Here is a 57,671-nt window from a genome sequence, read left to right on the forward strand (position 1 = left end):
GAACTCGACCTTGCTGATGGCTGCGAAGCATCGCGATGCCCGGAACCGGAGGCGCGGAGGTTCGACGGCCTGTTCTGGCCTGCCGTGCGTGATGCCGGAATCCTCCCGACGGTTCGGGTGTTGACCGCACGGACAGCAACTCGTGCCGACCCCGGTGACGACCTACCGGGCACTGCACAGGGAGAATGAACGGGTGTCCGACATCGAATTCACCAAAGGCCACGGCACGCAGAACGATTTCGTGATCCTGTTCGACCCCGAGGCGGAGTTGGATCTCACGGCGAGCCGGGTCGCGGCGCTGTGCGATCGGCAGCGCGGCTTGGGCGCGGACGGCGTGTTGCGGGTGGCGTGGGGTGAACCGCTGGTCGAGGCCAGTGTGCTGGACGCGCTCCCCGAGGGAGTCGGGCCGGACGACTGGTTCATGGACTATCGCAATGCCGATGGTTCCATCGCAGAGATGTGCGGTAACGGGGTGCGGGTGTTCGCGCATCATCTCGCCGCGATCGGTGCGGAGACCAGCGGATCGTTCGTGGTCGGGACGCGGGCGGGGGCGCGGCCGGTGGTCGTGCACGCCGCGGATCGGGTGCACGGTGAGGTCACCGTGGATATGGGTCGGGTGCGGGAGTTGGGCGAATCCTTCGCGACGCTCGGTGGCCGGGCGCTTCCGGGTATCGGCATCGATGTCGGCAATCCGCACCTGGCCTGCGTGGATCCGGAACTGACCGCCGATTCCCTGGCGAAACTCGATCTGACTGCGGCTCCGGGGTACGAGCCCGATATGTTCCCGCACGGCGTGAACGTCGAAATCCTCACCGCTCTGGGCGATTCCGCCGATGCCGAGCGTGCGGTCGATATGCGGGTGTACGAGCGCGGCGTCGGCGAAACCCGTTCCTGCGGAACAGGAACCGTGGCCGCGGCCGCCGCGGCGCTGGTTCGCGAAGGTTTCGTGATCGAGCGCGATTCCGGCGAAGTGATCGTGCGCGTGCCCGGCGGGGTGGTCACCGTTTCCATCGACCACGGCGACGCCAAGCTGCGCGGCCCGTCCGAACTGGTCGCCTCGGGACGTATTGCCGAACAGTGGTGGAACGGGCTCTGACCCCCGGATCATCGGGCCGGAAATAACTCATGTGCGTCTCCGCGTTCTGTCGTGGGAGCATGGAGGTATATGAGGAAATCTGAAACGTTCGAGTTCACTCCGGTCGACGAGCTGGCACCGGACAACGATGTGCCGACCCCGGAGAAGCCGTCCGACGCGGACCGTGCGGCCGGGTGGGCTCCCGCGCCGACCGTCGGCGAGTTGCAGCTCGAGGAGCGCAGCTCGCTACGTCGCGTCGCGGGTCTGTCCACCGAACTCACCGACGTCACCGAGGTCGAATACCGGCAGCTGCGCCTGGAGCAGGTCGTCCTGGTCGGCGTGTGGACCGAGGGCACCGCGACGCAGGCCGAGGCGAGCATGACCGAACTGGCCGCACTCGCCGAAACCGCCGGTTCGCAGGTGCTCGACGCGCTGATCCAGCGTCGCGACAAGCCCGATCCCGCCACCTACATCGGTTCCGGCAAGGCCGACGAGTTGCGCGCGGTCGTGCTGGACACCGGCGCGGACACGGTCGTCTGCGACGGCGAGCTGACTCCCGCGCAGCTGACCGCGCTGGAGAAGATCGTCAAGGTCAAGGTGATCGACCGGACCGCGCTGATCCTGGACATTTTCGCCCAGCACGCGACCTCCCGCGAGGGTAAGGCGCAGGTCTCCCTCGCGCAGATGGAGTACATGCTGCCGCGGCTGCGCGGCTGGGGTGAGTCGATGTCCCGGCAGGCCGGTGGTCGGGCGGGTGGCGCCGGTGGTGGTGTGGGTACCCGTGGTCCCGGTGAGACCAAGATCGAGACCGATCGCCGCCGGATTCGCGAGCGGATGGCGAAACTGCGCCGCGAGATCCGGGAGATGAAGACCGCCCGCGACACCAAACGTTCGCGCCGCACCGCGAGCGGCATCCCGTCGGTCGCGATCGTCGGCTACACCAACGCGGGCAAGTCGAGCCTGATGAACGCGCTGACCGGCGCGGGCATCCTGGTGCAGGACGCGCTGTTCGCCACCCTGGACCCGACGACGCGTCGCGCCACGTTGGAGGACGGCCGCGAGGTCGTGTTCACCGACACCGTCGGCTTCGTCCGGCATCTGCCCACGCAGCTGGTGGAGGCGTTCCGTTCGACGCTCGAGGAGGTCACCGACGCCGATCTGCTGCTGCACGTCGTGGACGGCTCCGACCCGCTGCCCGGCGAGCAGATCAAGGCGGTACGCGCCGTGGTCACCGACGTGCTGCGCGAGACCGGCACCCCCGCCCCGCGAGAGTTGTTGGTGGTCAACAAGATCGATGCCCTCGACCCCCTGGAACTGACCCAGCTGCGCGGCGTCCTCCCCGACGCGGTCTTCGTCTCCGCTCACAGCGGCCAGGGCATCGAGGACCTCCGCGCCCGCCTGGCCGAGATCCTGGGCGGCCTGGACGTAGAGGTCAGCATCCTGTTGCCGTACAACCGAGGCGACCTACTGTCCCGCATCCACGCCGACGGCAGCATCATCAGCTCCGAACACCAGGAATCCGGCACCCGCGTCCTCGCCCGCGTCCCACACGCCCTGGCCGCCGCACTCGCCGAATTCGCCCACGCGGGTTCCGGCGACCCGGACGACTTGGTCTCGCAGGACTGACCTCGGGAGGCAGAGGCCGACTTGCCTGTGGGCCACGTCTGACTCCCAGACCTGGCCGTCGTCTCTGCCGATAGTGGACAGGTGGTTGAAGGTCTGGGCTGAGATCCTGGTCCGTTTCGGTTGCAAGCAGGGGCTGATCTGGTCGGTGGACAGGTCGACTTGGTTGCGAGGCAGGGGCTGATTCGGTCGTGGGGCAGGTCCGACTCCCGGACCGGGACTCAGCTTCGAACATCGGGAGTCCGATATCCCAGGTAGGCGCGTCCCGCATGCCGGGGCCGAGTTTGCGCATGTCGGTTCCGATGACCTGGACGGCTTGGTTTCGCAGGACTGGTCCCGAGAGGCGGGGAATCCGGTCGCGATACGGGTCTGTTCGGTCGTGGGCAGGTTTGACTCGGTTGCGAGGCGAGGCGAGGCGGGCAGGTCCGGTTCGGTCGGGATGTGGGGTCGACTCGGTCGCAAGGTGAAGTCTCACTCAGTCGGTGATTGCTGGCGGTCTCGGCGCGGGCTTGTCACGCTGGTCGGATAGTGGCTGGTGTGGAGAGTCTCGTGGACATGCCGGGTGGTGAGGTGCCGCGGCTGTCGGATTCCTACCATTCGGGTCCGACCGAGATCCGCGAATTGATGCGCGAGGAACTGCCACAGGCGTATCTCGAACTCGTGCACGCGAATTCGTGATCGACCGACGGAACGGCCGAGGGAAAGCGAGGTCGACGATGACCGACCACCTGCGTACCGATATCGCGACGATGCTGCTGGATCGGGTCGGTGACGACCGTCCCGGTCTGCTGTCCCGCACCGCCACCTGGACGTGGGACGAGGTGGTCCGGGAGTCGGCGGCGCGCGCGGCGCTGGCGCGAAAGATGCGGCGCGAGGGCCCGTTCCACATCGGTGTATTGCTGGAGAACGTCCCGGATTTCGTCTTCTGGCTCGGCGCGGCGGCACTGGCGGGCGCGACCATCGTCGGTATCAATCCCACCCGCGGCACCGAACAGCTCGGTGCCGACATCCGGTACACCGACTGTCAGCTCATCGTCACCGATTCCGCTGGGCTGCAACGTCTTCGAGATCTCGAAACCAACCTCGCGCGGGATCGCTTCCTGCTGATCGACGATCCGGACCATGTGCGCGCGGTCCGGGATCAACGCTGCGAACCCGAGGTGTTCGGCGGACCGGATTCGCTGCTGCTGTTGTTGTTCACCTCGGGCACGACCGGAATGTCCAAGGCAGTCAAGTGTTCTCAGGGCCGCCTGACGCGCGTGGCATATGCCGCGGTCCGGAAATTCGGGCATATTCGCGACGATGTCGAGTACTGCTGTATGCCACTGTTCCACGGCAACGCGATCATGGCGCTGTGGTCCCCGGCGCTGGCGGTCGGCGCGACGATCTGCCTGACGCCGAAATTCTCTGCGTCCCAATTCCTTCCGGATATCCGCTATTACGGCGCGACCTTCTTCACCTATGTGGGTAAGGCGCTGGGCTACCTGATGGCCACGCCCGAAACACCCGAGGATTCGGACAACAGCTTGACGCGCGGTTTCGGCACCGAGGCATCGACGACCGACCAGGCCGAATTCCGCCGCCGCTTCGGCGCGGAACTGTTCGAGGGCTACGGTTCGAGCGAGGGCTCGGGCATGGTCGCCCTGGATCCGCACACACCGCCCGGCGCGCTCGGCCGCCCCGCACATGCCGGGGTCGCGATCGTCCACCCGGACACGCTGGCCGAATGCGCCCGCGCCGACCTGGACGAATACGGCCGCGTCCGCAATCCGGACCACGCCATCGGCGAAATGGTCGACAAGGCGGGCGCGCTGTCCTTCGAGGGGTATTACAAGAACGACATCGCCGATGCCGAACGTATCCGCAACGGTTGGTACTGGACGGGTGATCTCGGTTACATCGATAACAGCGGATTTCTCTACTTCGCGGGCCGAAAAGGCGACTGGATCCGGGTGGAGGGCGAGAACACCTCGGCGCTGATGATCGAACGGGTGCTGCGGCGTCATCCCGCAGTGATCGCGGCCGCGGTCTACGGCGTGCCCGATCCGCGGTCGGGTGATCAGGTGATGGCCGCGGTCGAGGTCGCCGATCCGGCCGGTTTCGATCTGCGGGAATTCGCCGAATTCCTCAGTGCCCAGGACGATCTCGGGACCAAAGGGATACCGCGACTGCTGCGCGTCTCGGCGAACCTTCCGGTGACCGGATCGAACAAGGTGCTCAAACGGCAGTTGCAGGAGCAGGCGTGGCGCACCGGGGAGACGGTGTATCGCTGGTCCGGTCGCGGCGAACCGGTCTACGAGGCGCTGACCGAACAGGGGCGATCCGCATTCGAGGCCGAATTCGCCGCGCACGGCCGGCGTCGTCTGCTCTGAGAATCCTCTCAGCCTGCGTCGTTACCATGGCCGCATTCGACTCGGCCCGCAGGGAGGATTCTTGTCCGATATCGAGCCGGTAGCGACGACTACCGCCGACACCGCGTTGACGGATGGTGCGCCGCTACGAATGTCGTTGAACGAGAACGATATTCGGCGACTCGAGGCGTTCGCCGCGCCTATTCGGGCATGGACCAGTCCGGTATTCCACGGCCTGTCGAACATTCCCGCCGACGGGCCCGTGCTGCTGGTCGGCAACCACAATTTCCTCGGCATCGACACCCCCGTGCTGTGGCCCGAACTCGCGCGCACCCGGGGCCGATTGTTGCGCGGGCTCGCCGAGAATGTGCTGATCACCGTGCCGGGCGTGCGGCATTTCCTGCAGAGCATCGGGTGTGTGCGCGGTAATCGCGAGAACTGTCGCACCCTGCTCGAAGAGGGCGAGATGGTGCTGGTCTTCCCGGGCGGCGGGCGCGAGGCCGTGCGTCGCAAGGGGGAGAAGTACGTCTTGAAATGGGAGGGTCGCACCGGTTTCGCGCGGATGGCGATCGAGACCGGCGCACCGATCGTGCCGCTGGCGATGATCGGCGCGGACGATATCTACGACATCGTCTTCGACGGTGATCACCTGGCCATGCGTCCGGTGCGGATGCTCGTCGAGGCGCTGGGGCTGCACGGCACGTTGACGCCGCCGCTGGTCCGCGGCGTGGGCCCGACCCTGGTGCCCAAACCCGAGCGCTTCTACTACTCGGCGGGTACGCCCATCGACACCACACCGTGGGCCGACGCGCCGGATCTGGACCGAGCCGCGGCGGATCTGCAAGCGGTGGTGCGCAAGGCACTCGAGGAGGAGTTGCGATTCCTGTTCGCCGAACGTGAGCGGGACCGCGGCCGGACGCTGTGGGGCCGGGTGTGCGGGGCGATCGGTCTCTGAACCGTCGGTGCCGGGCAGGTTTACCGTGGTTCGGGAGTCTGTCCTCGTCCGCTGACCACCGTGTTACGCAGTTGGGACCCCTTTTCCGAGGATCGAAGTAAACGACGATTCGACTTCCATGTACCGTATGGGCAGAGGCGAGGTAGCCCATGTGGTCACTAGGAGGTTGGCGTGGAGCGCACCCTTTTCGAACCGGAGCACGACCTGTTCCGGGAGTCGTACGGCAAGTTTCTCGAGCAGTACGTCGCACCGAATCATGCGAAGTGGGAGCAGGAGGGCGTCGTCGACCGGCAGGTCTGGCTCGAGGCCGGTAAGCAGGGGTTCCTGGGCATGGCCGTGCCCGAGGAGTTCGGCGGCGGCGGGGTGAAGGATTTCCGCTACAACTCGATCATCACCGAGGAGACGGCCAAGGGGCAGTACTCGGGCCTGGGTTTCACGCTGCACAACGACGTCATCGCGCCGTACCTGCTGGAGCTGGCCAACGACGAGCAGAAGCAGCGCTGGCTGCCCGGTTTCTGTTCCGGTGAACTCATCACCGCCATCGCCATGACCGAACCCGGCACCGGCTCGGATCTGCAGGGCATCAAGACCCGCGCGGTCAAGGACGGCGACGACTGGATCCTCAACGGCGCCAAGACATTCATCACCAACGGCATCAACTCCGACATCGTGATCGTGGTCGCCCAGACCGATCCCGAGAAGGGCTCGATGGGCTTCTCCCTGCTCGTCGTCGAGCGCGGAATGCCCGGTTTCGAGCGCGGCCGCAACCTGGACAAGATCGGCCTCAAGGCGCAGGACACCGCCGAACTGAGCTTCACCGACGTCCGCGTCCCCGGCAAGAACCTGCTCGGTACCGAGGGCATGGGCTTCATCCACCTCATGCAGAACCTCCCGCAGGAGCGCCTGTCCATCGCCGTGATGGCCGCCGCCGCCATGGAGGGCTGCCTGGACATGACGATCCAGTACGTCCGCGACCGCAAAGCCTTCGGCAAACCCATTGGCGCCCAACAGAACACCCGCTTCGTCCTGGCCGAACTGGCGACCAAGACCACCGCGGTCCGCGTCCTGGTCGACCGCTGCATCGAAGCCCTCAACGCCGGCAACCTCACCGTAGAAGAGGCCGCCATGGCCAAGTGGTGGAGCACCGAGGAAGAACTCGACCTCATCACCAAGTGCCTCCAACTCCACGGCGGCTACGGGTACATGCGCGAGTACCCCATCGCCAAGGCGTATATGGACGCCCGCGTCCAGACGATCTACGGGGGGACGACCGAGATCATGAAGGAGATCATCGGTCGTTCGCTGAAACTTGCCTGATCGGGGGCGGTTTCGAGGGGTCAGGAAGCGGCCTCCGTCCCCTTTTGGTCCCCTTCCAGGTCTGAAAGAGCTCCGTTTCGACGGGGGTACCCTACCGGGGTACCCCCGTTGGGGCGGGTGAAGATTCCTTCGATCGCGTCCCTCGTGTGAGCGTCCTGATCCGGCCACAGATGCGTGTAGACGTTCAACGTCACGTCGGGACTCGAGTGGCCGAGCCGGACCTGAACGGTCTTGACCGAAGCGCCCCGCTGGATCAAGGCTGACGCGTAGAAGTGGCGTAGGTCGTGCCAGCTGAAGCAGTCGGGCACCTCCGCTTTCTCGGCGACAGCGCGGAAGCGATCACCCATACCGTCGGCGGTCCAACACTTTCCGGCCTTGGTGCGGAAGATGAGGTCCTGGCGCTTGCGTTTCACGGTGGTCAAGAAGGCGCTGATCGCCGCATGGACGCCTGCGGGGAGTGGAACCGTCCTCTTGCTCGTTCGGGTCTTCAAACGGGCCGTGGGAGGCTTGCCGCGGAAATGACTGGCCTGCTGGACGACGTGGATCTTCTTGCGGAGAAAGTCGACGTCGCAGACCCGCAGACCGGCAACCTCACTCGGTCGAAGCCCGGTCTGTGCTGAGATCAGCATCATGCACCCGGTCTGTTGATTGGTGCCTTCGACCAGTGCCCAGACCTGGTCGACGGTCAACAGTTGGGTTGCGGCCTTGGTGCCGTCCGGTCGTGGTGGAAGCTTCACCTTTCGGCATGGGTTGCTGGTCAGGATGCCGTCGTCGACGGCGATGTTCAGTACTGTGCGCAGGAATTGGAACTGCAGGGCAACAGAATTCGGGGCAAGTGGCTTGCCGCCCCGCCAAGGGCGTCCGCGACTGAGTTGGTCGACCCAGTCACGGATCTCCGAGGGCCTGATCTCTCCGATCGGTGTCCCGCCGAGTCTGCCGAGGTTCTTGGCGAAGTTCAGCCGCTGGTGACGGGTGGTATCGGTATTGCTGCGCTCGACCCATTTGTCGACCTCGGTCCGCAGCAGCGCCCTGGCCAGATCCGGGTCCACGTATGTGCCTTGGGCGAACCTGGTTTCGATCTGATGCTTGTAATGCTCGGCGGTGCCGGGGATGTCGTATCGGCCGCGCTTGGCGAACGACTCCGAGCGTTGGGTGTCATCGGGGTCGTACCAGCGAACGACGAAACTGGTGGTTTTCCCTCGGACACGTTTCTGAATGTAAGCCATGGCACTCCTTTCGGTCTCGAAGCCACAACTGCCGGGCGGCTTCGTTTCTCTGGACATGCACAAAATTGGTGATCATGGGCGCTCGCCGCAAGATCATCGGAGTTAGCTGACTGGTAGCTACTGCCTGGGTGTTACTCTCCGAACGACGCTGGCGGGTCACTCTGCTTGGCCCTGGTGCGACAGGTCCGATCCACCTCCGCGCGCAAGCTGTGCGCCCTCCCATTCGAGCAAATCGCACAGTCGATATCGCCGGAATCGTCCGATCTTGGCGTATCGCGGGCCACGGTTGGCGGATGCCCACACAGCGAGCGTCTTTTTCGGAATCTTGAGCCGAGCGGCGACGTCTTCGGTGCTCAACCATGTTTGTGCCGCTTCGGGATTCGGGTCGCTGGACTCTGCTCCGCTGGGGCCCACATCGGATCGCTCTGCGCTGTAACTCGGAGCGAGGATGGGGAAAGTGCGGTTCTTCTTTGCTGAGTTCTGCATTGGCCAACCTCCTGACTACGGCCCGCGTCGCAGCATGCGCTCGAAGGCGACTACATCGGTGACGGCCGTAGATTGCCGCTTTCGACAAGCGGTGGCGGGTCCAGGGGGAGACTCGGAGGTTGTGTCCGAACCGGTACTCTTGAAATTCCCTGGCCGCCGACTGGCAATTCGTCCGGCTCCGCGCCGCGGTTACCGAGTAGATTTCATCATACGACCGTTCCGCCTCGATGTATCCCAAGATGTGTCGGTTCGTTGAATATCGCGGAACAACCCACGACTTCCCAGAATCGCACTACAACTCATGGGGTGGACTGCGTGCGACGACTGGTTGTGGGTGAACATGGCATGGCTGCACTGCGGTATTGAGGCACATACTCGGATTTTGCATTGTCTATCGGGAATGCTACATTCAGCCAATGGCGAAAAAGACGCTGGTCGAAACTTACGACGACGTAACAGGCGAACGAATCGACACTCGACTCGTTCCGACTCCCACAATTTCCTTCGCGATCGATGGCATCGAATACGAAATCGATCTCGGAGTCAAGAACCGCGATGAACTGTACGCGGCATTCGAGCCTTACGTCCGCGCCGCACGTAAAGTCGGCGGCCGTCGGCGCTCGTCAGCGGCTGCCCCGTCGGGGCTGAGCAAGGTCGAGATCATGAAGATCAGAGATTGGGCCCAAACGGAGGGACGCGAGGTTTCAGCCCGCGGCCGACTCTCCAAAGAACTGGTCGAGGCATACCGCAAACAGAACGCCTGAACCCACGAGTTCGCGTGGCAAGTCTCGTATATGACAGAGTCGGATCAGAAGGGTGGTAGAGACCCGCAGGGAGCTGCCCTCGTGCGTGGCAACTGATTGAGCGGTCAGCTCCGATGTTTCTGGGTAGGTTCTACCTGACGTAACGGTTACGCCGATGGCAGTGGCGGTGCACTGTATGCTCGGCCGGGGACAGCATTTCTCTCCGGTCGCAAAGTTGCTTATCGGGGCTGTTCGCTGAAAATAACCGAGGGGGGATCTTGGCGATCAACGTGGCGACGGTGCGGGGGTATGTTCTCGAGGAGTTGCTCGCCCGGTTACTGCAGGACAACGGGTATCGGTTGCTTGTGGCCGAGGAGCAGGATCCGGAGGCGCTGAAGGATAGCGGCAGAGTGCTCTTGGTGCGTGGGCGGGGCACGACCCATCAGGTTGATGTGCTCGGGGAGTTGGATCTGCCGCTACCGTTCTCACTTCCGTTGCGACTGTTCGTCGAGGCCAAGTATCGGAAGGAGCGGACGGGGGTCGAGACCGTGCGGAACGCTTACGGGACGATCCGGGATGTCAACGAGCACTACGGTACTCGAACTCCCGGGGCGGGGCGGATCCCGATGCGGCGCTACCAGTACCAATACGCGTTGTTCTCCGCCAGCGGTTTCAGCAAACCGGCTCAGGAATACGCCCTCGCACAGCAGATTTCGCTGATCGATCTTTCGAACCCGGACTTCAGTGCGCTGTTGGCCGTCGCCGACGAGATTGCAAGACGGATTGCCGAACTCGCCGATGAGGCCGGGGTCGTATCGCTGCCATTGAAGCAGGTTCGCAGTGCGCTCCGCCACACCCTGGGGACCTGGCCGAGCAATATCGATGATGCAGATTTCCCTGACCTGGCGGGATATCTCGACGGAATGCATGCTCGCCGTAACGAGCGATCGGTGCCGACCGTAGCGGCGGTTCGCCGTCCTGATCCCGAGGCGGTGGTCTCTGTTGCCGGGCGCCTGATGGACAGCGGAACGGACGCCGGGACAGAGGAATCCGTGCCCGTCCGCGAACTACCGGCCGAGCCGCTCGCCGGGATCGTTTCCGAACTGGGTGAAACCGTGCTCGACAACTTGGTTCTGGGTTTCCCGCCCGCGCCCTTCGTGCTGGTCCTGCTGGTCGACAATCCAGCCGCGTTCCTCACCTACGTCGACAACTCCGGAGACACGGACATTCGGGTCCATCTCGAGTACCCGCGTGATCACGGCACCAACCGGCCGACCAGTCGTGACTGGAATATCGTGCCTGTCGATGACCTCGGATTCCGATTGAGCTTCACACTCCCGGCAGTACTCGATGACTGGATGCTCAATGGCAACGTGCCCACCTGGACCTTGCGGGAAGCGAAGGCCACGCTTCTATCGTCCATAGCGATCGTGCGCGGGAACCGTGCGGTGCGGCTGATGTACCAGCCGCACCGTGGATGACCGTCTGCCACGCCCCTGCCGGTAGACGGTCACCTCGGCCCGTTTCTCGGACGGCTCTGACCGTGCTTCGATTGGACCGGAGGGAGTCCACGCCCATGGTGGCACCGCAGAAGTGCTCAGAGGGGGAGTTGAAGGCACGAGCGGCGCGGCTGTCTCGGGAGGTAGATCCGCAGTCGACGATCGGGAAGTTGGCTGAGCAACTCGGGGTCTGTCACGAGGGCGTGAGGAACTTGATCCGCTACGCCGATGCCGATGTCCGCGAACGTGAGGACAGGCCGACCACCAGCGGCGAAGTCTATTAGCGTGAGAATGTTACGTCGATGAGTGCCTGTGGTCGATCGTCATCGGTGATACGTGTGCAGACCGCTTGTACCAGGATCCATCTGCTGGCTCGATCGAACCGTATTCGTGCGGTGATGGTTGTAGTCGATGTTTTGGACAGCAGGCGCGTGCGGGCAGTAGCTACGACAGGTATGTCGTCGGGGTGGAGTTGGGGAGTGCTGTTGCGCCAGTGGGCGAATGGTTCGTCGGCGATCCACTCGTGGATGAGGCCGTTGTGGAGGTCGATGATGCCGAGCGCATGCCCCGGGGTGATCGGTGCTCGTCGGAGGGCGGCGTAGATCGGATCTGGTGGGGGTGGGGGATCGGTGGGGGAGATATCGCAGACCAGGGCTCGGATCAGTCGGTGGCCGTGGATCCGCTTGGCGACGATGTGGAGGTTATGTCGCTGCTTTCCCGTGAATTGCGTTGTGGCTGTACCGATCCAGGTTCCCGCGGGATTGGTGAGGTCGAACAGGGCGAGGAATCCGGTGCGGTCGTCCCAGCGGTCGAAGTGTGAGATCAGGTTGGGAACTGTTGTGGGGGAATCGAGTTGGGCTTCGGATATGTCGAGGAGTGTGCGGAAGTCTGGGGAGATGGTGGCTCGTGCGGTCAGTACGTCCCATTCGATTGCGCCGATTGTTGGTGGGGGAGTGGGGGTGTCGGTTGGTGGTCCGGCGGACAGGTTGACTCCGAAGACGTTCTGGCTGGGGCCGAATATCGGGTCCGCGGTGAGGCGGAGGACGGATCCGGACGGTAGTGGCAGAAGCTCGTGTTCGGTGCGGCGGTTGTCGGCGCAGCGTCGGACCAGTGGTGTGAGGTGTCGTGCGTGGGCGGCGCTGGTGGCGATGCTGGCACGGCCGAGATTGGCGAAGTGTCGTCGGTAACGGCCGTCGAGGATGACCGAGGGGATGGATTTGTGGTCGAGGGTTTCGGCGACGACCCATCGGTTGCTGGTGCGCCTCTGCGGGCCACCGTGTGTGCAGCGGCCTGTGCGGCGGGGCATCGCTGCGGGCGATGGACGCTCGGGAATCGGCCGATCGGGGGCGGTCATAGGCGATCACTCGATCGAGGCGTGGCCGCGCGGTGTCTATGGACTGGTTCGCTGGTGCGGTACGTCGCGCCAGACGATCGTGGAACTGGATCGAGCTTGGGTAGTGCGCGGCTCGGCTCGTGCCCGACCGCGTCAGGAGTCGCGTCGACGCGCTCAGCATTGAACCAGCGGGCATCCGCACCGCCCACGGCCTGGTGCGTACCTGACCGCCCGGCTTGTTGGCTTGACTGGTCGATGAGCTTCGAAGACTGTGCGGCCGTGCGGCATTCGTGTACGCGGTTACCGTCGGCCCTGAGAATCGCCCAGTGGTATGGGTTTTCATCGCCGCAGGCGATGGAGGGAGTAACGACAGATGCAGGTGACATGACAAAGCGGCCTTTCCTGTGGCAGTCGAGTTCCGATCGCATGAGTACGGGATACGTACCTGGATCTTGTGGAATTAGCGACGCCACTGGGGAAAGGCCGCCCAGCGCTTTTTCAGTTAACCATGGGCGCGGCGGTGAAAGCAATCATCCGCATTCACTCATGAAAAATGCCTGTGTGGCGGCGAGTCGCCATGGGCGGGCCGTTGACCTGGCTGCTTGCTGGAGAGCTGCCGGTTGCAGCAACCCTCGGCTTGTGAGGTCTCGATGCAGTGCAGGCCTGTGAGGGCCTGCGGCATTATCGGTGCAGTTGCTGCTCCAGAAAGCATGGCTCGTGCCTCGATGAAGTTGCAGGCCGGTGAGGGCCTGCGGCGCGGTGACGAACCTGCTGCGTGGGCGGAAGGTGCCGATGCCTCGATGAAGTGCAGGCTGGTGAGGGCCTGCGGCGTGGAGGTGCAGGACGACTACCACGTTCCCGACGAGCCCCGATGAAGTGCAGGCCGGTGAGGGCCTGCGGCCTGCTGAGCGGTCCGAGACTCGTCCATGATCGTCGAGGCCTCGATGAAGTGCAGGCCGATGAGGGCCTGCGGCCTGGTGCGCCCCGACAAATACATCGCTGCCCTGACAGCGCCTCGATGAAGTGCAGGCCGGTGAGGGCCTGCGGCTGGTGAACTTCGGCGCGTGGGCGGGTCCGCGCTGCTGGGCCTCGATGAAGTGCAGGCCGGTGAGGGCCTGCGGCAGGGTCCCGATTTTATCCCCTTTCACCAGGGACAATGTACGCCGCCGCGAGCGCTGTTGTGCGACACGCCGGTGAGGGGGTGTGGTCGGGGGCTCGTTGCCGGCGTGGAGGGCTGTGAATTGCGGAAATAGGCCGCGAGGGCTCGCCGGGGTTTGGTGCATGATGGAGCTCTCGCGGGCGTACGAGGGATGTGGGATCCATGTGAGCGCACGGTGGCGAAGGACACGGCGTTACAGGAGGACCGACGCTGATTGAGTGATGCGGCGAAATCACGTGAGGCAACGACTCGCACTTCTGGGGCATCTTGGCATGAGACACCGGGTCGGCTATGAGAGCCTTAGGCTATGGACGTCCCCGCAGCGTGCCCCCTGACTGAGCTGCCGCATCCGGCCGGACGGCTGCCGATACTCGGTGATCTGACCAGCGCGGACCCACGGCGACCCACCCAACACGAACTCGCCATGGCCCAGGCCGGTCTCGGCCCGATCTTCGAACGGAAGCTCCTGGGCACCCGCATCGTCATCGTCACCGGTGCCCAGCTCGCGGCGCAGTGTTGCGACGAAAACACCTGGGCCAGATGCCTTGCCGGGCCCGGCGAGGTCTTCCGGAAGATCGTTCCCGAGGGCCTGTTCACCATCCGCACGAGCAATCCCCTGTGGGGCCAGGCACGGCGCGTGCTGGGGCCCGGGTTCAGCCAGGGGGCGATGCGTAGCTATCACCAGGCTATGAACAGCGTCGCCGATGATCTGCTCACTGAATGGGGGAGTGTGGATGCTCGCCGGGTCGATGTGCATCAGGCCATGACCAATGCCACGCTCGAGGTTATCGGGCGGGCCGGTTTCTCCCGCCGCCTGGGCCTTCTCGGTGACGCCGACACCGACGGCAGCGACACGACCCGCTTCGTCGACGCTCTCGCCTCCATCCTCACCTGGGCCAGCGCCCAGAGCAACGATGTGCCTGTCCTCGGTACCTTCCGCGCGCTGGTCCGGACCCCGCATGCTCATACCCAGATCGCCATCGCCCGCCGGTTCGTCGACACCATGATCGCTGACCGGCGCAATAGCCAAAGTGCCAGCGGCGCAGATGATCTGCTCGGACTGATGCTCACCGTGCCCGACCCGGAGACCGGAGAATTATTACCCGACACCAACGTTCGTGACCAGGTGCTCACCTTCCTGGTCGCTGGCCACGAAACCACCGCGGCACTGTTGGAAACCACCCTGCACTACCTCGCCGAGCGCCCCGAGCTGCAAGACGAACTGCGCCAAGAGATCCACGGCCGCGGCAGCTTCGATTACGGGGCGGTGACCGGCATGCGGAAAGTTCGCAATGTCCTCAACGAAGTGCTGCGGCTGTGGCCGCCGGTCCCCGGATTCTTCCGCCTGGCCCGCACCGGCCAGACACTCGGCGGCTACCACGTACCCGCAGGGCAACCGGTCTTCGTCCTTGCCCTGGCCGCGCACCGCGACCCCGACGTGTGGGGCTCCCGCGCAAGTGAATTCGATCCGACCAGGTTCGAACCCGCTGCGCTGCGGGAACACCCGGACCGTTGGTTCCATCCGTGGGGCACTGGCCCGCGCAGCTGTATCGGTATGGCTTTTGCTCTGCACGAAGCCACGTTGCTGCTGGCCCGGATTCTCGATGCGACCACTCTGTCCGCGCCGGAACCACTCGATATGCATGAGCGAGGAACCCTGCGCCCCAGTCCTTTTCGGATGACAGTCCGAGAGCGCGAGCGGAACGGGGTGAGATTGCCATGAGCTGGTTCCTCATCGAGTCCCTGGCTCCGTCTTCCGGACCGATGACCATCATCCTGCGTGATGGTGCGCCCCGAGACTGGACGTCACTACGGTCGCTGCACCGGCACGAATTCGTCGATGTCGATGAGCAGCTTCAATCGGTGCGCGAGAACAAGACTCGTATCCAGACCATCGTGCGCGCCCGCGGCGGCCGAACCAGATTGATCGAGATCGACCCGGTGCTGGGTCCGGAAGGTGACACCTACGGAATGCACCTGTGGATCGGACCCGACGCCGACGAGCCCATTGCGCATCGCCCCGCGTCGGCCATATCCTGGCACCTCGGCGACACCACCGTGCGCATGACCGAGGACCTCTGGCGAATGACCCTCACCCCGTGCGACACGAATACCCCCACCCCCAACACCCTCTCCGCAGCCGAATTCTTCCGCAAGCTGGTGCGTTTCGACGCGCTCGCCGGGCTTGCCGAACTGGCAACCTCTCCCGACCCGGCCGCAACCTGGTCCGGGTTCAGCGTGGTCCTGCACGACGACGGCCATTTGATGAACTGGTACAACGTGGGCCGTGGCCGCCTCGACCAGCAGCAGACCGGGGTCCGCGGCCTGGCCGTTGACGTCACCGACACCACGCCTCCGTCCATCAGCGCCATCGATGCTGTGACCTCCAATACCCGGCCCAACGCACGTAACGCGCAACTTGCGGACCCGGAAGCCCCCATTACCGCGCTGCTCGCCTGGACACCCGACCTTCCGATGCCGGTGCTTGCCCACTGGATCAGCCACGCGCCCAGTTGGATCGATTGGGAACGCGAAGGCGACCCGAGCACATTCCACCCCGACGACACCGACACGATCCTCGCGACGTACACCAGGCTCGCTGGTACCGACGACACGATCACCGTTGACGTCAGAATTCGCGGCTTCACCGCCTCTGGATGGCAACCCATCACCATCACATCTCGCCGATACCCCGGCGACGTCGGCGATACCCTCCACATCATCCACATCACCAAGCAGGACCGATAACACGCGAGGTGCTTCAGGAGCGGGCCAATCCGATCGAGCCGATCCAGTCCTCTGCGAGGAGGTCCGAGGCTCGCGGCGGCTTGCCATCTCGCGGGAACGCGACCAGATCGTCATTCGCGTCGGAACATAAGCACTACGCCGGGACCGGTCGGGCTGAACCATATGTGGAGGGCGCCGAAGCTTCCTTCGCTCCCGGGGCCGAAGCTCATCGAGGATGGATCGCCGGTGGGGTGCACCGTGATCATGTCGGCAGCTTCCACGGTTATCGTCACGGCCGGGTAAGAGAAGGCGGCCTCATCGAGTGGGACGGTCACTGTTCCCGACACCGCCAAGAGGCAGTTGCCTTCGAAACAATCGGCAACGTCGGTGCTGGGTATGGCTGGGTGGAATGTCGATGCGGTCGTGGAGGTTGCCGCGGTTGCTGATGTGGAGGCGGCAGCGCTCGAGTGGGTAGCCGGCGAATGCGATCCCCGATTCGAGGTGGTGCAACCGGCCACGGCCAGGGTCAGGAATCCGGTAGCGGCGAGGGCGTGTATTGCCATCGGCCACCCGTGTCGACGAGGCGGTGCCCATGGGAAGTTCGGCACTGTCGATCTCCTTCCATCGGTACCGCACAACAACACCACCGATGTGGCGGGACCGGTCCCGCCGTTCACCCACACAACCCGTCGACGACCAGCCGACCCGGCGAAATGATCACGCTTTGTGCGGGGTTAGGACTATTCATGGATGAGCGTTTCTGGTGAGGTCCGGGCACTGCCGACACTTTGTCATGGGATCTCGTTTCATTTGCTATAGCGCCTTGCGGCACGGTGTGATCTGGGTTACCGTTGGCTAAACGTCCCGAGATCTTGGGATTGCCCGGTAACCGTTGACGGAACCGGATGACGGCCGAGCGGCATCAGGCCCTTTTCACATGTGGCCACATACGGTTCATCTCGTGGTGACTGATGGTATATGCGGCTCGGCGTAACAGTTGCGATTCTTCGTTGGCGCTTGCTGGATGGCGGCTGCCTGATGAATTGCGCTGATGCGAGGAGGCTGCAATGAATGCAATCTCATCGTGCCGGACCGTCGCGTCCCTTGAGGGTGGTCGGTCGCGGGAACGGCAGCAGGCGTATGTACTGCGGGATGAAGCGTTGAGTGAGCAGCTCGAGCGGGTGTACGACGAGGAGCTCGACGGCATGCTGCGGCTGCGGCGGTCGGTTCGGGGGCGTCGGCATTCTGATCGTCATCCCATCCGAGAATGGCGAAATATCGGCTTGCGTATGCATCGCCCTCGCGATGGTGACGTGTAGGGAGGCCCTTCAGTTTCCGGTTGATCGCGTCGTGGGAATCGCGCTCCGGCAGTGTTTCGGCACTGACAAGCGTGTTTCTTGCAAGCGGAGCTGAATCGCTGATCGTTGTATGTGAAATTCGGGCATTAGCCAGGTGGTCAGTTCTATTTCCCGACTATTTCTGTATGGGATACCTCTGGCTTTTTTGGGGATTGGAGGTGGGTGATGATCGAGAGATGCACTCGGTGCGGCACGTGTGACGGCGTGGATCGGGTCCTGAATATTCACCAGGTCAGTGCGCGGACGGGGGATTCGATCGACCGCATTCGTCATTTGCGGGTTGCGGGGCATGAGTTGTATTCGCAGGCGTGGAAGAGCGGGGATTCGCCGAATGCCCCGTTGCGTCTGGAGCAGTCGAAGGTGGAGGCGTGGGTTTCGGCGCGGCGGCAGGCCGGGTCTCGGGGGTTGTCGTGAATATGGTTGCGGTGTCGGCGGATTCGCTGATCAGGGGTGTTCGGAGGCGTGGCTCCGGCGTGAAAAGCGTTGTGGTTCTTCTCGTTACGTTCGCGCTGGTCATGGTCGGGGTGGTTCCGGGAGTTGCGGCGGCGGACACGCGGAGTGGTGCCGAAGCGTCCGGTTGTCCTGCGGTGACCGGGGTGTTCGTGCGTGGGACCTGGGAGGACAGCGGCCAGAAGAACGAGACGGTTCCGGTGGGGCTGTTGGCTCCGGTGGCGACGCAGTTGGCGCAGCGGTTCGGTAGTCGGTTCGCGTTCCGGTTTCCTGCGTATCCGGCGGCGGCGTTCAACGGTACGGCGTATGGGGACAGCAAGGTTGCTGGTGTAGCGGCTACGCGGCGTGTGTTGCAGGACTTCGCTAAGCGTTGTCCGGCAACGAAATTCGTGATCGCTGGCTATAGCCAGGGTGGTGATGTGGCCGGTGATGTGGCCGCGTCGATCGGGTGTTCGGGAGATCCGGTGCCTGCAGATCGGGTGTTGGGGGTAGGGATCATTGCTGATCCGCATCGTGATCCGAAGTCGGGCAAGCTGGTTGGTCCGGCAGTGAACGGGACCGGGATCGGTGGTGCGCGGGCGGGCGGGTTCTGCAAGCTCGCGGCCGCGACGGCGGAAATCTGTGCGGACGGAGATCTGTACTGCTCCACCGATATTGCCCAGCATCCGGTTCTCGGGGCACTCGGTCGGCTGCTGTCGCAGCCCACTCAGCAGTCCGACAAGCCCGACACGAGCGGCGGTACCCCGGAGGATGGCACGTCAGCGGAGGTTCAGTCGCTGGTGGCTCCGGTCGGGGACATGCATCTCGACGCGGTCCCCGGGGCGGTGCAGCAGTTGGTTGCCCAGTTCGGTTCGGGGCACCCGGATTCGGCGCAGGTGACGCACAGCGTCGACAGTCTGACCGGAACGCTGCGATCACTGGCGAATCTGGCCGCGCGGACGGCGGGAAATCCGGATGCCCAGTCGCGGCTGGCGTCGGCTGCGCCGGGGACGTCGGATCGGCTTGCGGGTCAGGTGCTGAATGCGGCCTCGCATTCGGATCTGAAGGGCGCGTTGGATTCCTTGGCCGATATCGGATCCCAGGTCGCGGGAGTGGCCGCGGGCCGCAGTGGTGGGGATCTGGCCGGTGCGGTGAATCGGGTGTCCTCGGCGACCGCGCCGTTGTCGAGCTCGTTGTCGAATTCGCCTGCCGAGGTGTTGAATTCGGTGTCGCAGGTGTTGGGGGTGCTCAAGCCGTCGACGGTGGTCGATCAGGTCACGAATGTGGCGGAGAACGGGTTGCGGTTCGCGGCGAATGTGCCGCACGTGCTGGACGTGTTGAACCGGATGATCGGGCTGATCGGCGATCCGAAGGTAGATGTGCCCGGCAAGGTCCGCGGGTTGCACGATCTGTGCGGACAGCTCAATACCGCGTTCGAGCCGCTGGTGAAGCTGGCCGCGAACGTGGATCTGCACACGATCTCTCACTTGATCGCGATGATCCCCGACACCAGCGGCACCGCGCAGATCGTCTCGATACTGGTGGATCTGTTGGGAAATCTGGACGTTCCCGCGCTGGCCGCTCAGGTGGGCCGGTTGCAGGAGAATCTGTGGAATCTGTTGCAGGCATTGACCACTGGTGCGAATCCGGCGGAGATCCTCACGCGTGCGGCGGATTTCGTTCCGACGCTGTTGGGGTTCGCCACGGTGGCGGTCAATACCTTGACCGGGGCTCCGAAGTCCGGTGATCAGTCGGGTGGTCAGGATGTGTCGGGCGCGGCGAAGGCGGTGACCGACAAGCTGTCCGGGCAGGGCCTGGATTCGGCAAGTGAGCTGGCGTCCGAAGGGTTCAGTGCCGCATCGTTTTTCGCCAGCGGTGTGCACCAGGACTACGGCAAGTACGTGGTGGATGGGCAGGGCCGGACCGCGACGCAGTGGCTCACGGACTGGTTCGGCAACCGGATTCGTTCGCTGGGAGCGGCGTGATGAGCGCCGGATGGGTTGTCGTGCCTGTCGCGGCATCGGTGGTGTTGGTGGTCACGGTGCTGGTGATGATGGGATCGGGCGACCGCACCCCGACGGATCCGGGGTGCCTGCCGGACCTGCCCCGAGTGAACCGGACGGACCCGGTCGCGTCGGGGGCGGTGGTGGTGCCGCTGCCGCAGGGCAGTTACACCGTGTCATCCCCGTTCGGTCCCCGAGCCGGTGGGTTTCATCGCGGCGTGGATCTCGCCGCGCCGCAGGGCACGCCGATCCTGGCGGCGACCGAGGGCGTGGTCGTCGCGGCGGGGCCTGCACAGGGATTCGGCAATTGGATCGTGCTGGATACGCAGCGTCCGGACGGTGTGACCTCGACGGTGTACGGGCACATGTTCGCCGATGGTGTGCTGGTCCACGTCGGTGACCAGGTGCGCGCTCGACAGCAGATCGGGAAGGTCGGAGCGGCGGGCGAGGCGACCGGTGCGCACCTGCACTTCGAGGTCTGGCCCGGCGGACGGCTCCACAGCGGAGGCCACGCCATCGACCCCCTGTCGTGGCTGGCCAACTCCGCTACGGCCGGTGCGCAGTCGACCATCGAACCCGCCGCTGTGGTCAGCTCGCGAACTGCACGACGCCGGAATGCATTGGCCTCCAGCGGTTGTGATCCGACGCCGGTGGCGAATGTGAGCGCAGATGGCAGCCTGCGGGCTGGCTCGGTGCCGCCGGAGTACGACCCGTGGATCCGTAAATCGGCGACGCAATGCCCGGAGTTGTCCGCGCCGATCCTGGCCGCGGAGTTGAAGCAGGAATCCGGATTCAACCGGTGGGCGCGGTCCCCGGCGGGGGCGTTGGGGCCCGCACAGTTTATGCCCGGTACCTGGGCGATGCACGGTATCAGCGCCGAGGGGAACGGGCCGCCGGATCCGTTCTCGATTCCCGACGCGGTGATGTCGCAGGGCAAATACGCGTGCGAGCTGATCAGCATCATGAAACACGCCCTGGCGGATGGTCGGGTGCACGGTGACCTGACGCAGCTGTGGTTGAGCGCGTACAACTGCGGCGCGGCGAACACCCTGGCCCAAGGCGGAGTCTGCCAGAACAGCGAAACCCTCGCATACGTCCGCAATATCCCTGCCATGGCCGCCGCCTTCACGGCTGCGGGCCCGCAGCCCGACATTCGTGCCGAGTCAGGCGGAACCCGATGAGCCACAGCATATTCAGCGCTTACACCGACGCACACGCAACTGCTCCAACGGGCAGCGGATACGGGACCGGTCAGGTCAGCAACGAACGAACCCTCCAGGGCGAGCGCGTACTGGGCATGGCGAATACGGCCGGGATCGACACAGCGGGGATGGGTCAGGCATTCGAAGGAGGTTGGTGATGATCGACGAATCGGAACAGATCGACGAGATCGATGGTGACACTTCGGAATACACCGCTGAGGATCCGGTCGACCTGCGGCGGCAGCGACTGCGACCGCGCACCGAGACCGACCCGGTGCCTGCCTCGGACCCCAGCGAACAGGTCGTCGACTCGACCACTGAGACGCTCGATCCGTACGGCGTGGGTTCGGAGAATCTGGCCGAACCGATGCCGGATTCCCGCGAGATCGCCGCGGTGCGGGAGGCCCGGTTGGCAATGTTGCGCACCCCGGCGCCTGGAGTGGAAACCGAAGCGGCGCAGTGGGGTTGGCGCGGCAGGCTCAACAGCCTCGGGCTCCGGCTGCGTCCACATCGTCTGAGTGGGGAGGTGGTGTACCGCCGCGCGGTGGAGCGGATCCGTCAGCCCGTGCCCGGCACACCGTTGCTGGTGGTGGCGAATCCGAAGGGCGGGACCGGGGTGACTCCGGCGGTGGTGCTGCTGTCGGCGTTGCTGGCCCGGCATCGGGGCGGGCAGGTGGTGGGCTGGGATGCGAACGAGGCGTGCGGCACGCTGGCCGATCGCGTCGCGGTGTGCACGGGCGCGGATTCGGTATGGGACGTGCTGGGCAACGCCGGGCACCTGTGCTCGGCGAACGGAGACGCCTCGGGTCTGGGCCGATTCCTGCACCGGCAACCGACGCTGGAGGAGATCCTCGCCTCGGACAACGCACCGGGCGGAACAGCGTGTATCGGTGCAGCGGAATGCGCGGCGATCTGGGCGGTCCTGCGTCGGCACCGCGCGATGGTGGTGGCGGACACCGGCAACAACGATCGCGCAGAAGGGTTCCGGTGGGTGATCGAGCACGCGACGGCGCTGGTGGTGCCGGTCATCGGCCGTCGTGACGCGGTGCTGTCGGCGCTGCGGTTGCTGGACGGGATCGCCGACGCGGGCCGGGAAGATCTGGCCGCGGCGGCGGTGATCGTGCTGGCCGAGCTCGGCGACAGCGTGATGGCCGCGGACGCGTTCACGGCGGCCGGTGCGCGCACGGTGTTGCGGGTTCCGTTCGACCCTGTCCTGGCCGGTGGGGATCGGATCGTGGTGGCGCGGTTGCCCCGGCCCACGATCGCAGCCTGGACCCAGGTCGCGGCCACGGTCGTCGACGCCGCTGCCGACGCGCTGGCTGGTCGTCACATCCCTCTGGAAAGCGAATTCGTTCCCGAATCACACTGGGCTGCAAGGGAAGTGGATCGATCGTCGGTGAAGTCGCGCAGGCTGCTGGCCTATGCGATGCATGAGGGGCCGAATGCGATGACCGGGCAGTTCCGGGTTCCGGCCGTGCCGAGCTATCCCGACCAGCCCGGCTGGTAAACCCCGGAATCCGCTGAACAGTAGGAGGTTTCGCATGTTCATTCGCTATCTATCACCACGGCTACACCCGCCTATGTCTCGGCTCGCGACCCTGTGCGCGTTGGCGGCGGTCGCACTGATCGCCGGAACGGGGGAGGCGAGTGCGGGCGCGATCGACAACCCGCTCAACGGGATCAAGCCCGATCTGGGCCTGTTCTCCGGTGCGCTGGACGCGTCGTGGAAACGGGTGGTCGCGTTCATCTGGACGTTGGTCGTGGTGGGTTCCGCAGTGCGCGTGATCGTCGGTGCGTTCAAGGTCAAGCGCGCCAAATCGCGCGGTTACGCGAACGATCTGGCCGAGGGCAGTGAGGAGCTCCAGGACGCGCTGGTGTCCCTGGGACTGGTCGGCCTGGCGTCCCCGATCATCGCGACCGTCCTTTTCGTCGTCGGCGGGAGCTGACCAGTCCACCGGCCGAACAACCCGATCCGAACCGAAACAAGATGCGAGGAGGTAGGCCAGATGTCCAGTAGCAGAAACAGATTCGCCGATGTGACACCCGATGAGCCCACATCGCAGGCCGCGCCGACGCAGATCACGGCACCGCCACGTAACTGGCGGTCGCGGTATCGCTGGCTGATCGTCGGTGTAGGGCTGGTCGCGGTGAGCCTGTGCGGACTGGTGGTCGTGCACGTCACCGAACATCACAGTGGTGGTGAGCAACAGGCTGTGATTCGGGCCGCGCATGGTCCGGTGGCCACGTTCGAGGGTGTGCCGGTCGGGTACACCCGGGACGAGGCGGGGGCGGCGACGGCCGCGGTGAATACGATCCAAGCTCTGACCCAGGCCGGGCAGGGACGAGTGCCGATGTCCGCCGTGGTCGCCGCGCTGATCGCGCGCGATCCGGGCCCGCACCTTCGCGCGTCGATCGAGGTCGGAGCCGGCCGCGGCCAGGGGTCCGAAGTGGTGAACATGATCCCGGCCGCAGTGACCGTGAAGAGCTTCTCGCCGCTGGCCGCGCGAGTGAGCATCTGGACGATGACGCTGTCGCGGGGAGCGATCAGCACAGGTGGCCCGGTATCGGTGATCACCGCGTGGTCGACCCACGATGTGGATCTGGTGTGGCAGGACGGGGACTGGAAGGTCAAGGACACCGCTGGGCAGGTAGGTCCGACTCCCGATGAACAGGTCTCACCAACCCCGGATTCTCCTCTGACACAACAGATCCAGTCCGGCTACTACTCCTTCTACGTCAACTAGGCGGTGACCGGAATGCATCGACAACACCACCGTCTGCTCGCCGCTCTCGCAGTGTTCGTGATGGCCTGCACCGGGCTGGGAGCGGGGATGAGCGCGGCGCACGCGGCCCCGATCATGCCCGGCACCTCGGCCGCGGGCGGTGACCTGCCGAACGGGTTCCCGGCCGATCTGCGTCAATTCATCGGCGGCACTGCGGAATTCAAGTCCGCACCGTGGTTCTCGGGCTCGTGCGCGAACCGTGGCGGTGATGTCGGCGCGTACATCAATACCGCGATGGCCGTGGAAGACCGCTTGCTGTACTGGACCTCGAGCGATGACCAGAAACTACAACTGCTGCACGGGAAGATTCCGGATACCGTTGCCTCGCAGCTGGTTTCGCAGGGCCAGGGTCCGCCGAAGTCCGCGTTGCCGCGCGTCTTCCCGGCCGGTGACGCCACCTTCCACCTGCCCTCACCGGCATGCCGGGACGATCTGAAGCGGTGGGGCCGGAGCCCAGCGTGGAACGTGTGGAGTTTCGACTGGGCGGCGACCCCGGACAAACAGTCCATGCAAGCGATCGCGGCGGCCACCACACACGCCTTCGCCGAAGTCCCCGCCAAAGCGTGGACCGACCCCTGCGGTGTGAACGGATTCTATTGCGCACACGCATTTTTCGCGGACTGCGCACACGCGGACACCGTGACCGGTGACCAGGTTCGCTGCCAGCAGTGGAACGTCGCGGTGGGGAACCTGTTCGTCGGCACCGCGGATTGGCTCGACCTCAACGTCGGGGTCGCCGATCGGCTCGGCGACGCCATGAAGCAGGTGTTCGGGGACTCGGTCGGCGGAGGGATGGTGAAGGCGTTCTCGTGGGTCGTGCACACCTCGGTGGACACGGCCCGGTTCGTCAGCGATCCGCAGACCACGATCGATGACTGGGCCAACGCCGCCAAGAGCAGCGCGGTGGATCTGAGCACCCGCGTGCTGGACGGACTGGCCGCGACGGGCCGCTTCGATCCGTCGGCACCGTGGTTCCTGCACTGGTACGCGCTCTCGTGCGGGATCGGGATCATGGTGATGGGCGCGATGACACTGCTCGCGCTGTGGCGGGCTTCGACGCACAAGGAAACCTTGAAGTCGTTGGGAGCGGACCTGTTCGGGTATCTGCCGACCGGGGTCCTGCTGATGCTGTTCGCACCGATGATCGCCGGGATGCTCCTGGGCGTGGCCGACACCGCCTCGGAATCGGTGACCAGCACGCTGGGCCCGGATATGGGCGAGATGATCACCAACCTGAAGAAATTCGTCGGCGAGATCACCGCCAGCCACATGGTCGGCGGCGTGCTGGTCGGGCTGGTGTTGTTCCTGCTGTTGCTCGTCGGTGCGCTGGCGGTGTTCTTCGGACTGCTCATGCACCAGGTTGCCCTGCCGTGTCTGGCGGTGGCGGCCGGGATCGGGTTCGGGATGTGGGTGCACCCCACGTGGCGCAAGAAAGCGCTGCGGCCGGTGCTGCTGTTCATCGCGATTGTATTCAGCAAGCCGCTGCTGTTTCTGATGCTCGCGGTATTGACCGGCGCGATCAACGCGGACCTCACCGACACCAGCACCGGCAGCGATCAACTCGGGATCCTGGCCAAGCTGTGCACGGTCGCGGTGGCATTCCTGGTCGCGGGGATGGCTCCGTGGACGCTGCTGCGGTACGCGCCGCTGTTGCCCTCCCACTCGGACGCCGCCGGGTTCGGACAGTCCAGCTCCATGCTGGCCGGCGCGGTCGGCGGTGCCGGGTCGGCGATGATGTGGAACCGCGGCATGGGCACCCGCCGCCAGCGCGGACGCCTCGAACAACCCGGTAACGCCGAGCCCGGGGAACAGGGCACGCCAGGAAAAGGCGGCGCAGATCCCAAGTGGCGCACCGGCGGTCGCGACGACGGCAAGTCCAGCACCGAAGCCGGACTCGGCAAGACCCTCACCCGGAGCGTCAATACCGAGAAATCGTCGGCATCGCGCCATGAGACCGGCACGGTCGGCCGGACGAGCTCCGGGGTCGGCTGCAAATTCGGCACCATCGCCAAGACCGCGGGCGGCACAGCGCTCGGTGCGGGCGTCGTCGCGGTGCCGATCGCGGCGCAAGCGGCCAGCGGGGCGTTGAACAAGGCCCGCAGCGCCGCCGAGGCCGCTCCCGGAGAAGCGGAAGTCGAATGAGCGGGCCGCGCGTCAGCGTGCTGGGCGGGGAGATCGCCCGCCGCTCCTGGTTGGGTCTGTCGCGGCCGGTGCTGCTGGCCTGGGCCGTGAGTATCGTTGCGGCACTGGCGATCTACTTCCTCGGTGGCGGTGCGACCTGGGCGATCATCACCGCGCTGGCGCTGCTGATGGGTGTGTTCGCCGCGACGATGGAATGGCGCGACAAACCGTCGATCGCGGCGCGTCAGCTGCACGTACTACGGATGTGGTCGCGCCGCCGCCGCGGCGAACATATCTACCGCAACCCGGGTGATCCCGAGTGCGGGGATCCGGCGCGAGATCCGGGATGGGAATTCCCGCCACCACTCGGGCACACCGCACCTCTCGCGGTAGCCGGGACCGGGCTGGACCAGATGTTCATCGTCCGCACCGCCAATCCCGGTGAGCGCGTGGCCTATTCGGTGATCCTGGCCGTGGAAGGCGTGGCGGACGGACTGCGGGGAGACGCCGCGTACACGGCGGCGTCGGCCGCGTTCGGTGTGTTCCTCGCGCAGATGGCGCGCACGAGTTCGCTGATCCGGGGTGTGCAGCTGCTGCACCGCAGCGTCCCGCACGATATGGCCCCGCACATCCACTGGGCGCACACCCGCGTCGAGCAGCTGGCCGACCCACGTCTGGCACCCGCGGTCGAATCCTATGGCGCGTTGATCGATGTCACCGCGCCGCTGGCCGAGGAACACCGCAGCTTCGTGGTGTTGCGGATCCCGCAGACCGAAGCGTTCATGGCCGCCACCGCCCGCCTGACCCGCACCAGGAACGCCGCGGTGCACGGCGCGATCGCGCAGGTGATCCGGGACGAAACCGAGCGCGCCACAAGACTTTTGGCGCTCGCCGGAATGGGACGGGTGGACGTGCTGGGGGAACGGCGCGCATGCGCGGTCATCCGGGCGTTCCTGGATCCGAGCTACCAGCTGGACCGTCACCGTGACGCGAACTGGAACAACTGCTGGCCCAGTTACATCGGCGGCACCGACAGCGTCGCGGTCGGCCACGAACACTGGTGGCGCACCCGGGTCGGGCTCATCCCACCCCGCGCGATCGAACCGGTCCCACTCGGCCCGCTATGGCTCGCACCGCTACTGACCGGAGTGGAGGCCGACCCGGGTGATGAGGACACCGCACCGATTCCCACCATCCGAACCCTCTCTGTGCGTATCGATTTCGTGCCCGCGCACCGGGCCCGCGCCGCCGCGCGCGGCGACTTCACCGCCGACCAGGCACGGCGCACCAAGGAACAGCAGCGAGGCAAGCTCGACGACGGCTCCACCGAAGTCATGGCCACCGCCTCGGACCGTCGCCGACACGACCTGATGCCCGGCTCCGGGCACCACGGCGCGATCTACTCGGCCACCATCGCGGTCACCGGCCGCGATCCCGACGACCTGGACCGCGCCTGCCTCCGCGTCTCCGAAGCCGCGGGCGAATCCGCCATCGCCGAAATCGACTGGGCCCACGCCGATCACGACGTCGCGATCTTCACCACCCTGCCCCTGGGACGCGGCCTCGCCGCCACCCCATACACCCGCTGAAGGAGGCCAGACCGATGCCCACACCGCCAACGACCGAACCCTCCGCACAACCGCACCGACCCGCTCGGCGAAAGCTCCGGCGTGGACATCGGAAAGTGCTGGAGGACAACACTATAGGTGAACGCGAATCATCGTCGCCAGGGAACGTAACCTCGTCAGCCGGTGGGATCGAGCGACGTCCGGCACCTCGGCGGCGGCGCATTTTCGACAAGTACGGCTGGTACGAAATGCGGTCCGAGGGCGCGTGGTCCACCACTCGTCAAGCCGAGGCGTGGAACCTGGCGACGAACCGGCGGCGTACCCGTCAGGACGGCGTGCTGGCCGGGCTGAACACCATGACCCAAACCCTCGAGATCGTCGACGCTTTCGCCGCATACGGCACCGACACCTCCGGAATCAACATCGTCGTCATCGGCGACATCGGCCGCGGCAAATCCTCCTGGATCAAAACCGTCTGCGTGCTACGCCAACTCGTCGCTGGACGACAGGTCGTGGTCCTGGACCGCAAACCACAAGCCGGGTACGGCGAATACACCCCGCTCGCACAAGGATTGGGCGCGGAAAGCATCCGATTCCGCATCGGTGGAAGCGGTGCCTGCCTGAACCTGCTCGACCCGGCGATCAGCCGCGGCGGCAACCACGATCACGGTCTGGAAGGCATCGTGCCCGCAGGCCAGGAAGCTCTCGTGCTGGCCGTCCTCACCGATGCCATGGGCCGCACACTCGACGAAAAAGAAAAAGCCGCCGTCGGCGCCGCCCTGGTCGCAGTGAACACCGCTGCTCAGGCCGCGAATACCGAGCCGGTCATCCGGGACCTGGCGATGCGCCTGCTGGACCCATGCCCCGCCGACGGCACAAGCTTCGGATCCCGCTGGAGCCAGCGCGCCCTGGAATGGGGCTTGGAACCCGGACTGGCCCTGGCGCGGCTGGCCGATCGAGACCTGCGCGGTCTGGTCGACGCACCTACCAGCCCGGCGGTGCGCGACGCACTCGAAACACATCCCTTGGTGCACTTCGATCTCTCGGCGCTGCCCACCGACGGGCCCGCGCTGCGGGTGGTGATGACCGCGATCAACACCTGGCTGGCGAACCGGTTGGCGGCACGATCCTCGCGATATCAGCAGACGATCCTGGTCGTCGAGGAAGGCTGGCACGTCGCAGGCGGCTCCACCGGTGAAGTGTTCCGCGCGAACCTGAAACTCTCACGCGGACTCGGACTTTCGACGGTATCCGCATTTCATCACCCCGCCGACCAGCCCGCTGAGTCACCTGCACGCGCGTTGATGGGAGAAGCGTCCATCGTGGTGTTGTTCGGGCAGTCCCGCGCCGACGACGCCGCGGAAACCGTTCGTCTGTATCGGCTACCGGCCGGGACCGAGGAGACGCTGATGCAACTGGGTCGAGGCCAATCTCTGATCAAGATGGGAAGCCGAGATCCGTTCCTGCTCAGCCATATTCGCTCGCCATGGGAGATCGAGCTCACCGACACCGACTCGCCGATAACGGGCCGACCTCGCCCGGGAACCGGCGGCGGGCTCGTCACAGGGAGTACGTCATGACCCGACGCCGGGTGCCCGGCCCGGCGCGGCACGAGCCGCTGATTCCGGCCGGGCTGACGCTGGCTGTGCTGGCCGGAACCACCATCATCGCCGGTGTGCTCGGCGGGGGAGCGCTGTCCGCCCTCTTGTCCTGGCACCGGCCCGCGCTCACCAGCCCTACCGCCGCTGTGGGCATCGTGGAGCGACTGGTCCGGCATCCGGCCGATCCCGCCGCGGCTTGGCCGCACGAGCCTCGTCCCGGACCGGTGTGGCTCACCTGGCCGTGCATCCTGCTCGCCGCGATCGTCTGGAGCGCGGGGATGATCATTCTCGGCGGCCTCATCGACGAGCGACTGGGCCGTCGACACCGCGATCAGGGCCTGGCCAGCAGCACAGACCTATACCGTACCGGCCTCGATGCACGCTCAGCGGTCCGTAAAGCCGTGCACGAATATCCGAACCTCACCACCGAACACCCTGTCCGGCGGCGGTGGCGATGAACTGGATCAGATCCCTCCGACGACCACCAGTGGATCCCTCGACCGCGGCGATCGACATCGGTGTCCTACGGGACCAACCTCGCCAGCACGTATACCTGCAACACCGCGATGGCGTGATTGTCCACGGTCCCACCGGAGCCGGTAAAACGTGGCGCATCGCCTGCCAACGTGTATGGGACGCACCAGGGTTCGTGCTGGCCACCACAACCAAGACCGACCTGGTCGCCGCGACTTTCGCAGCCCGTACCGAACGCGGCCGCATCGCGGTGTTCGACCCGGAAAGCCTGACCGGCTGGCCCGAATCGATCCGCTGGTCACCTCTGACCGGCTGCGACGACCCCGACACCGCGATCCGCCGCGCTGCCGCGCTGGCTCGCGCGATGCCCCTGGAGGGCACGAAGAACGGCGCATACTTCGAACAGAAAGCCGCCACACTCGTGCGCTGTTACCTCCACGCCGCAGCCCTGGGCGAGCACTCGATCCGCGACGTACGCGTATGGGTATCCGCCCGCACCAACCGCACCGCCGTGAACATCCTCACCGAGACCCTGCCGGACTGGGCCACCGAACTCGAACAGATCCTCGGCTCGGCCAGCGAATCCACCGACGACGTCCTGGCCGCCGCAGCCCGCCTGCTCGAACCCCTCGCCTCCCCGAAACTCCTGGCCGCAGTGGATATTCCGATCCAGGAATCCTTCGACATCGCCGAGTTCGTGCTGTCCGGCGCGAACACCCTGTACCTGGTGTCCAAAGGCACCAGCCGCAGCATGGCACCCTTCGTCACCGCGCTGGCTGCCGAAGTCCACCACACGGCGGACCGCGAATCCCAACACCGCCCCGGCAATCGGCTGGACCCGCCGATCCGGCTGGTCCTGGACGAGATGAACAACATCGCCCCGATCCCGGACCTGCCGATGATCGTGACCGACTCGGGCGGCAAAGGCATCAGCGTCTGGGCCTTCGCGCACAACCAGGACCAGAACGAAATGCGCTGGGGCACCGAAGGCGGTCGCGTCCTGGCCCAGTCCGCGCCCGCCACCGTGATCCTGCCCGGCCTGCGCGGCGTCGACGAACTCGGCGCTCTATCCCGACTCCTGGGAGAACGTCGCCGGTGGGAAGCCACCCTCGGTGCCGGGGGCCGCAGCTACGCCTTGCACGACGACACCGTGCTGCGAGTCGACGAAATCCGCGAACTCGACACCGACCAAGCACTACTGGTTTACCGCAACGCCCCCGCAGTCCTGCTGCGGCTGCCCAGCGTCTGGGACGTGCCCCGCTGGCGCGATGCGGTCCTGACGTCCACAGCCCGTTTCGACCACATCGTTCACACGGCAGAACCCCCATGAGCACCCGGCGAGCGAAATGCAGGGCGAGCGGGATATCGGAAGCCGTCGTCATGGTGAAACAGATTGTGACAGTTGAAATCTGGTGAAACATGAGTAGCCGTTCCGGCCGGAAGGAGTGATTGATGATATTCGATGACGAAGGGATACAACAGGATTCGGCCGATGCTCCGGTGCCGTGCCGGTACGCCTGGGCGGAACTGGACGCCGCCGAGAAAGCCGAACTGTGGACCGAACTGGCGAGCTGGGTCGACTGGCTCCGGCACCGATACCAGCTCGGCTCCCGCGTCCCACCCTGCTGGTGGCGGCACGAAGCGGTCGTGGAAGAACTCACCGCGCTCATGGCAGCACACACCGCCGCATACAGCTGCCCACCCGAGGAAGCCCAGCTACCACGCGAAGATCCCACCGCCTGGCACACGCAATGGTTCTGGCCCACAGTCGAACGCCTCACGCGCATCAGCGATTTCACCAGCTGCCGCCCCGGAGACTGCGGATACCGCCGCCACAAACAATCCACCCTCGACGGACTCGACGACCTCATCGCCACCTACATCGCCCGTGCAGGTGGTGGGCTATGACTTACAGCCTCGACGGCGAGCACTTGGACCTGCTCGGCGAGCCTGGCCAGCATGTCCTGGCCGACATCCGCCGAGATCCCTCCCGGTGGCCCGGTTGCCTGTGCAACCCCAGCGAAGACGGCGGCGTCCCGATGTACGTCGCCCGCATCGGGGACCGCTACTACCTCAAATGCATGCCCGGCTCCGGCCCCGACCACGCCCCTGACTGCGGATCCTGGAGCCCACCCGCCGAACTATCCGGCCTGGCACCACTATTGGGCACCGCGATCCGCGACAACCCCGACACCGACCCGCCCACCCCGTGCTACGTCACCGACAACCACCAGAAGCAGATCTCGGATACATCAGGGCGGCAATGGATCTGGAACACCAGCACCGATGCCTGCATGCCAGCGCTACCGCCACCGTCCAGCGGCATACCCAGCCCCACGACCATCCGATCGACCGCATCCTCGGGATATCGGGACACATCCCGCAACACCGCGGACCAGTAACGCGCGTGATCTGAGAAATGGACAGGAGGTCGATATGGAACCCGACGACCGCGCGGGCCGAACCAACGACCCGCTGTATAGCCCCGAAATGGACATGCGCCGGGACTTCGTACGCTCCTACCGATTGCGGGTCGCCTCCGAATTCCCCTGTACCCCAGAGGAACTGGAGAGATGGAAAACTGAATCGGACCAACTCGCCGCAAGTTGGCTCGGGTCGAAGAGCGAATGGTCACAGCACTGGCAGTACCTCGACGAGGCCTGCGACCGCTTCCGCAACGACCCGGACGATGCGCACGCACATCTGACCGGCCTCACGACCCTGGACACTCTCGACCCCGATCCCGCCACGGCCGCAACGAAATTGGCCAGCCTCATCCAAGCCGCCGTCATGGACGACGAACGCCGCATCGCGACCGCACTACCCCGTGTCATCGACGACCAGAACCTCCAACCCCTGCCCTACACGGCGACGTATGCTCCGGACGGTCAGCAAGCAACCTCGCGAGGATGTACGAGCTGGTGGCAGGCCCGCGAATGGCTCTACGACAGCAGTCACATCGACCAGAAATCGTTGGCTCACATAGAAATTCGTGCACGCGATTCTCATTCCGGTCACGAGCACATCCTGATGAGCGCGGACAGTATCGGACCGATCGCTCTGCGGGCCGAATTAGGTCGGCTGGACCGTGTCCTGGGCGCAGGCCAGGAGGTCGACGGGAAACCGTGGATCGACGAACTGGCCGCAGAAGTTCTCGCCGACGAATACCGCGAAGCCCTACGCACTCAACTCAACCCGTGGGCAGGACAGCTGCGTTTCGAACATCAACTCCACACCGACGACCTACGCGACCGGTACCTCGACCTCACCACCCACGCTGGAATCGACTCCGGGGCACAACTTCTCGCCGATATCGACGACGATCTCCGCCACCGGAACCTCTACGCGGACGAACCCACTGCCCACACCTGGCTCGATGACGCCATCAACACCAGACAGGGCCGATCAGGCTGGTCTGAGCGCCAAGGTGTCCGTACCCACTACCGCGCACCCGATGACCCCGCCGTCGTGATCGTGGCGGGCCATGACACCATCCACGGCGGAACTCCTTGGTATGCCGAGGTCCGCATCATGGCCGAGAACGGCGAGTGGATCAGCGGCGACCAGATTCCAGCCGGCCGGTACGCGACCTGTAGTGAACTGATCACCGCGCTACAGCACTACCGTGCCAGCGAACCACGCTCCGGCACAAGCTACCCCGTCCCTGCCGAAGTCTCATCGGCGCTGTGGGGCTTCGACAACCAGATCACCCAGTCCGCCAACGACCTCGCCGCCGCCCGAAACATCCACCACAGCATCAGAACCAACCAGCCCTACGGTCTCCAGAACAACCAGACCACCCAGCCCCACACGACCGAACAGTCGATCAATTCGATTGCCGCGGAACAGAACCCCACCCCGGCAACTTCGAAACCGGTGGAGTCCAAAGCCATCGAACGCAACCGCGAACGTGCCCGACAACGCCGTCAGAACATCAACCGCCACCCCCGCCGCAACACCCAATCCCGCCGCCGCAGACCATAACCGGCTACTCGATCTCACCTCGACCGACACCAGGAGGCATATCCGGAAGGAGCCCACACATGGCCACCCCACCACCCGACCCCAGCACCACGACCGCCGAAGCCATCACCGCGATCCGCACCCTCGTCCAAGCCCAGAACCTCCGCCAAGCCAAATATCAACTCCGCCAACTGGAAAAAGGTATCGACGACCAAACCTGGCTCATCATCACCGAAATCGCCCACACCCTCCGCTTCAAAACCCACGACGCCGCCCTCGGCAAACTCCGCAACCTCTGGTACCGCAACGAAACCCACCGCGCCCTCATCGAAGCCTGCGTCCCGAAAAAAGATGAAGGACAACACATCCGGCAACCTGCTCGAGAACCGCGGCCCACACCGGACGAGATCCGCCCCCACGCGGGAACGGTCACCGAAGCCTACGAAGACAACCTCGGCAAATCCGAACGGGAGGACCCCGGCACCGAACGCAAGGAACTCATCGTCGACCGCCGCGACTACGACCTCGACGCCGTCGACCGCGGCCACATCGGCCTGTGCGTCTCCTGCCGCCTCGAACGCTATGCGATCGACCGCTACACCGGCCAAATCCAGTCCGGCCACGGCGACGACGGCCTCTGCTCCGAATGCCGAAGCCTCGGCCGCCCCGGTGTCCCCGAACTCCCCCTCGAACACACCTACCGCGACTCCATCGAAGCCCGCATGACCTTCCTCGCCGAATCCTTCAACACCCACGGCCGCGCCCTGTTCCGCCAAGAATGGGACTACGCCAGCCACAAAGCCCGCCCCATCATCGAAGCCTGGGTCAAGTCCCACACCACCCCCGAACCCCCACCCAAACAGCTACTCATCGACACCAAATCCCTGAACGGCGAATGCGCGAAATGCAACGAATGGCGCCAACTCCGAGACCAGCTCTGCGTCGACTGCCACCCCGGCCTCGGGGGCGAAACCGCAACGCCCGCCGGATCCATCACACCCGACCACCCGAAACAGGGGGATGGTGGCAGTGGGAAGCCAGCTCTGAACGACAGTGGTGAGAGTGGCATTCGGCCAGCTGATGATAACCGAGGGATCGGCGCTGAGAGAGCTGCGACTGGGCAAGGTGGCTTGCCGCCGAGCAGAGCTTCCGCGATTGGACCGGAGGTAACCGGAGGTGATGACCATCGGCGTATCTCAGAGGCTGGTAAGGCGACGAAAAGGTTGGTACGAGCGGCGCGACGTCGACCATCAGGCCAACAGCCGCAGAGACCGACACGTTTGCGGTGAAATCTACCTGGCCGAGGACATCGACAAAGCACAACTGGTGGTGGAGGCGTTCGAAATCGATTACGGCGCAAAGTATTCCAAAGTCGCCGCGAAGATCATCGATGAGCTCGATGTGCTGCTCGAGTTATGCTGCTACCCGGCTGGACACTGGATCCACCCAAGAACTACGAATCCGTTCGAATCTGCTTTCGCGTCCGCGCGGCTCCGGACCAATGCCACCAAAGGCTCGGGTTCTCGCGCGGCCGGACCTTGCGAACCAGACCGACGAGCGTATCGACGTGTTCGCGCTGGAGCCCGCCGCCGAAATCTTCACCGCGCTCGTCGTGGTTCTCGAAGCCGAGCGCGCTCGGCCGCGGACCGGGATTCACCGCATGTCGCGTCCGTTTGGGTGGGTCGGCGCGGTCGTGCCGGGTGGCGAGACCGTCGAGAACGATGCCCAGGTGGCGCTCGAACCTCTGATCATTATCGTCGCGAAGGTGCCCGGCCACCTTGGTCAGCGGCGCGTGCTCGCCCAGGCCGGCGTCGCGTTCGGCGAGCGAGTACCGCGTGGGATCGGTGTCGGCGGACTGGAGCCGTTCCTGTTCCTCGATGACGAAGCCGACAACGAACGCGACCACCACGTCCAGCGCGTCGTCCGCCTGTACGAGGGTGAGTCCCGCTTCTGTCCAGCTTCGGTACAGCGGCTCCTTGATCCGCACCACCACCTCGGGATCGGACACCCGCGCACCGCTGAAGACTCGGGCGCCGTCGCGGTGGCGCAGGTACTCGGCCCGGAGCACGCGGCCGTAGCTACGCGCCGTCCACCAACTACACCGCAGCCGCCCTGCGCACCCACTCCCAGTTATGGCTCAGGCGGGTTCGACTAGCTTTGTAGCATGTCCGCCCTCAGGCGGGCGCCGCCGTCTACGCGGATAACCTGCGCGTTAAGATACGGCGTCCGCACAATGGCTTCCACCAACGTTGCATACTCGTCTGGATGTCCGACTCGTTTCGGGAACACGTTGTCGCGTACGAGCAAAGCCTGGATTTTCGGGTCCGAAAGTCGCGGTGTGCCGAATGCGCCAGGGGCGATGGCGTTGACACGAATTCCCAGCGGCGCGAGATCACGGGCCATCGGCAGCACCATGGACGCGACGCCGCCCTTCGCCGCCGCGTAGGGAACCATCGTGGCCTGAGCGTCGTATGCGCTGATCGATGCAGTGTGCACGATGACGCCGCGCTGGCCGTCGACGTCTGCCTCGTTTCCTGCCATGGCGGCAGCCGCGATCCGGGCCAGGTTGAACGGCCCGAGCACATGGAGATCGAAGTTCGCGCGCATAACATCTTTCGACAGCAACGTGCCATCGGCTTCCACAGTGCGCCCGGCCGGGATGACCGTGCCGGTCGCGGAGACGGTGGCGAACAGCGAGCCGAGTTCGCCGGCGGCGGCGACCGCGCTGTCGACCACGTCGTCATCGATCGTGTCCCCGGGAACGAATGCGGCCTTCGGGCCGAGGTCGCTCGCGAGCGCGCGTGCCCTGTCCGCGGCGACGTCCACGATGACGACACCGAAGCCCAGTTCCACGAGCCGCCGAGCGGTCGCGCTGCCGAGCCCACCGGCACCTCCGGCGATGATTGCTGATCGTCCCTCGTAGCTCATTCGTCTCCTCTTCTCGTTATCGACACACCAGAGCTTAATACGCACTTGTGTATTAAGGTACAGATGGGTAATTTCTAGTCCGTGACGGAGGTGATGGGGGATAAGAGGGTGCGGCGATCCCGTGCGGCGCTGGTGGACGCGGCTGTTCGGGTGGTGGCCGAACGCGGGACCACGTCGATATCGGTCACCGATCTCACCGAGGCTGCCGACGTCAGCCGGAAATTGCTCTACCTGCACTTTGGGGACCGCGATGCACTCCTGGTGGCGGCGGCGGTCGACCTCACCGAGCGGTGGGCGGCCGCGGACGCCGCGGAGGACCCCGCGGCGAGACTGGTGAAACTCGCGCAGCATCTCGCTGAGCACCAGAGGTTCTATCGGGCGGTACTCAGCGGTTCGTGCGCCTTTGCCGCCAGCGAGGCCATCAAGAAGGTGTTCAGCGACCTCAATCGGACAACCGTCACCCTCCTGTTCGATGACGTCGATGAAGATGCTCTGGACGACGTGACGGTGTTCTTCGCCGCCGGCGTGATGGCAATCGTCCATAGCTGGATAACCGGGGCCGAATCCCCTGCCGAGCCGTACGCCCTGGCCGAGCGCCTGCGGCGGCTTTCCCGGATTTTCACCTCCACCGGAAAGGCCGCCCGCTGAAATCCGTTGCTGCACATCAGATGACCGTCACGTATTCGCGCGGTTGCTGGCACAATGCCCGTACCGCCACCAGCGAGAGCGCGCCTTCTCAGGGGCGGCAGGTTCCGAGAGTCTCAACCGACATCTGCTCCGGCCCAGCACCTGCGGCAGGCTACGCCTGGTGGCCATCCAGCACGCCGGACCCGGTGACATTCATACAAGCCGGAACCTACACCCGGCAAGGGCCGGCACGACCGATCATGCGATGGAAACCGGCATCGAGCGCGTTCGAATCGCGTTCGAAGGCCGGATCGCCCGCTGAGCACTGAAACCTACCGAGAGATTGATTGGGAAGGCTGTCCATGAGCATGTACGAGACAATCCGGTTCGAACAGTCCGGGGGCATCGCACGGATCACCCTGAACCGGCCCGAGGCCGCCAATGGCATCAACCATGTGCTGGGCCACGAACTGGCCGAGATCGCGAGCCTGGTCGCCGATGATCCGGCGGTCAAGGTGGTCACCTTGACCGGTGAAGGCAAGTTCTTCTCCGCCGGCGGCGATCTGAAGGCGATGGCGGCGAACGAGTCCAAGGCCGACGCCTACGTGAAGGGCCTGGCCGACGACCTGCACCGGGCGCTGTCCTCCTTCGCGCGGATGGACGCGCTGCTGATCATCGGGGTAAACGGGGTCGCAGCCGGTGCCGGGTTCAGCCTCGCGGTGACCGGCGATCTGGTAATCGCCGCCGACACCGCCTCCTTCACCATGGCCTACACCCGCGCGGGCCTCAGCCCTGACGGCGGCGCCACCTACTATCTGCCGCGCCTGATCGGCCTGCGCCGCAGCCAGGAGCTCATGCTCACCAACCGTTCGCTGTCCGCGGCCGAGGCCCTGGATTGGAATCTGCTGCACCGGGTCGTCCCCGCCGCCGAACTGGCCACCGCCGTCGACGAGCTGGCCGCGCAGTTCGCTGCGGGCCCGAAGCTGTCCAACGCGAACGTGAAGAAGCTGCTGCTGGTCAGTTCCGACCACACCCTTGAGGACCAGCTGGCCCGCGAGGCCGCCTTCATCTCGCACTGCGCCGACTCCGCCGACGGCCAGGAGGGCATCGCCGCGTTCCTCGGCAAGCGCACCCCCAAGTTCGCCTGACACCGCTGCGGCCGGTCCTGCTGTCATCCGGCAGCGGCGCCGTACCGCTTCCGCCACGCCGTGTCGATTGCCGCGCCGGTTCCCTCGGACATGGTGACTGTTGCTGTGAGGCGCTCCTCGCGGCACACCCGATCGGGTGTGCCGCGAGGTCGCGGAACGTGGTGTGCTGGGCCCCGAAACGAGGAGGTATGTCATGAACGGGCCTGGGGATATCCTGCCTGCATCGGCGGCGCGTTTTGGTGACAAGGCGGCGCTGGTGACGTCGGACCGGACGCTGAGCTACACCGAACTCGATGCGGTGAGCGACCGGGTGGCAGCGGGTCTGGTGGCTCAGGGTGTGCGACCGGGCCAGGTGGTGTCGATCTACGATCAGAACCGCTGGGAGTGGGTGGCCGCTTATCACGGCGCTCTCAAGGCCGGGGCGGTGGTCAATCCGGTCAATGTGATGCTGACCGTCGACGAACTGGCCTATGTGCTGGGCAACTGCAACTCCGCAGTGATATTCACCAATCCCGAGCATGCCGCCGTGGTCTCGGAGCTGGCCCGCGAGTTGCCGGATCTGCATACCGTCGTGACCTTCGGCGAACAGATCACCGGAACTGTGTCGTTCACCCAGCTCACCGATGTCGGCGCAACGGTTCCGCACCTCATGGCAGACCCGGGGTCTCCCTCGACCATCGGATACACGTCAGGCACCACCGGGCATCCGAAGGGAGCGGTGCAAAGCCACCGGGCCGTGCTGCTCAACTGTGCGCTCACGGCGACGATGCACGGCCGACGAGCCGAGGACGTCGTGGTCACCGCGCTGCCGATGCCGCACGTGTACGGCAACGTGGTCATCAACGGGACGTTCATGACCGGCGGTACCGTGGTGCTGCTGGAACGGTTCGCCCCGGCCGCGGCCCTGCGATTGATCAGTGACCATCGGGCGACCTTGTTCGAAGGTGTGTCTGCGATGTACGCGATGATGCTCGCCGAGCCTGGTCTCGATGGTTTCGACCTGTCCTCGCTCACACGCTGCACCGTCGGCGGACAGACCATCGCGCTCTCGACGATCGAGCGATGGCAGGAGCGCACCGCCGCGCCCCTGATCGAACTGTGGGGAATGACCGAGCTTTCCGGGCTGGGAACCACGCATGCGATCTATGCGCCGCCGCTGCCCGGTTCGACCGGAGTCTGTCTGCCGGGACTGCAGGTCCGCATCGCCGATCTCACCGATGCGAGTCGTGACGCGCCGCCGGGCATGGCCGGCGAACTCATGGTCCGGGGTCCGCTGGTCATGCTCGGCTACTACAACGACCCCATCGCCACCGCGGAAGCCATCGAACCCGACGGCTGGCTGCACACCGGCGACATCGCCACGATGAACGACACCGGGCATGTGTTCGTGGTCGACCGCCGCAAGGACATGATCATCACCGGCGGATACAACGTGTATCCCGCCGAGATCGAGCGCGTTCTCGCCGCACACCCCGAGGTCGCGATGGTGGCAGCGGGACCGGTGCCCGATGCGGTGAAAGGGGAACTCGCCTGCGCCTACGTGGTGCCGGTAGCCGGAGCCCACCCCACCGAAGAGCAACTGATCGAATTCGCAAGCAAACACCTGGCGGCCTATAAACGACCCCGGCTGGTGCGATTCGTCGACGAATTACCGAAAACGTCAACCGGAAAGATCATGCGTCGCGAACTGATCAAGCAGCTCGCTGAATGACACGCCTGAGCAGCAGGGCTGGAATGTGTTTATGAACGTGCTGACAACCGTTTCCGATGAGCACGCGCGGCTCGTGTCCCTGCTCAACAGGCGTGAAATTCTGCGTGCCGGTACGGAAATCTTCGCCGCGGAAGGTGACGTGGTGTGGATGGCGGAGAATTTCACGGCCGGGGCACCGGCTCGGAACGAACTCGTTTTGGTTCAGGTGCAAGGCGCGCGGACCGGTCTGCTGTCCGGCCTGCACGTGCCGGAAGGGCTGGGATTGACCGGCAAAGTACACCTGACCGGTAGCCCGGCTCTGGTCGACGACTACTCCCAGGCGGAGGGCATCACTCACACCTTCGACCGCCAGATCGCTGCCGAAGGAGTGCACAGACTGCTGGCTGTGCCGGTACAGCGGGAAGGGCAGATCTTCGGGGTGATGGCGGTTGGGGCACGTACCGACCGCGGTTTCGGCGATCGAGCTGTAGAACGGGCGATCGCCGTCGCCGACGAAGTGGCCCTGGCCGTCGTTGTTGCCGAACGTGCCCGCCTGGCCCGCGAAGTGGCGGTTCACGAGGAGCGCGCACGGTTGGCCACCGAGCTGCATGACACCGTCGGAGCGCTGCTGTTCGCCATCGGGTCCGGTGTGGCCGGATTGTCGGAGTCGACTCCAGGCGATCCAACTCTCGAAGAGCGCGTCAAGCAATTGCAACAGCAAGCATCTCAGGCGTCATCCGCGCTACGCGACGCGTTGCGCGCGCTGCGCGCCTCACCATCAGCGCTGGAGTACTCGGTGGCCCTGCGCGCGGACTGCAGCGCATTCACCGACCGCACTGGTGTGCCTGCCGAATTCGTCCTGCTCGACGACAACCCGCCCGCGATGGCGCCGTCACGAACCCGTGTGCTTATCGCCGCCGTGCGCGAAGCGCTGCTCAATGTCGAAAAATACGCCCGCGCCTCGGCTGTCGTCGTCACGATCAGTCAACGCCCCAGCGGCGGAATCGTTGTCGCGGTGACCGACGACGGCGTCGGCCTGCCCCCCGACCACAAACCCGGCATCGGCCTGACCACGACGGCCGAGGCACTCGGGCGTCTCGGCGGTATCGTGCGAGTGGCTTCCGACGCCGACGGAGGTACAGCGTGGCGAGCGGAACTGCCATGCTGACCTCCCACCTGATCCGGGTCCTGGTCGTCGACGACCACCCTGTCGTTCGAGACGGCGTGATCACCCAGCTGAGGCAGCACAACGACATCGAGGTGGTCGGGCATGCCGGCAACGCCGTCGAGGCAATCCGCCTCTGTGCACACGACCGCCCTGACGTCGTCCTGCTCGATCTGCGTCTGCCCGATGGCCTGGCCGCCGATATCGTGCCGCGACTGCACGCCGTCTCGCCCGCGAGCCGGGTGCTGTTGTTCACCGCGTTTCCCGATCACGCCGCGGTCGCCCCGTCCCTGGCCGCGGGGGCCTGCGGGATGCTGGTGAAGGACGCCTCCGGCCTCGCGCTGCGTGACGCGGTACGCGAAGTGGCTCGCACCGGCAGCTACCGCGGGCAGGAGACCCTCACCGCGAGCTCACCCATCACTCCGCGCGAATACGACGTGCTCAGGTTGGTAGCCACCGGGCACACCAATAACGAGATCAGTCAGCAGCTGGGCCTTTCCGTCAATACGGTCAAGGCTTACCTGCACAATGTGATGCACAAACTCGACGCCCGCAACCGTGCCCAGGTCATCACCAACGGGCGTGCCCACGGGCTGCTGTGAACCTGAGACCGGTCCAGGCCGGTAGCTCGCAGGCCAGGGCCTTCACCTGGGCGACCTGCCCAGGGGTGAACGTGCGGGGACGGCCACTGCGCGGCAGATCGGTCAGCCTGTCGATCCCATTGCAACAGAAACGTTTCCGCCATTGCGGGCCGTGTCCGATCCTGCCCAGCGGATACCCCGTCGGCAGCCCGGCCGAGGCCCTCGACTGCGCCTGCTGCCTCTACCCTAACGACTCCACCGCCTGGCTACCCCCGACGAAATAACAAGCCGAACCAGCCACCCATCCGCCGACAACCTCGCCCTGCTCGCCACCTGGGCCGCCAACGAACACCCCGCCCGCGGCCCCGGCCCGACCACCGAAACCACCAACCCGTCCCACAACTGAGACCCCACCGTCCCAGCAAAGCTGCATCGAACCCGCAGCAACCGGCCGCGTTTCGAGGACCACTGATCGGTGGGTGCTCACCTGCGCGCTGCCACGTCTTGCCGGCCCGTCCTCCCTCGGCTGCGATGCGATCATCCGCAAAGGCGTTGCCTGCCAGGTTGATCGCACAGTCCACCCGGGCAGTGTTGCGGTAACGCCAGTCGGTCGGAACTGGTTGCGGACAGGAGCGGCCGATAGCCGGTCGGCCCTCGTGACCGCCGCAACACGTTCGCCGTCCGGATCGAAAAGGACTATACCGAGGCCCAATTCGAGTAAACGCCGTGTTGTGGCGCCACCGAGTCCGCCCCCTCCGCCGTTCACCAGGACCGAACGTGTACTCGAATCCGTCTGATATTTCTCACTCCGCGCCGCGCTTCTCGGTCAAGAGGATGGCTTCGGAGGCACCGCCGCGCGACGGCGTTCTGCCGGTGCGCAGGGCAATGGCTAGCAGCACCGTCAGCGCAGCAGGTACCACACCGAGGGCGACATAGGACCAGCTGTAGGCGGTGTCGGTAAACACGCTCGGGATGTCTTTGGCCATCGTTGATCCCGCCGTCGAGCCCGCAGGGGCGACCACCTGGAAGGGGTGTGCCGAGGCGATCGCGGTGAAAACGGCGGTACCGACTGAGGTACCGATGGCCCCGAAGACAGCCAGCATGGCTGCGCTGATGCCCTGGCGCTCGGCGGGGACGGCGTCGATCAACAGGTTCGGGTTCGCGGCGAAGTAGAAGCCGAACGCGATCCCGTACAGCAGACCGATAGTCACCTGCTCCTGCCAGGTCGAATGCCATTTGATCCACAGCGCGGAGGACAGCAGCAGGCACAGGCCGCTAGTGATCAGCACCGCTCGGGCACCGATGCGTCGGCACAGCCAGCCGCCGGCAACGCCGAAGACCATGCCGAACAACGCGGTCCACACGGTGATGTGCAGCGCCATCTGCAGGACCGAGAAGCCGTTGGCGTAGCTGATGTCGCCGCGGAAGGTGATGAACTTCGACACCGCCGACGCAGGCATGTGGGCCTGGGCTGCCGCGCCACCCACGATCTGCGCCTTCAGATCTTCCGGTTTGGGCGTCTGGAACATGTAGGCAACGATGATACTGATCGCGGTGATCGACAGAGTGATCAGGAATGCCGCCGCCATCGGGATCGAAACGGCTCGCTTCCGTAGCAGCGAGAGCTCGATCATGGGTTCGGGCGCACGCAGTTCCCAACCGATGAACGCGGCGAGCAGGACCACGCCCCCGATCAGGTAGGCCAGGTTGGTGATACTGGCCCAGCCCCAGCTGGATCCCTCGCTGACGTACAGCAGGATCAGGCTGATGGAACTGCCGAACAACACCGCGCCCGGGACGTCGGGGCTCTGTTTGACCCGCAACGGGCTCTCTGGGACACAGACCATGACGATCGGGATGGTCACCGCGATGTAGATGAACAGGAACCAGAAGATCGACCGCCAACCGAAGTGGTCGGTCAGGACGCCGCAGACGATGGGGGCGAACACCGCAGCGAAACCGAACCCAGTGCCGATGACACCCACCGCGATCGGGATCCACTTGCGCGGCAGCAGGTCTCGAACTAGGCCGTATTCGAGTGCGGTCAGGGCCATGGCCGCCCCGCCCAGGGCCCGCCCGATCAGGAACAGCGGCCAGCTCGAGGTGAGTACGCAGAGTAGGGTGCCGACGAGCAGCAGCAGTCCACAGAGCAGCGCGACGCGTTTCTTGCCGATAAGGTCGCCGAGTTTGCCGAGCAGCGCCATGGTGGCGCCGCCTGCGATGCCGACGATGGTGACGGCCCAGGTCACCCCGGCGCCCGCCTGGGGGAACGACGCCGAAAGCTTGGGGACGATTAGCGAGACCATGCCGAGCTGTATGGGCGCGGCCTCCGAGAACAGGACCAAGGCCACTATGATGGCGACCAGGCGTCCTACCCGGCTAGGGTCGATCCGGCCCGCGTCCTCCGTCGCCGCTGGCTGCAATTGTTGAGTGTCTGGCTGTTCAGCCATGATGGTTACCTCAGCTACTTCGATGAGTTCGGGTCGGATGTGCGGATGTCGCGTGAGTACGGGTTGTGTGTTGTGTGAAGCCAAGGCGGTGGACATCCCTCCGTCGAGGCGGATTACCTGGCCGCTGAGCACGGGGTTGCGGACGATTGCCTCACCCAGCAGGGCGAACTCCGAATCGCGCGGGAAGCGCGGTCTCCCGGCGACCGCAGCTTTCGCCGCCAAGTAAGCGACCTGAGTGGTCTATCCGTTCCGGGATTCGGCTCCGGGATTCGGCGCTGTGCGGCCAGGGTTCGGTGCGCGTTGACCGGTGCAGGCTGCCCGCCTTGTTCCGCCTGCGATGGGTCCACGCACCGACGCCCAGCGTGATGGAGCCGTAGTCATCCGATCGGACGAGGTAGGCCTCGAAGGGAACACCGCACCAGCCGGGGACCTGCTGGTGCGACAGTCATCGGGTCCAGACCGGCAGTTCGATACTGGAGGCGTCCGGGCCGGTGTGGGAGATCTGCTGGTGGGCCACCACCGTATCGACGGCGTCGAAAACCGGCTCGCCGGTGCCCGGATTGCGTGCGTAGCGGGGGTGGGCGCCGGAACTGACCTGGACGCCTACCTGGTGACCGGCGGCGAATTGATGGAACGTCGGCCACAACGGCACCTCGATCACCCGGAAGCCCTCGGCGTCCGCGGCGGGATCGGTGGGGGCGGTCGAGACGGAACCGACCCGGCGGATGCCGTCGCAGATGCTGATCGCCCGGCCGTCGGGGTACACATCGGTGAGACGGACGAACACGTCGTAACTCGTTGCGCTGGAACGGATCCGGATACGCGCCACCGGCGCTCCGGCGATGTCCAGCGCCGCCGGCAGCGGATCGGACCGGAAAGCGACGACGTCCGCGCGCTGCTCATGCGCGGCGTTGTCGATCGGAACCACCTCGATGATCTCGTCGGCGGCTCCACCGAGCGCCGGCGTCGGCTGCTGCGGGTCGTAGGTATAGGCCGTGGTGCCCTCCGGCCCGGGTACGGTCCCGAGGCCGCCGCCGGTCTGCAGCTGCCAGGTCCGGGTGCCTACGCCTTCCGGAGGCCACACCTCGAAGTCGTGCCACTGCTCCGCACCGGTCTCGTAGGCGCGAACCGGTGTCGCCCGGCCCGCATCGATGCCGGCGAAGGTCTCCTTGAGGAAGGCGATCGTGTCCTGGTGTGCCACTTGGGCTTTCTCCGGCGTGCGATGCCCCCACGGCCCTATGGTCAACCGTGGTGGATTGCCCGCCTCGACCAGCTGGCGGTAATTGTGCAGTTGCCAGGGCAGGAAAAGGTCCTGCCAGCCGGTGGTCATGAGTACGGGGACCGTGACGTCGGGAACCGACTCGGTGTGCGAATGCTGGGTCCAGTACTCGTCGCTGAGGCGCTCGTGCCTCAGCCAGTCCTGATACCAGTGGATCGGATGTCCCACGACGGCCGAGTCGGTACGGCTCAGCGGCAGTACGTCGAACCCTTTCTCGAATTCCAGGTCCGGCCGCTCGCCCCGGGCGGCGGCACCGCTGTCCATCCAGTCCATTACGCTGCTCCAGCTGAGCATCACGCGCAGCGCGAACGCGCCGTTCTCCCAGGCCACTGCCCCGAAGTGCGGCATGGTGATCTGCAGAACGAGCGCCTCGGGGGCATTGTCGGGATCCTCGCGCAGCATCTTTCCGGCGACGGCCCATTGGGTATAGCCCAGGTAACTCTCGCCGAAGGTCGCCAGCCGGCCGGTGAACCACGGCTGTTGCCGCACCCAGCGATGGGTCGCGATACCGTCGCGCTGCTCGTTGACGAACGGCGTGAACTTGCCCTCCGACCCCCAGGTGCCGCGGCAGCTCTGGAAGAAGACCAAGAAGCCCTCGGAGGCCAGGGCAGTCGCCATGCCGCTCATGAACGTGCGCCGCCCGTACGGCGAACGCAGGACGATCGTGGGCAGCGTCGGGTCGGCGCCGACCGGCTGGTACAGATCGCCGAGCAGTTCGACACCGTCGTCCATCGGCGTGCGCAGATCCTCCTCGACGATGACGTCGTAGGAACCGGTGGGTCTGGCCAACACGAGTGGCTGATCATGCGGGGTGGACATGCGTCTCCTTCGGGTTGAGCGGCACCGCCGAGTCGCGGTGCGTGTTCTGTTTCGGTGGTGGTTGTGGGCTGCTGTGCTGTGCGTCATCGGCTCGATTTCACGGAAGACGTTGGTCCGCAGCATGTTTCGCTATGTCGACTGGCGAACGGGCATAGTCGCGCCGTGGGTGCCGGAAGTGATCGGGACACCGACGCGGTCAATTGACGGCGCAGCACGGTGACCGCGTGCCGGATCCGCATTGCCACGCCATGGTGGGCCCGTGTTCGATTGCCGCTCGAGCCCGTGACGCCGCGGCAGATCCGGGCAGCGGACGTCGACCAGCCGGCGGCGGATGTTCTGGACGCGCGGCACCGATGGGTCGATACCGGGCCCTCACTCGAATGCGGCGTGGCGCGCGACCGAGGCCGGCGCCGGGCGAGCGGGAGCGTCCTTCCGCAGCGTCCTCGAATGAACCCGTCACCAGCACTGCTCCTTCGTCCGACCGCACTGTCCATCCAGGCTGAAAACTTATCTGATACTAGATTACAATTTAGGAACTGACTATAGGGCCAGGCGAATATCTTGCAATCCTTAGATCTTGGTGTCAAAAACTAGTTATGTACTAAAGTTGGCTGGCGGCACCAGTCATGACGACCTGTCGACCGAGGAGTGTGGTGAAGATGTCCTCGCCGGTGCGCGAACCGGGTGGTGTTAGGGTCGGACGCGTGGGGTCGGACGAGCCCTCGGGGCGAAACAGACGAGGTCCGTATGCGCCTACGCGTGCTCGGCGGGACGCAGTGGGGAGCGTGGCTCTCGAAATCGTCGACGAACTCGGCCACGAAGCGGTCACCACGGCACTGGTCGCCGAACGGTCCGGGATCGCGAAGCCTGCGGTGCACTACCACTTCCCGACCCGCGACCACTTGTTGGTGGCAGCGCTGGAACGAATCGACCTCAGCGTGGACATCGACACCATCAACAACATCGACGAACAGCCCGTCGAGTCAATCAATTTCGAGACGATCATCCCCCGCACCGGTGAACATGTGTTCAGCAGCGAGAAGCGGCTACGGCTGTATGTCTCGGTACACGGCCAGTCCGCGACTCCGGGCCATCCCGCCGCCGAGTACTTCACTCGACGGACCCGGCTGCAGCTCGCTCTGTTCACCAAGATTGTCGCCGCCCTGCAGGTCAGCGGCCGGGCCCACCCGGGCTTGGACCCGAGGACGACTGCCCAGCAGGTCATCGCGCATTGGGACGGTTTGGTCTTTCTCGGTATCCACGATCCCGGCTTCGATCTGGAGGCCGTGCTCCTCGACGGCATCCGCCGCATCGTCGGGCGCAACTGGGTCGATACCCTGGCCGCGTTGACCGCCACCGACGCGGGCCTGTAATCCACCCCCGTTGAAAGAGCAGGCTCGGCGGGTCCGGCGGGCGACGGAAGCGCGCGAGTCGTCGCGGCCCGGTACCGGACTCAGCCGCGACGTGCGGTCAGGCCGTTGAGCACCAGGTCACCGAGCTCGGCGAAAGCATCACCGGCGGTGAAACCGGTGCTTCGTAGTAGCACGCCGGACTGAATGCCATCGATGGCCAGGGTGATCAGCTGGGCCGCGAAAGCACCGTCGACCTCGCGGAAAACATCCTGCCGGACGCCGTCCTCGATCATTTCCCGCACTCGCCGCGCCGCAGTATCCGAGTTCTGCCGGTAGATCGCGGCAGTCGGCCCGAAACCCACCATATCCGCGTAGAATGCCTGGCTCTGCGAACGCATGGCCGTTCCGACACCGGCCAGGTAAGTGGCGATCCGGCGACGCGGGTCCGATTCGGCCGCCACCACGGTCTCGATTTCCTCGGCGGCGCGTCCGAAGAACCGCTTCGTGATCGTGATCACCAGCTGTTCCTTGCTGCCTGCCAGGCTGTAGAGGGTGGCCTTCGAGCAGTTCATTCGCTGAGCGAGGTCATTGACGGTCACACTCGTGAAACCGTCGCCGAGCAGGATGTGCTCCAGCTGTGCCATGAGCTCCTCACGCCGCGCCTCGTTCACCCGGGATCGACGAACACTCGGTCGCCGGGAGTCCTTTTCGGTGTCAGGCGCGTAAGGCATGCGTCCGAGTTTGACACAGCGCATAGCCGGGCTCGGCGCACGGGAACGCCTGCCGCCTGCGGCGAGCTTGCTCGCAGGTACGTTAGCTGGTACTTTTTCAATCTAATTAGTACCCAACGTGGGGGTTATGCCTTGAACCGGTTCATCAGTCAGGTTGTCGTCGTCACCGGCGGAGGGCAGGGACTCGGCGCTGCCATGGCGCACCGCTTCGCCGCGGAGGGCGCCACCGTGATCATCGGGGACGTCGACCTGCACACGGCCACGGCGCAGGCGGACAGTCTGCGGGCCGAGTTCGGAGCCCCGGCCGAGGCCGTGGGCGTGGATGTCACTGATTCCGCTGCCGTCGGCGCGTGGATCGATGATGTGGCGGGCCGGCGCGGGCGGATCGACGTGCTGATCAACAACGCCGGGATCATCCGGGACAACCGTGTCACCGACATCAGCGATTCGGATTGGCGTGCGGTGCTGGATGTCTCCTTGAGCGGTAGCTTCTACTGTGCACGCGCCGCGATACCGCACATGCGCACTCGGAAGTACGGCCGCATCGTGTCCTTCAGCTCGATGAGCTGGCGAGGCAACTTCGGTCAGGCGAATTACGTTGCGGCCAAGGCCGGTATCGTCGGCCTGACCCGCACGCTCGCTCTCGAGACCGCTCGCGACGGCATCACCGCCAACGCCATCGCTCCCGGGCTGATCGAGACTCCGATGCTCGCCTCGATGAACGCCGCGGCGCGCGAGAAACTCGTCGCCAAGGTTCCCCAGCGAGTTACTGGGCAGCCCGCAGACATCGCCGAAGCCGCAGCGTTTCTCGCGGCGCCCGCCGCCGGCTATATCACCGGGATCGTTCTCGACGTCGACGGCGGCCTCGGCATCGGCTCGTCCATCCGATAACAGAGAGAGTAATCATGAATCCCACCGTCGAGCGTCGAGTCCAGGAGATCCTGGACGTCTACTCAGCACCCGATGCCACCGTCGCCTGGTTGCTGTGTGACCGGCATCTGGCTGATCAGGTCGCGCTGACCGTGGTCGGGGACGACTTGTCGCCGGTCCGCTACACCTACGCGGACCTCGCCGAGTCCTCCCGGCGAGTGGCCCAGGTGCTGATCGAGTCCGGCGTCCGACGTGGTGATCGCGTGGCTGCGATCATGGGCAAGAGCGTCGATCTGGTGTCGGTTCTGCTCGGCATCTGGCGAATCGGTGCCGTGTACGTCCCGTTGTTCACCGCCTTCGCCGAGGAGGCGATCCGATCTCGGCTGGCCGACGCCGGCGTCGTCCTCGTGGTCGCCGACGAGGACCAACTGCACAAGGTACCGACGGGCAAGTGGCACATCATCGCCTCCGACCCCTCGGCCGGTGACGGGCTCCGAGCCCGGATGAACGCGGTCGTGCCGTACTCCGGGGAGTCGGTGGCGGTCGGCGGTGACGGTCCACTGGTCCACATGTTCACCTCCGGCACCACCGGGAAGCCGAAAGGCGTGGTCCACCCCGTCGGATACATCGCCGGGTGGCACGGATACCAGGAGTTCGCCCTCGGCGTTCAGCCCGACAGCACGTTCTGGTGCGGCGCCGACCCCGGGTGGGCCTACGGGCTGTACGCCGCGATCGTCGCGCCGCTGGCCACGGGCGTCCCGACCATCCTGCTGCGGGGCGGGTTCAGTGCCGCCTCGACCTGGGCCGTCATGGCCGATCTGCGGGTGACCGACTACACCGCCGCCCCGACGGTGTACCGGAGCCTGCGCGCGAGCGAAACGCCGGTACCCGGCAATCTCGCGCTGCGGCGTCTGTCCAGCGCCGGAGAACCTCTGACGCCGGAAGTCGGCGAATGGTCCATCGACGTGCTCGGGCTGCCGGTGCACGACCATTACGGTCAGACCGAACTCGGTATGACGATCGGTTTTCCACACCACCCGGAGCTGCGTAAACCGGTAGTTGCCAACGCGATGGGAGTCGCACTTCCCGGATGGCGCATGACCGTCCTGCGCCGCGACGAAGACATAGCCGCGGACGCCGGCGACATCGGCCGGCTCGCCGTCGTACTCGCCGACAGCCCCTTCATGACGTTCTCCGGATACGCCGGGACCGATGCCGCCGCCGCACGGTTCGTCGGAAATGGAGGTGAACGGTATTTCGTCACCGGCGATACCGCCTCCCTCGGCGCGGACGGTGTCATCCGCTTCTCCTCGCGCGACGACGACGTCATCATCATGGCCGGGTACCGCATCGGTCCCTTCGACGTCGAGTCCACGCTGCTGCGCCATCCGGCGGTGGTCGAGGCGGCAGTGATCGCCGCGCCCGATCCCGTACGCGGCGAAGCGGTCGAAGCATTCGTCGTCCTGGTCCCCGGGACCACCGGTGACGCCGAACTGGTCAGCGCCCTCCAACGGTGGGTGAAAGACAACTACGCCGCCCACGCCTACCCGCGGCGAATCCATTTCGTTGCCACGCTCCCCAAGACCCCGAGCGGGAAGATCCAGCGCGCCGAGCTCCGCCGGCAACGTCGTAAAGCTCTACCGCTGGGTGAGGGCGCATCGTGAAAAATACTGTGCCACCGATCATTACCAACCAGAACGGCCCCGTGCGGACATTGGTACTGAACCGGCCGCACCGGCGAAATGCGCTGAACCGCGACCTGATCGCAGCGCTGGACCGAGCCCTCACCGAGGCCGAGGCGGACCTGGACACTCGCTGTCTCGTCCTCGCAGGAGCGGGCAAAAGCTTCTGCGCCGGCGCGGATTTGGAGTATTTTCTGAGCTTGGACGCCGACGGCAGTAACCCGCTCGAGTTCCTGCGCACCGTATCGGCTGTGGTGAAACGCCTCGAAACGAGCGCGCTGCCGGTGGTGGCAGCGCTACACGGTCATGCTGTGGCCGGAGGCCTGGAGCTGGCGCTGGCCTGCGATGTGGTCGTTGCGGCCGAGTCGACTCTGATCGGAGACGGCCACATTCGGAACAATCTGGTACCCGGCGCCGGTTCCAGCGTGCGCTTGCCACGAAAGGTCGGCGACTCGATGGCTCGCTGGCTCGCGCTGACCGGGACGCTGCTGCCCGCGGCCGAACTCATCGGCACCGGCTGGTTGCACGCGGTGGTACCCGACGAGCAACTCACCGATGCCGCGCAGACGGCCGCGAATCAACTGGCCGGAAACAGCGGACCTGCGCAATCCGCGTTCAAGTCGTTGCTGTTCGAGCTGACCTCCTTGGACGCGAACCATGGGCTCGCCCACGAGCTGGACGCATTCCGAGACCACTGGAAATCGACCGACGTACCGGCGGCGCTGAAAGCCTTTCTCGGGCGCCGCACCGATACCTTCATCGCCGACCACGGCCGAGATGCGCGCCTCGGCCTGTCCGGACAGGCAGGGCGGCCGATGGACGACAAGAGTTCGTCTTCCCCTCCGGTTAGGGAGTAACTGATGGCCGTGTTCGATTCATTCGGCGGGACCGGTATCGATCTGCCACGGGTTCCGGCGCTCCCGTGGCCGAGCCCCGCGAAGTATCGCCTCGACGTGGTGGCCACCGACGTCCTCGATGTCATCGAGCACGCTGGTGGCTGGCTGTTCGACCGGGGCATGGCCGGGTGGGAGGTCAGGGTGCTGATCCCGCGCGGCTGCGACGCTCGGCCGTTGCGCATCCTCGGCGCCCAGGTGTTCAACCTGGGCCTGGTCTCGGATGTTTGCGTGGTGGGGCATATGCCGCAAGCACTGGCGATGGCCGCGAGCATTGACCTGCGAGAGCCCCGGACACGCCGAAGGCTGGTGAGCGCCTGGGGGCATCGGGCAACCGAGGTGGTGATGTGGGGTGCGCCATGGCCGCCCTCGGACGGTCGTGAGGTGATACCGGTGCGGTACGCGCTCAGCGCCGCCGCGCGGGTGTTCAAGGCCCACGCAATCGCCGCCGTGGCGGGCACCGTCACTGATGTTGCCGCCACCGAGGCGTTCTTCCGGTCGGGCTTCACGGGTCCGTCTCCCGGCACTGACCTGCAACCGGTTTCCTGAGCCCTTTCGTTCGTCGATCCATCCCACAGCGACGCCGGACCGACGAGCGAACGGATCTTCGGCGGCGTGTGCCGTTCACACACTAGACGGGAGGACAGGCAATGGATTCCGGCCAACCGAACCACAAGCCCAACGCGATATGCCTCGTACGTGCGGAAGTGTCCGGCCCCAACGCGCCACGACACGCGATGGAGGTCCAGCGTCATGCAGAACAACTCGGCTACCTGCCTCTCTACACAGTGCGGCCGCCGGTCGACGCCGCCGATCCGGTCGGCTACGCGCTGGCACTCGCCGCCAGCCTGAACGTCGATGCGATGGTGGTCTACGACCTGGAGACGGTCGGCAACACTCCGAGCCGGGTACGCGAGATGTTCGACCTCGAAACGGTCTGTCCCCCAGCGACATGGGCGGCGAGCCGGCCCGGCTTCGCCGACCCTGAACACTTACGTTTGCAGCAGCCGCTCACCGTCGCCACAGCGCACTAGATTATGCAGCAGCACGTGCAGTGCCGTGCCGCCGAATGCCCGCGCGTACTGCCACCTGGTCCGCGACGGCAAGATCGTCTCGCCAGTCGAGAGCCCTCGCGAACGGGCAGCTGCTCGCGGCCTGAGGTTCCGGCCGCGGCGCACCAACGACACTCCGCTTCCGGATGGGGTAACCAGGAGATCCTGCTCGCCGATCACCGGGCCGACAGCGACGGCCGGGTCGAAAGGGTCGCCGATCTTGGCTGATTCGACCGCTGCGACGAACTTCTCCAGGAAACGGTCGTAGACCGATTCGTGGACCAGTATGCGGCTCGCGCAGGCGCAACTCTGGCCCGACTGCATGAGCGGGCCCTGATGCGCCGATATGTCGGCGGAACGTGAAAAATGGATCTGGCACAGACTTCGTGATTGGCCCGTTCGGGATGCGAAGGGGCGGTTGTTAGTTCATCATGTCGCGGGTGTTCTGATCTTGATCCGATGAAGGTTCTGTTCCCGCATCTGGACGGTCTGCGGATCGAGGTGATCCGCGCGGCGGGTTCGACGGTGCGTATCGAGGCTGCCACCGGCGATGGCCCTGTCTGCTGTCCTGGTTGCGGGATGCCGTCCGACCGAGTCCACAGCCGTTACCGGCGGAGGTTGTCGGACACCTCGATCACCGGCCGCGAGGTCCTGATCGGATTACAGGTCCGCAGGTTGTTTTGCGGCAACTCAGATTGCGGCAGAACAACTTTCGCCGAACAGGTCCCGCAACTGGCCGCCAGGTACGCTCGCCGCACACTGATCCTGCAGCGGGCGTTGTGCGCGGTCGCGTTGGCACTGGGTGGCCGCGCGGGAGCGCGGCTGACCCGGCAGCTGGCCGCGACGGTGAGCCGGATGACGTTGCTGCGCCAGATCCGGGCGTTGTCCGATCCTGTGCACCCGATCCCGCGGGTGCTGGGCGTGGACGACTTTGCCCTGCGCCGCGGGCACCATTACGGAACGATCCTGATCGACATGCAGACCCGCCGTCCGATCGAGGTCCTGGACGACCGGACCGCCGACACTCTTGCGGCCTGGTTGCGGGCCCATCCGGGCGTGGAGATCGTCTGTCGTGACCGCGCCGGCGCTTACGCCGAAGGCGCTGCGGCGGGAGCACCGGACGCGGTGCAGGTCGCCGATCGCTGGCACATCTGGCACAACCTCGGCGAGGCGGTCGAACGCGCTGTGGCACGCCACCGCGCCGGCCTGCCCGCCGCGGTCACCGTCCCCGAACCGCAGGACCGACCTGACATCGCCGCAGTTGCCGCCGAAATCCTCCCGGGACCGGTCGCGCCCGGCGAACGGCAGGATCGCACCGCGGTGCGCACCCGCCAGCGCTGGACCGAGGTTCACGTATTGCTGGCCCAGGGCACGAGCATCCTTGCAATCAGCCGCGAGCTGGGCTTGTCCCGCGGCACCACACGCCGCTTTGCCCGCGCCGAGTCGGTCGACGAGCTGCTGGTCAACAATCGCCTCGGATATCGAGTCAGCGTTCTCGAGGCATACAAGCCCGATCTGCATCGGCGGTGGACCGAGGGATGCACCAACGCGACCCAGCTGTTCCAGGAGATCAAGGCCCGCGGCTACCAAGGCAGCGAGAAGCTGGTGCGCAACTACGTGCAACCCTTCCGCGCCCTCACACACGTCCCGGTCGCGCCGGCCAGGCCACCAACTGTCCGCAAAGTCGTCAGCTGGATCATGACCAACCCAGACACCCTCGCTGCCGAACACCGGACCAGCCTCGACTCGATCCTCGCAGTCAGCCCGGAACTGGCCGCGCTGACCGGACACGTCCGGGCGTTCGCCGACATCATGGGCCAGCGGCGCGGGCAGGACCTCGAACGGTGGATGGCCGCGGTCGATGCCGACGACCAGCCCGCGCTGCACTCGTTCGTGCGCGGCTTACGCCGCGACCAGGACGCGGTCACCGCCGGACTGACCATGTCCTGGAGCAGCGGAACGGTCGAAGGCCACGTCAACCGCATCAAGATGCTCAAACGCCAAATGTTCGGCCGCGCGAAAACCGACCTACTCCGCAAGCGAATCCTGTTGAGCGACTGACCAATCCGATCTCACGATTCACGAAATTTGTGCCAGATCCCCGATTGGCGTTCCGTTGACACGATATGCTAGCCGCGCGATCGAGATCGGCATCGTCGAATATGAGGGTTGTATCATCGGCCTGCTCCCGACGTTTCGTCGTTCGCGGCCGGTTCGCCGAGGAGACGGGGCTTTACCTCGGCGACAGCCTGATTCAGGTGCGAGGCCTTCGGCCATCCGGAATAGACGGCCACCTGCCCGATCAGCTCATCCATCTCAGCGAGGGACACGTCTCCGCTCTGCAGCGCCGCGTAGACGTGGGAGAGGATCGGTATCGGCGCGTCCTGGAAACCAACACACGCGACGGTGATCAATCGGCGTTCTTTCATTCCCAGGCCCGGACGTAGCCACATCTCACCGAAGACGAAGTTGAGAATTCCCGCGCCTTGATACGGATTGTCCCGGCCGGGCGCGAAGTCCAGGCAGTTGATAGTGCGGAACGATTCCTCACCGGTAGCGAGCCGATCTTGCGGATCGCTGGGAGTGGCCAGTGGCAACAACGGTTGCGGCGGTGGGACCTCGGTGCCGCGATCACGGTGGATGCGTTCCCACTGTCGATCGACGACACCGTTGAAGCGCGAGGCTTTGGGCCAGCCCGCGTAGACGGCGAAATGTAGGACCGTTTCCTGCATTTCGGTGATGGAGATATCACCGCTGTTGAGTGCGGCGTACACGTGGTCCGCCAGGTCGGGCTCGTAGTCGGCGTGGGCAAGACAGGCCAGGGTGACAAAGCGGCGGTCGCGGCGGCTCAGTGCGGGACGGGTCCAGACCTGGCCGAAGACGAAGTCGATGAGGCGGGTCGTCGTCGGAGCCGTGCCCTCGGGCGGAGCGAAGGTCATGACCTCGGCGAACTCGCGTCGTCCTCGCCCCGAATCCGCTTCGTGATCGGACTTCTCATTGCCGGTGTTCGTGTCGGTTGTCATCGCACTGTCACTCCCGCGTCGACCTTGAATTCCATCCCGGTAACGTGACGGGCTTCGTCGGAGATCAGATACAGCACCGCGTTACTGATATCGACGGCCTCGGTCATCGGCACCGGCAGCGCATTCAGAAACAGCGGCGCCAGATCCGTGCGCTCTTCGGTGAGCAAACGGTGAATCTCCTGGGGCGCCATGCCGGTCGCCACTCCCGTCGGATGAACCGTATTGACCCGGATATTCTGCGCGGCAAGCTCGTTCGCCAGTGCTCGACTCAGCCCGACGACGCCATGTTTGGACGCCGTGTAAGGAAGGTGCAGCGGCGTGCCTTTCAATCCTGCCGACGAGCTGATGGCGACCAGGCTGCCGCCGTTCTCGATCAGATGCGGAAGTGCTGCGGCGCAGGTGTTCCAGGTGCCGATGAGGTTCACATCGACGACGGTGCGCCACTGTTCGGCGGTCGTTGCATCCCAGGTACCCGCTGTCAGCACACCGGCATTGGCCACCGCGGCATCCAGCCCGCCCAACTGCTCCACCGCACCGTTTACTGCGGCCGACAATGCTGCGCCATCGCGAACGTCCACCTCTGCCGTGATCGCTCGTCGATTGAATTTCGAGACCAGCCGGGCTGTTTCGGCGAGATCCTCCGGCGTTGCCAACGGGTAGTCGATTCCGGGGAGGGACCGGCAGATGTCGACCAGGACCAGGTCCGCGCCTTCCTCGGCCAGCCGCACGGCATGACTGCGGCCCATACCGCGCGCCGCACCGGTGATCAGGACGCGTTTACCCGCAACCCGACCCGGCGTTCTCGTGTTGTCTGTCATGCGATCCTCACAGCGTATAAACAGGGCCCGGCCACGGAAATATTGTGCTGGGCAAATAGATTCGGCCCGATTCAGCGGATGGTGAAACCGGCGTCGAGGGGCCAGGCGATACCGGTGATGAACCTCGCTGCATCAGAGACGAGGAACGCGACCGCCTCGGCGACGTCGGTGGCCTCGAGCATCGGCAGCGGCAGGGCGTTTTGCATCCCGGAGATTGCGTTCGAGCCTCCTGCGGCGGCCTGTTCCATCAGTGCCCGCATGGCGTCGTTCTTGGTCATGCCGCTGGCCACACCGGTGGGGTGGATCGTGTTTACGCGAATCCATTCGGGCGCAAGATAACCCGCCAGCCCCTGTGCCAGCGCCACGACCCCGCGTTTGGCAGCGGCATACGCCTGGCCACTGGCGAACAACGACGGCGATGCCTTCAATCCCGCCGTCGAGCTGGTGATGACGATCGACCCCCCGCGTCCGCCCTCGCGCAACGCAGGTAGCGCCGCCCGCACAGTGTGATACACCCCGGTCAGATTCGTGTCGATGACATCGTTCCAGTCGGACAGGAAATCCTCC

At 65.5% G+C, this 57,671-nt stretch carries 50 protein-coding genes and 2 pseudogenes (1 of these 52 only partly in view); 39 read left to right on the forward strand and 13 right to left on the reverse strand.

The features are described from left to right. Positions 1–202: 202 nt before the first annotated feature. The 6 genes from dapF to NRB20_RS09910 all read left to right on the forward strand — a co-directional run bounded on the left by dapF (position 203) and on the right by NRB20_RS09910 (position 7,321). A complete protein-coding gene (gene dapF, locus NRB20_RS09885; protein ID WP_319944709.1) occupies positions 203–1,096 on the forward strand; it encodes a diaminopimelate epimerase in 894 nt (297 codons plus the stop codon). Positions 1,097–1,165: 69 nt separating this feature from the next. Next, positions 1,166–2,701: a GTPase HflX gene (gene hflX / locus NRB20_RS09890; RefSeq protein WP_153409649.1), complete on the forward strand. Its 1,536-nt coding sequence runs from the start codon at positions 1,166–1,168 to the stop codon at positions 2,699–2,701. A 534-nt stretch (positions 2,702–3,235) separates the two neighbouring features. Continuing rightward, on the forward strand, positions 3,236–3,376 hold the full coding sequence (locus NRB20_RS09895) for a hypothetical protein (protein WP_153409651.1): 141 nt from the start codon (positions 3,236–3,238) through the stop codon (positions 3,374–3,376). 38 nt (positions 3,377–3,414) lie between these two features. Further along, on the forward strand, positions 3,415–5,070 hold the full coding sequence (locus NRB20_RS09900; RefSeq protein ID WP_153409653.1) for an AMP-binding protein: 1,656 nt from the start codon (positions 3,415–3,417) through the stop codon (positions 5,068–5,070). A 61-nt stretch (positions 5,071–5,131) separates the two neighbouring features. After that, the gene (locus NRB20_RS09905) at positions 5,132–6,004 is read left to right on the forward strand and encodes a lysophospholipid acyltransferase family protein (protein WP_227833344.1); all 873 of its coding nucleotides are present in this window, start codon (positions 5,132–5,134) and stop codon (positions 6,002–6,004) included. A gap of 171 nt (positions 6,005–6,175) precedes the next feature. Further along, a complete protein-coding gene (locus tag NRB20_RS09910) occupies positions 6,176–7,321 on the forward strand; it encodes an acyl-CoA dehydrogenase family protein (protein WP_319944686.1) in 1,146 nt (381 codons plus the stop codon). A gap of 20 nt (positions 7,322–7,341) precedes the next feature. On the opposite strand, the gene NRB20_RS09915 is transcribed toward NRB20_RS09910, so the two are convergent. Both NRB20_RS09915 and NRB20_RS09920 read right to left on the reverse strand, forming a co-directional pair. Then, on the reverse strand, positions 7,342–8,547 hold the full coding sequence (locus NRB20_RS09915) for a tyrosine-type recombinase/integrase (RefSeq protein ID WP_194289777.1): 1,206 nt from the start codon (positions 8,545–8,547) through the stop codon (positions 7,342–7,344). 156 nt (positions 8,548–8,703) lie between these two features. Further along, positions 8,704–9,033 (reverse strand): helix-turn-helix domain-containing protein, encoded by a 330-nt coding sequence (locus tag NRB20_RS09920; protein WP_153409657.1) that lies wholly within the window; start codon positions 9,031–9,033, stop codon positions 8,704–8,706. 416 nt (positions 9,034–9,449) lie between these two features. On the opposite strand from NRB20_RS09920, the gene NRB20_RS09925 reads away from it, so the two are divergent. Both NRB20_RS09925 and NRB20_RS09930 read left to right on the forward strand, forming a co-directional pair. Beyond that, positions 9,450–9,797 (forward strand): histone-like nucleoid-structuring protein Lsr2, encoded by a 348-nt coding sequence (locus tag NRB20_RS09925; RefSeq protein ID WP_153409659.1) that lies wholly within the window; start codon positions 9,450–9,452, stop codon positions 9,795–9,797. 257 nt (positions 9,798–10,054) lie between these two features. Further along, the gene (locus NRB20_RS09930) at positions 10,055–11,257 is read left to right on the forward strand and encodes a PDDEXK family nuclease (RefSeq protein WP_194289778.1); all 1,203 of its coding nucleotides are present in this window, start codon (positions 10,055–10,057) and stop codon (positions 11,255–11,257) included. Positions 11,258–11,555: 298 nt separating this feature from the next. On the opposite strand, the gene NRB20_RS09935 is transcribed toward NRB20_RS09930, so the two are convergent. Further along, entirely contained in the window at positions 11,556–12,581 is a 1,026-nt protein-coding gene (locus NRB20_RS09935) for a GAF domain-containing protein (RefSeq protein ID WP_153409663.1), read from the reverse strand. A gap of 737 nt (positions 12,582–13,318) precedes the next feature. Between NRB20_RS09935 and NRB20_RS09940 the strand changes: the two genes are divergently transcribed. The 19 genes and pseudogenes from NRB20_RS09940 to NRB20_RS10030 all read left to right on the forward strand — a co-directional run. Continuing rightward, positions 13,319–13,483 carry a hypothetical protein gene (locus NRB20_RS09940; RefSeq protein ID WP_153409664.1) on the forward strand — a complete coding sequence of 55 codons (165 nt, stop codon included), beginning with the start codon at positions 13,319–13,321 and terminating at the stop codon, positions 13,481–13,483. A gap of 591 nt (positions 13,484–14,074) precedes the next feature. Continuing rightward, on the forward strand, positions 14,075–15,490 hold the full coding sequence (locus NRB20_RS09945; protein WP_153409666.1) for a cytochrome P450: 1,416 nt from the start codon (positions 14,075–14,077) through the stop codon (positions 15,488–15,490). Next, the gene (locus NRB20_RS09950; RefSeq protein WP_227833345.1) at positions 15,487–16,515 is read left to right on the forward strand and encodes a GAF domain-containing protein; all 1,029 of its coding nucleotides are present in this window, start codon (positions 15,487–15,489) and stop codon (positions 16,513–16,515) included. The genes NRB20_RS09945 and NRB20_RS09950 overlap by 4 nt, the downstream gene beginning before the upstream one ends. Before the next feature lie 1,822 nt (positions 16,516–18,337). Continuing rightward, entirely contained in the window at positions 18,338–20,266 is a 1,929-nt protein-coding gene (locus tag NRB20_RS09955) for a cutinase family protein (protein ID WP_194289779.1), read from the forward strand. Next, positions 20,266–21,465, forward strand: coding sequence for a M23 family metallopeptidase (locus NRB20_RS37495; RefSeq protein ID WP_194289780.1), 1,200 nt, complete (start codon positions 20,266–20,268; stop codon positions 21,463–21,465). The genes NRB20_RS09955 and NRB20_RS37495 overlap by 1 nt, the downstream gene beginning before the upstream one ends. Next, positions 21,462–21,644 (forward strand): hypothetical protein, encoded by a 183-nt coding sequence (locus NRB20_RS09965; RefSeq protein WP_153409672.1) that lies wholly within the window; start codon positions 21,462–21,464, stop codon positions 21,642–21,644. The genes NRB20_RS37495 and NRB20_RS09965 overlap by 4 nt, the downstream gene beginning before the upstream one ends. Beyond that, the gene (locus NRB20_RS09970; RefSeq protein ID WP_153409674.1) at positions 21,644–22,993 is read left to right on the forward strand and encodes a hypothetical protein; all 1,350 of its coding nucleotides are present in this window, start codon (positions 21,644–21,646) and stop codon (positions 22,991–22,993) included. The genes NRB20_RS09965 and NRB20_RS09970 overlap by 1 nt, the downstream gene beginning before the upstream one ends. Positions 22,994–23,093: 100 nt before the next feature. Beyond that, on the forward strand, positions 23,094–23,432 hold the full coding sequence (locus NRB20_RS09975) for a hypothetical protein (RefSeq protein ID WP_153409676.1): 339 nt from the start codon (positions 23,094–23,096) through the stop codon (positions 23,430–23,432). 60 nt (positions 23,433–23,492) lie between these two features. Further along, positions 23,493–24,230, forward strand: a complete 738-nt coding sequence (locus NRB20_RS09980; RefSeq protein WP_153409678.1) for a hypothetical protein — start codon at positions 23,493–23,495, stop codon at positions 24,228–24,230. 12 nt (positions 24,231–24,242) lie between these two features. Next, positions 24,243–26,411: a hypothetical protein gene (locus tag NRB20_RS09985; protein WP_153409680.1), complete on the forward strand. Its 2,169-nt coding sequence runs from the start codon at positions 24,243–24,245 to the stop codon at positions 26,409–26,411. Then, on the forward strand, positions 26,408–27,979 hold the full coding sequence (locus tag NRB20_RS09990; protein WP_153409682.1) for an SCO6880 family protein: 1,572 nt from the start codon (positions 26,408–26,410) through the stop codon (positions 27,977–27,979). The genes NRB20_RS09985 and NRB20_RS09990 overlap by 4 nt, the downstream gene beginning before the upstream one ends. Before the next feature lie 95 nt (positions 27,980–28,074). Continuing rightward, a complete protein-coding gene (locus NRB20_RS09995; protein WP_319944687.1) occupies positions 28,075–29,538 on the forward strand; it encodes an ATP/GTP-binding protein in 1,464 nt (487 codons plus the stop codon). Then, a complete protein-coding gene (locus NRB20_RS10000; protein ID WP_153409686.1) occupies positions 29,535–30,017 on the forward strand; it encodes a hypothetical protein in 483 nt (160 codons plus the stop codon). Before NRB20_RS09995 ends, NRB20_RS10000 begins: the two co-directional genes overlap by 4 nt. A 191-nt stretch (positions 30,018–30,208) precedes the next feature. Continuing rightward, a complete protein-coding gene (locus NRB20_RS10005; protein WP_194289781.1) occupies positions 30,209–31,363 on the forward strand; it encodes a type IV secretory system conjugative DNA transfer family protein in 1,155 nt (384 codons plus the stop codon). Between the two features lie 122 nt (positions 31,364–31,485). Beyond that, entirely contained in the window at positions 31,486–31,941 is a 456-nt protein-coding gene (locus NRB20_RS10010) for a hypothetical protein (RefSeq protein WP_153409690.1), read from the forward strand. After that, on the forward strand, positions 31,938–32,435 hold the full coding sequence (locus NRB20_RS10015; RefSeq protein ID WP_153409692.1) for a DUF1173 family protein: 498 nt from the start codon (positions 31,938–31,940) through the stop codon (positions 32,433–32,435). Before NRB20_RS10010 ends, NRB20_RS10015 begins: the two co-directional genes overlap by 4 nt. Positions 32,436–32,469: 34 nt before the next feature. Continuing rightward, positions 32,470–34,017: a hypothetical protein gene (locus NRB20_RS10020; protein WP_153409694.1), complete on the forward strand. Its 1,548-nt coding sequence runs from the start codon at positions 32,470–32,472 to the stop codon at positions 34,015–34,017. 59 nt (positions 34,018–34,076) lie between these two features. Continuing rightward, positions 34,077–35,285 (forward strand): hypothetical protein, encoded by a 1,209-nt coding sequence (locus tag NRB20_RS10025; protein WP_153409696.1) that lies wholly within the window; start codon positions 34,077–34,079, stop codon positions 35,283–35,285. Next, positions 35,284–35,532: pseudogene (locus NRB20_RS10030) on the forward strand (transposase); the annotation flags it as partial. The gene NRB20_RS10025 and the pseudogene NRB20_RS10030, both read left to right, overlap by 2 nt. Here the strand turns inward: NRB20_RS10030 and NRB20_RS39535 are convergent. Both NRB20_RS39535 and NRB20_RS10040 read right to left on the reverse strand, forming a co-directional pair. Further along, positions 35,450–36,130 (reverse strand): TetR/AcrR family transcriptional regulator C-terminal domain-containing protein, encoded by a 681-nt coding sequence (locus tag NRB20_RS39535; protein WP_406603804.1) that lies wholly within the window; start codon positions 36,128–36,130, stop codon positions 35,450–35,452. The pseudogene NRB20_RS10030 and the gene NRB20_RS39535 sit on opposite strands and share 83 nt — an antisense overlap. A gap of 17 nt (positions 36,131–36,147) precedes the next feature. Next, positions 36,148–36,924, reverse strand: coding sequence for an SDR family NAD(P)-dependent oxidoreductase (locus NRB20_RS10040; RefSeq protein WP_153409698.1), 777 nt, complete (start codon positions 36,922–36,924; stop codon positions 36,148–36,150). Between the two features lie 81 nt (positions 36,925–37,005). Between NRB20_RS10040 and NRB20_RS10045 the strand changes: the two genes are divergently transcribed. The 5 genes from NRB20_RS10045 (at position 37,006) to NRB20_RS10070 (ending at position 42,156) form a co-directional block, all read left to right on the forward strand. Continuing rightward, positions 37,006–37,572 carry a TetR/AcrR family transcriptional regulator gene (locus NRB20_RS10045; protein WP_319944688.1) on the forward strand — a complete coding sequence of 189 codons (567 nt, stop codon included), beginning with the start codon at positions 37,006–37,008 and terminating at the stop codon, positions 37,570–37,572. A 341-nt stretch (positions 37,573–37,913) separates the two neighbouring features. Then, the gene (locus NRB20_RS10055; protein WP_153409702.1) at positions 37,914–38,699 is read left to right on the forward strand and encodes an enoyl-CoA hydratase/isomerase family protein; all 786 of its coding nucleotides are present in this window, start codon (positions 37,914–37,916) and stop codon (positions 38,697–38,699) included. Between the two features lie 193 nt (positions 38,700–38,892). Further along, the gene (locus NRB20_RS10060; RefSeq protein WP_153409704.1) at positions 38,893–40,410 is read left to right on the forward strand and encodes a class I adenylate-forming enzyme family protein; all 1,518 of its coding nucleotides are present in this window, start codon (positions 38,893–38,895) and stop codon (positions 40,408–40,410) included. A 31-nt stretch (positions 40,411–40,441) separates the two neighbouring features. Further along, complete coding sequence (locus NRB20_RS10065; RefSeq protein WP_153409706.1) at positions 40,442–41,557, forward strand: GAF domain-containing sensor histidine kinase; 1,116 nt, start codon at positions 40,442–40,444, stop codon at positions 41,555–41,557. Continuing rightward, positions 41,533–42,156: a response regulator transcription factor gene (locus NRB20_RS10070; protein ID WP_319944689.1), complete on the forward strand. Its 624-nt coding sequence runs from the start codon at positions 41,533–41,535 to the stop codon at positions 42,154–42,156. The genes NRB20_RS10065 and NRB20_RS10070 overlap by 25 nt, the downstream gene beginning before the upstream one ends. On the opposite strand, the gene NRB20_RS39540 is transcribed toward NRB20_RS10070, so the two are convergent. The 3 genes from NRB20_RS39540 to NRB20_RS10085 form a co-directional block, all read right to left on the reverse strand. After that, the gene (locus tag NRB20_RS39540) at positions 42,125–42,343 is read right to left on the reverse strand and encodes a helix-turn-helix domain-containing protein (protein WP_153409875.1); all 219 of its coding nucleotides are present in this window, start codon (positions 42,341–42,343) and stop codon (positions 42,125–42,127) included. The genes NRB20_RS10070 and NRB20_RS39540 overlap by 32 nt on opposite strands. Before the next feature lie 595 nt (positions 42,344–42,938). After that, positions 42,939–44,807 carry an MFS transporter gene (locus NRB20_RS10080; protein WP_153409708.1) on the reverse strand — a complete coding sequence of 623 codons (1,869 nt, stop codon included), beginning with the start codon at positions 44,805–44,807 and terminating at the stop codon, positions 42,939–42,941. A gap of 223 nt (positions 44,808–45,030) precedes the next feature. Then, a complete protein-coding gene (locus NRB20_RS10085) occupies positions 45,031–46,683 on the reverse strand; it encodes a CocE/NonD family hydrolase (protein WP_194289782.1) in 1,653 nt (550 codons plus the stop codon). 704 nt (positions 46,684–47,387) lie between these two features. On the opposite strand from NRB20_RS10085, the gene NRB20_RS10090 reads away from it, so the two are divergent. Continuing rightward, positions 47,388–48,056: a TetR/AcrR family transcriptional regulator gene (locus NRB20_RS10090; protein WP_194289783.1), complete on the forward strand. Its 669-nt coding sequence runs from the start codon at positions 47,388–47,390 to the stop codon at positions 48,054–48,056. A gap of 80 nt (positions 48,057–48,136) precedes the next feature. On the opposite strand, the gene NRB20_RS10095 is transcribed toward NRB20_RS10090, so the two are convergent. Beyond that, positions 48,137–48,679: a TetR/AcrR family transcriptional regulator gene (locus NRB20_RS10095; protein WP_227833347.1), complete on the reverse strand. Its 543-nt coding sequence runs from the start codon at positions 48,677–48,679 to the stop codon at positions 48,137–48,139. Between the two features lie 219 nt (positions 48,680–48,898). Here NRB20_RS10095 and NRB20_RS10100 point away from each other — a divergent pair, with 219 nt between their 5' ends. From NRB20_RS10100 to NRB20_RS10120, 5 genes are all read left to right on the forward strand, one after another. Beyond that, complete coding sequence (locus NRB20_RS10100; protein WP_153409716.1) at positions 48,899–49,657, forward strand: SDR family oxidoreductase; 759 nt, start codon at positions 48,899–48,901, stop codon at positions 49,655–49,657. A gap of 14 nt (positions 49,658–49,671) precedes the next feature. After that, entirely contained in the window at positions 49,672–51,300 is a 1,629-nt protein-coding gene (locus NRB20_RS10105; RefSeq protein ID WP_153409718.1) for an AMP-binding protein, read from the forward strand. Between the two features lie 41 nt (positions 51,301–51,341). Further along, complete coding sequence (locus NRB20_RS10110; protein WP_319944690.1) at positions 51,342–52,175, forward strand: enoyl-CoA hydratase/isomerase family protein; 834 nt, start codon at positions 51,342–51,344, stop codon at positions 52,173–52,175. A gap of 3 nt (positions 52,176–52,178) precedes the next feature. Next, complete coding sequence (locus NRB20_RS10115) at positions 52,179–52,760, forward strand: hypothetical protein (RefSeq protein WP_153409719.1); 582 nt, start codon at positions 52,179–52,181, stop codon at positions 52,758–52,760. Between the two features lie 101 nt (positions 52,761–52,861). After that, positions 52,862–53,245, forward strand: coding sequence for a hypothetical protein (locus NRB20_RS10120; RefSeq protein ID WP_153409721.1), 384 nt, complete (start codon positions 52,862–52,864; stop codon positions 53,243–53,245). Positions 53,246–53,422: 177 nt separating this feature from the next. On the opposite strand, the pseudogene NRB20_RS37985 reads toward NRB20_RS10120, so the two are convergent. After that, positions 53,423–53,620: pseudogene (locus tag NRB20_RS37985) on the reverse strand (aldehyde dehydrogenase family protein); the annotation flags it as partial. A gap of 102 nt (positions 53,621–53,722) precedes the next feature. Here NRB20_RS37985 and NRB20_RS10130 point away from each other — a divergent pair. Then, on the forward strand, positions 53,723–55,324 hold the full coding sequence (locus NRB20_RS10130) for an ISL3 family transposase (protein WP_153409725.1): 1,602 nt from the start codon (positions 53,723–53,725) through the stop codon (positions 55,322–55,324). Between the two features lie 113 nt (positions 55,325–55,437). On the opposite strand, the gene NRB20_RS10135 is transcribed toward NRB20_RS10130, so the two are convergent. The 3 genes from NRB20_RS10135 to NRB20_RS10145 all read right to left on the reverse strand — a co-directional run. Further along, complete coding sequence (locus NRB20_RS10135; RefSeq protein WP_153409727.1) at positions 55,438–56,286, reverse strand: carboxymuconolactone decarboxylase family protein; 849 nt, start codon at positions 56,284–56,286, stop codon at positions 55,438–55,440. Continuing rightward, positions 56,283–57,104 carry a mycofactocin-coupled SDR family oxidoreductase gene (locus tag NRB20_RS10140; protein WP_153409729.1) on the reverse strand — a complete coding sequence of 274 codons (822 nt, stop codon included), beginning with the start codon at positions 57,102–57,104 and terminating at the stop codon, positions 56,283–56,285. Before NRB20_RS10140 ends, NRB20_RS10135 begins: the two co-directional genes overlap by 4 nt. A gap of 71 nt (positions 57,105–57,175) precedes the next feature. Beyond that, a protein-coding gene (locus NRB20_RS10145) for a mycofactocin-coupled SDR family oxidoreductase (RefSeq protein ID WP_153409731.1) crosses the window boundary here: on the reverse strand, positions 57,176–57,671 show its 3' portion. The gene runs 335 nt beyond the window's last position; 496 of the gene's 831 nt are visible here — the last part of the coding sequence; its start codon lies beyond the right edge, outside the window; the stop codon is at positions 57,176–57,178.

The organism is Nocardia macrotermitis, assembly GCF_009604405.1.
Taxonomy (GTDB): domain Bacteria; phylum Actinomycetota; class Actinomycetes; order Mycobacteriales; family Mycobacteriaceae; genus Nocardia; species Nocardia macrotermitis.

Bases quoted from the DNA above. Each gene is read 5' to 3' on its own strand.
- hflX (WP_153409649.1), top strand. From the start codon at position 1,166: ATGAGGAAATCTGAAACGTTCGAGTTCACTCCGGTCGACGAGCTGGCA.
- NRB20_RS09900 (WP_153409653.1), top strand. From the start codon at position 3,415: ATGACCGACCACCTGCGTACCGATATCGCGACGATGCTGCTGGATCGG.
- NRB20_RS09915 (WP_194289777.1), bottom strand. From the start codon at position 8,547: ATGGCTTACATTCAGAAACGTGTCCGAGGGAAAACCACCAGTTTCGTC.
- NRB20_RS09920 (WP_153409657.1), bottom strand. From the start codon at position 9,033: ATGCAGAACTCAGCAAAGAAGAACCGCACTTTCCCCATCCTCGCTCCG.
- NRB20_RS09925 (WP_153409659.1), top strand. From the start codon at position 9,450: ATGGCGAAAAAGACGCTGGTCGAAACTTACGACGACGTAACAGGCGAA.
- NRB20_RS09935 (WP_153409663.1), bottom strand. From the start codon at position 12,581: ATGCCCCGCCGCACAGGCCGCTGCACACACGGTGGCCCGCAGAGGCGC.
- NRB20_RS09940 (WP_153409664.1), top strand. From the start codon at position 13,319: ATGGCTCGTGCCTCGATGAAGTTGCAGGCCGGTGAGGGCCTGCGGCGC.
- NRB20_RS09945 (WP_153409666.1), top strand. From the start codon at position 14,075: ATGGACGTCCCCGCAGCGTGCCCCCTGACTGAGCTGCCGCATCCGGCC.
- NRB20_RS09950 (WP_227833345.1), top strand. From the start codon at position 15,487: ATGAGCTGGTTCCTCATCGAGTCCCTGGCTCCGTCTTCCGGACCGATG.
- NRB20_RS37495 (WP_194289780.1), top strand. From the start codon at position 20,266: ATGAGCGCCGGATGGGTTGTCGTGCCTGTCGCGGCATCGGTGGTGTTG.
- NRB20_RS09965 (WP_153409672.1), top strand. From the start codon at position 21,462: ATGAGCCACAGCATATTCAGCGCTTACACCGACGCACACGCAACTGCT.
- NRB20_RS09970 (WP_153409674.1), top strand. From the start codon at position 21,644: ATGATCGACGAATCGGAACAGATCGACGAGATCGATGGTGACACTTCG.
- NRB20_RS09980 (WP_153409678.1), top strand. From the start codon at position 23,493: ATGTCCAGTAGCAGAAACAGATTCGCCGATGTGACACCCGATGAGCCC.
- NRB20_RS09985 (WP_153409680.1), top strand. From the start codon at position 24,243: ATGCATCGACAACACCACCGTCTGCTCGCCGCTCTCGCAGTGTTCGTG.
- NRB20_RS09990 (WP_153409682.1), top strand. From the start codon at position 26,408: ATGAGCGGGCCGCGCGTCAGCGTGCTGGGCGGGGAGATCGCCCGCCGC.
- NRB20_RS10000 (WP_153409686.1), top strand. From the start codon at position 29,535: ATGACCCGACGCCGGGTGCCCGGCCCGGCGCGGCACGAGCCGCTGATT.
- NRB20_RS10010 (WP_153409690.1), top strand. From the start codon at position 31,486: ATGATATTCGATGACGAAGGGATACAACAGGATTCGGCCGATGCTCCG.
- NRB20_RS10015 (WP_153409692.1), top strand. From the start codon at position 31,938: ATGACTTACAGCCTCGACGGCGAGCACTTGGACCTGCTCGGCGAGCCT.
- NRB20_RS10020 (WP_153409694.1), top strand. From the start codon at position 32,470: ATGGAACCCGACGACCGCGCGGGCCGAACCAACGACCCGCTGTATAGC.
- NRB20_RS10025 (WP_153409696.1), top strand. From the start codon at position 34,077: ATGGCCACCCCACCACCCGACCCCAGCACCACGACCGCCGAAGCCATC.
- NRB20_RS10040 (WP_153409698.1), bottom strand. From the start codon at position 36,924: ATGAGCTACGAGGGACGATCAGCAATCATCGCCGGAGGTGCCGGTGGG.
- NRB20_RS10055 (WP_153409702.1), top strand. From the start codon at position 37,914: ATGAGCATGTACGAGACAATCCGGTTCGAACAGTCCGGGGGCATCGCA.
- NRB20_RS10060 (WP_153409704.1), top strand. From the start codon at position 38,893: ATGAACGGGCCTGGGGATATCCTGCCTGCATCGGCGGCGCGTTTTGGT.
- NRB20_RS10065 (WP_153409706.1), top strand. From the start codon at position 40,442: ATGAACGTGCTGACAACCGTTTCCGATGAGCACGCGCGGCTCGTGTCC.
- NRB20_RS10085 (WP_194289782.1), bottom strand. From the start codon at position 46,683: ATGTCCACCCCGCATGATCAGCCACTCGTGTTGGCCAGACCCACCGGT.
- NRB20_RS10095 (WP_227833347.1), bottom strand. From the start codon at position 48,679: ATGGCACAGCTGGAGCACATCCTGCTCGGCGACGGTTTCACGAGTGTG.
- NRB20_RS10105 (WP_153409718.1), top strand. From the start codon at position 49,672: ATGAATCCCACCGTCGAGCGTCGAGTCCAGGAGATCCTGGACGTCTAC.
- NRB20_RS10115 (WP_153409719.1), top strand. From the start codon at position 52,179: ATGGCCGTGTTCGATTCATTCGGCGGGACCGGTATCGATCTGCCACGG.
- NRB20_RS10120 (WP_153409721.1), top strand. From the start codon at position 52,862: ATGGATTCCGGCCAACCGAACCACAAGCCCAACGCGATATGCCTCGTA.
- NRB20_RS10130 (WP_153409725.1), top strand. From the start codon at position 53,723: ATGAAGGTTCTGTTCCCGCATCTGGACGGTCTGCGGATCGAGGTGATC.
- NRB20_RS10135 (WP_153409727.1), bottom strand. From the start codon at position 56,286: ATGACAACCGACACGAACACCGGCAATGAGAAGTCCGATCACGAAGCG.
- NRB20_RS10140 (WP_153409729.1), bottom strand. From the start codon at position 57,104: ATGACAGACAACACGAGAACGCCGGGTCGGGTTGCGGGTAAACGCGTC.